At 72.3% G+C, this 56741-nt stretch carries 48 protein-coding genes; 23 read left to right on the top strand and 25 right to left on the bottom strand.

Annotation, left to right across the window (positions count from 1 at the left end; all coding sequences use genetic code 11):
• Positions 1-33 precede the first annotated feature (33 nt).
• The 3 genes from HC362_RS18905 to HC362_RS18895 are packed head-to-tail and all read left to right on the top strand — an operon-like array spanning position 34 to position 3181.
• The gene (locus tag HC362_RS18905; RefSeq protein ID WP_243085150.1) at positions 34-657 is read left to right on the top strand and encodes an ATP/GTP-binding protein; all 624 of its coding nucleotides are present in this window, start codon (positions 34-36) and stop codon (positions 655-657) included.
• Positions 654-1967, top strand: a complete 1314-nt coding sequence (locus HC362_RS18900) for a cytochrome P450 (protein WP_243085149.1) — start codon at positions 654-656, stop codon at positions 1965-1967. Before HC362_RS18905 ends, HC362_RS18900 begins: the two co-directional genes overlap by 4 nt.
• Complete coding sequence (locus HC362_RS18895) at positions 1937-3181, top strand: cytochrome P450 (protein ID WP_243085147.1); 1245 nt, start codon at positions 1937-1939, stop codon at positions 3179-3181. Before HC362_RS18900 ends, HC362_RS18895 begins: the two co-directional genes overlap by 31 nt.
• A 109-nt stretch (positions 3182-3290) precedes the next feature.
• On the opposite strand, the gene HC362_RS18890 is transcribed toward HC362_RS18895, so the two are convergent.
• Positions 3291-4511 carry an amidohydrolase family protein gene (locus HC362_RS18890; RefSeq protein ID WP_243085145.1) on the bottom strand — a complete coding sequence of 407 codons (1221 nt, stop codon included), beginning with the start codon at positions 4509-4511 and terminating at the stop codon, positions 3291-3293.
• 188 nt (positions 4512-4699) lie between these two features.
• Between HC362_RS18890 and HC362_RS18885 the strand changes: the two genes are divergently transcribed.
• From HC362_RS18885 to HC362_RS18875, 3 genes are all read left to right on the top strand, one after another.
• On the top strand, positions 4700-7648 hold the full coding sequence (locus HC362_RS18885; protein ID WP_243085144.1) for an AfsR/SARP family transcriptional regulator: 2949 nt from the start codon (positions 4700-4702) through the stop codon (positions 7646-7648).
• 261 nt (positions 7649-7909) lie between these two features.
• Entirely contained in the window at positions 7910-8071 is a 162-nt protein-coding gene (locus HC362_RS18880) for a hypothetical protein (RefSeq protein WP_243085142.1), read from the top strand.
• A gap of 278 nt (positions 8072-8349) precedes the next feature.
• Positions 8350-8547 carry a hypothetical protein gene (locus HC362_RS18875; protein WP_243085140.1) on the top strand — a complete coding sequence of 66 codons (198 nt, stop codon included), beginning with the start codon at positions 8350-8352 and terminating at the stop codon, positions 8545-8547.
• On the opposite strand, the gene HC362_RS18870 is transcribed toward HC362_RS18875, so the two are convergent.
• Positions 8522-10087, bottom strand: coding sequence for a FadD3 family acyl-CoA ligase (locus HC362_RS18870; RefSeq protein WP_243088696.1), 1566 nt, complete (start codon positions 10085-10087; stop codon positions 8522-8524). The genes HC362_RS18875 and HC362_RS18870 overlap by 26 nt on opposite strands.
• A gap of 238 nt (positions 10088-10325) precedes the next feature.
• Between HC362_RS18870 and HC362_RS18865 the strand changes: the two genes are divergently transcribed.
• The 3 genes from HC362_RS18865 to HC362_RS18855 are packed head-to-tail and all read left to right on the top strand — an operon-like array spanning position 10326 to position 12726.
• A complete protein-coding gene (locus HC362_RS18865) occupies positions 10326-11465 on the top strand; it encodes a lipid-transfer protein (protein WP_243085139.1) in 1140 nt (379 codons plus the stop codon).
• A 5-nt stretch (positions 11466-11470) separates the two neighbouring features.
• On the top strand, positions 11471-11944 hold the full coding sequence (locus tag HC362_RS18860) for an OB-fold domain-containing protein (protein ID WP_243085138.1): 474 nt from the start codon (positions 11471-11473) through the stop codon (positions 11942-11944).
• On the top strand, positions 11941-12726 hold the full coding sequence (locus HC362_RS18855) for an enoyl-CoA hydratase/isomerase family protein (RefSeq protein ID WP_243085137.1): 786 nt from the start codon (positions 11941-11943) through the stop codon (positions 12724-12726). The genes HC362_RS18860 and HC362_RS18855 overlap by 4 nt, the downstream gene beginning before the upstream one ends.
• A gap of 59 nt (positions 12727-12785) precedes the next feature.
• Here the strand turns inward: HC362_RS18855 and HC362_RS18850 are convergent, their stop codons facing one another.
• Positions 12786-13367: a hypothetical protein gene (locus tag HC362_RS18850; protein WP_243085136.1), complete on the bottom strand. Its 582-nt coding sequence runs from the start codon at positions 13365-13367 to the stop codon at positions 12786-12788.
• 190 nt (positions 13368-13557) lie between these two features.
• Between HC362_RS18850 and HC362_RS18845 the strand changes: the two genes are divergently transcribed.
• Positions 13558-14151, top strand: coding sequence for a hypothetical protein (locus HC362_RS18845; protein ID WP_243085134.1), 594 nt, complete (start codon positions 13558-13560; stop codon positions 14149-14151).
• 141 nt (positions 14152-14292) lie between these two features.
• Here HC362_RS18845 and HC362_RS18840 read toward each other — a convergent pair whose 3' ends face one another.
• The gene (locus HC362_RS18840) at positions 14293-17343 is read right to left on the bottom strand and encodes a PQQ-binding-like beta-propeller repeat protein (RefSeq protein WP_243085131.1); all 3051 of its coding nucleotides are present in this window, start codon (positions 17341-17343) and stop codon (positions 14293-14295) included.
• A gap of 306 nt (positions 17344-17649) precedes the next feature.
• Here HC362_RS18840 and HC362_RS18835 point away from each other — a divergent pair, with 306 nt between their 5' ends.
• The gene (locus HC362_RS18835; protein WP_243085129.1) at positions 17650-18297 is read left to right on the top strand and encodes a TetR family transcriptional regulator; all 648 of its coding nucleotides are present in this window, start codon (positions 17650-17652) and stop codon (positions 18295-18297) included.
• A gap of 3 nt (positions 18298-18300) precedes the next feature.
• Here HC362_RS18835 and HC362_RS18830 read toward each other — a convergent pair whose 3' ends face one another.
• Both HC362_RS18830 and HC362_RS18825 read right to left on the bottom strand, forming a co-directional pair.
• Entirely contained in the window at positions 18301-18816 is a 516-nt protein-coding gene (locus HC362_RS18830) for a nitroreductase/quinone reductase family protein (protein WP_243085128.1), read from the bottom strand.
• Complete coding sequence (locus tag HC362_RS18825; RefSeq protein WP_243088694.1) at positions 18816-20207, bottom strand: acyl-CoA dehydrogenase family protein; 1392 nt, start codon at positions 20205-20207, stop codon at positions 18816-18818. The genes HC362_RS18830 and HC362_RS18825 overlap by 1 nt, the downstream gene beginning before the upstream one ends.
• Positions 20208-20349: 142 nt before the next feature.
• Between HC362_RS18825 and HC362_RS18820 the strand changes: the two genes are divergently transcribed.
• Complete coding sequence (locus tag HC362_RS18820; RefSeq protein WP_243085126.1) at positions 20350-21561, top strand: acetyl-CoA acetyltransferase; 1212 nt, start codon at positions 20350-20352, stop codon at positions 21559-21561.
• Between the two features lie 48 nt (positions 21562-21609).
• Here the strand turns inward: HC362_RS18820 and HC362_RS18815 are convergent, their stop codons facing one another.
• On the bottom strand, positions 21610-22098 hold the full coding sequence (locus tag HC362_RS18815; RefSeq protein ID WP_243085125.1) for a GNAT family N-acetyltransferase: 489 nt from the start codon (positions 22096-22098) through the stop codon (positions 21610-21612).
• Positions 22099-22138: 40 nt separating this feature from the next.
• Positions 22139-22651: a Zn-ribbon domain-containing OB-fold protein gene (locus tag HC362_RS18810; RefSeq protein ID WP_243085123.1), complete on the bottom strand. Its 513-nt coding sequence runs from the start codon at positions 22649-22651 to the stop codon at positions 22139-22141.
• Positions 22652-22752: 101 nt separating this feature from the next.
• On the opposite strand from HC362_RS18810, the gene HC362_RS18805 reads away from it, so the two are divergent.
• From HC362_RS18805 to HC362_RS18790, 4 genes are all read left to right on the top strand, one after another.
• Positions 22753-23910, top strand: a complete 1158-nt coding sequence (locus HC362_RS18805) for an NAD(P)/FAD-dependent oxidoreductase (protein ID WP_243088692.1) — start codon at positions 22753-22755, stop codon at positions 23908-23910.
• Positions 23911-24118: 208 nt separating this feature from the next.
• Positions 24119-26416, top strand: coding sequence for an acetate--CoA ligase family protein (locus HC362_RS18800; protein WP_243085122.1), 2298 nt, complete (start codon positions 24119-24121; stop codon positions 26414-26416).
• A gap of 118 nt (positions 26417-26534) precedes the next feature.
• The gene (locus HC362_RS18795) at positions 26535-27335 is read left to right on the top strand and encodes an enoyl-CoA hydratase-related protein (RefSeq protein WP_243088691.1); all 801 of its coding nucleotides are present in this window, start codon (positions 26535-26537) and stop codon (positions 27333-27335) included.
• Between the two features lie 101 nt (positions 27336-27436).
• Entirely contained in the window at positions 27437-28117 is a 681-nt protein-coding gene (locus HC362_RS18790) for a flavin reductase family protein (protein ID WP_243085120.1), read from the top strand.
• Positions 28118-28150: 33 nt separating this feature from the next.
• On the opposite strand, the gene HC362_RS18785 is transcribed toward HC362_RS18790, so the two are convergent.
• Both HC362_RS18785 and HC362_RS18780 read right to left on the bottom strand, forming a co-directional pair.
• Positions 28151-28921, bottom strand: a complete 771-nt coding sequence (locus HC362_RS18785) for an NAD(P)H-dependent oxidoreductase (RefSeq protein WP_243085118.1) — start codon at positions 28919-28921, stop codon at positions 28151-28153.
• A 107-nt stretch (positions 28922-29028) separates the two neighbouring features.
• Positions 29029-30288: an MFS transporter gene (locus HC362_RS18780; protein WP_243085117.1), complete on the bottom strand. Its 1260-nt coding sequence runs from the start codon at positions 30286-30288 to the stop codon at positions 29029-29031.
• Between the two features lie 206 nt (positions 30289-30494).
• On the opposite strand from HC362_RS18780, the gene HC362_RS18775 reads away from it, so the two are divergent.
• Entirely contained in the window at positions 30495-31529 is a 1035-nt protein-coding gene (locus HC362_RS18775; protein ID WP_243085115.1) for a helix-turn-helix domain-containing protein, read from the top strand.
• On the top strand, positions 31526-32560 hold the full coding sequence (locus HC362_RS18770) for a helix-turn-helix domain-containing protein (protein WP_243085114.1): 1035 nt from the start codon (positions 31526-31528) through the stop codon (positions 32558-32560). Before HC362_RS18775 ends, HC362_RS18770 begins: the two co-directional genes overlap by 4 nt.
• A gap of 82 nt (positions 32561-32642) precedes the next feature.
• Here HC362_RS18770 and HC362_RS18765 read toward each other — a convergent pair whose 3' ends face one another.
• The 4 genes from HC362_RS18765 to HC362_RS18750 all read right to left on the bottom strand — a co-directional run bounded on the left by HC362_RS18765 (position 32643) and on the right by HC362_RS18750 (position 37645).
• Positions 32643-33725: an alcohol dehydrogenase catalytic domain-containing protein gene (locus HC362_RS18765; protein WP_243085112.1), complete on the bottom strand. Its 1083-nt coding sequence runs from the start codon at positions 33723-33725 to the stop codon at positions 32643-32645.
• Positions 33726-33853: 128 nt separating this feature from the next.
• Positions 33854-35332 carry an aldehyde dehydrogenase family protein gene (locus HC362_RS18760; protein ID WP_243088689.1) on the bottom strand — a complete coding sequence of 493 codons (1479 nt, stop codon included), beginning with the start codon at positions 35330-35332 and terminating at the stop codon, positions 33854-33856.
• Positions 35333-35373: 41 nt separating this feature from the next.
• Entirely contained in the window at positions 35374-36675 is a 1302-nt protein-coding gene (locus HC362_RS18755) for an acyl-CoA dehydrogenase family protein (RefSeq protein ID WP_243085110.1), read from the bottom strand.
• Between the two features lie 58 nt (positions 36676-36733).
• Entirely contained in the window at positions 36734-37645 is a 912-nt protein-coding gene (locus HC362_RS18750) for an SDR family oxidoreductase (RefSeq protein ID WP_243085109.1), read from the bottom strand.
• Between the two features lie 113 nt (positions 37646-37758).
• Here HC362_RS18750 and HC362_RS18745 point away from each other — a divergent pair, with 113 nt between their 5' ends.
• Entirely contained in the window at positions 37759-38694 is a 936-nt protein-coding gene (locus tag HC362_RS18745; RefSeq protein ID WP_243085107.1) for a cyclase family protein, read from the top strand.
• A 339-nt stretch (positions 38695-39033) separates the two neighbouring features.
• Here the strand turns inward: HC362_RS18745 and HC362_RS18740 are convergent, their stop codons facing one another.
• The 4 genes from HC362_RS18740 to HC362_RS18725 form a co-directional block, all read right to left on the bottom strand.
• A complete protein-coding gene (locus HC362_RS18740) occupies positions 39034-39618 on the bottom strand; it encodes an ATP-binding protein (RefSeq protein ID WP_243085105.1) in 585 nt (194 codons plus the stop codon).
• Positions 39619-40046: 428 nt separating this feature from the next.
• A complete protein-coding gene (locus tag HC362_RS18735) occupies positions 40047-41144 on the bottom strand; it encodes an acyl-CoA dehydrogenase family protein (protein WP_243088688.1) in 1098 nt (365 codons plus the stop codon).
• Between the two features lie 8 nt (positions 41145-41152).
• Positions 41153-42322: an acyl-CoA dehydrogenase family protein gene (locus tag HC362_RS18730; RefSeq protein ID WP_243085104.1), complete on the bottom strand. Its 1170-nt coding sequence runs from the start codon at positions 42320-42322 to the stop codon at positions 41153-41155.
• Between the two features lie 10 nt (positions 42323-42332).
• On the bottom strand, positions 42333-43523 hold the full coding sequence (locus HC362_RS18725; RefSeq protein WP_243085102.1) for an amidohydrolase family protein: 1191 nt from the start codon (positions 43521-43523) through the stop codon (positions 42333-42335).
• Positions 43524-43717: 194 nt separating this feature from the next.
• Here HC362_RS18725 and HC362_RS18720 point away from each other — a divergent pair, with 194 nt between their 5' ends.
• On the top strand, positions 43718-45316 hold the full coding sequence (locus tag HC362_RS18720; RefSeq protein ID WP_243085100.1) for an AMP-binding protein: 1599 nt from the start codon (positions 43718-43720) through the stop codon (positions 45314-45316).
• A gap of 18 nt (positions 45317-45334) precedes the next feature.
• Here the strand turns inward: HC362_RS18720 and HC362_RS18715 are convergent, their stop codons facing one another.
• The gene (locus HC362_RS18715; RefSeq protein ID WP_209265390.1) at positions 45335-45715 is read right to left on the bottom strand and encodes an STAS domain-containing protein; all 381 of its coding nucleotides are present in this window, start codon (positions 45713-45715) and stop codon (positions 45335-45337) included.
• A gap of 389 nt (positions 45716-46104) precedes the next feature.
• Here HC362_RS18715 and HC362_RS18710 point away from each other — a divergent pair, with 389 nt between their 5' ends.
• Positions 46105-46677, top strand: a complete 573-nt coding sequence (locus HC362_RS18710) for a sigma-70 family RNA polymerase sigma factor (protein ID WP_243085099.1) — start codon at positions 46105-46107, stop codon at positions 46675-46677.
• Complete coding sequence (locus HC362_RS18705; protein ID WP_243085097.1) at positions 46674-47690, top strand: zf-HC2 domain-containing protein; 1017 nt, start codon at positions 46674-46676, stop codon at positions 47688-47690. Before HC362_RS18710 ends, HC362_RS18705 begins: the two co-directional genes overlap by 4 nt.
• Before the next feature lie 76 nt (positions 47691-47766).
• Here HC362_RS18705 and purU read toward each other — a convergent pair whose 3' ends face one another.
• The 4 genes from purU to HC362_RS18685 form a co-directional block, all read right to left on the bottom strand.
• On the bottom strand, positions 47767-48675 hold the full coding sequence (purU, locus tag HC362_RS18700; protein ID WP_243085095.1) for a formyltetrahydrofolate deformylase: 909 nt from the start codon (positions 48673-48675) through the stop codon (positions 47767-47769).
• Between the two features lie 36 nt (positions 48676-48711).
• On the bottom strand, positions 48712-49212 hold the full coding sequence (locus HC362_RS18695; RefSeq protein WP_243085093.1) for a hypothetical protein: 501 nt from the start codon (positions 49210-49212) through the stop codon (positions 48712-48714).
• A gap of 87 nt (positions 49213-49299) precedes the next feature.
• Entirely contained in the window at positions 49300-51381 is a 2082-nt protein-coding gene (locus tag HC362_RS18690) for a hypothetical protein (RefSeq protein ID WP_243085092.1), read from the bottom strand.
• 181 nt (positions 51382-51562) lie between these two features.
• Positions 51563-52954 carry a transcriptional regulator gene (locus HC362_RS18685; RefSeq protein ID WP_243085090.1) on the bottom strand — a complete coding sequence of 464 codons (1392 nt, stop codon included), beginning with the start codon at positions 52952-52954 and terminating at the stop codon, positions 51563-51565.
• Positions 52955-53290: 336 nt separating this feature from the next.
• Between HC362_RS18685 and HC362_RS18680 the strand changes: the two genes are divergently transcribed.
• The gene (locus HC362_RS18680; protein WP_243085089.1) at positions 53291-54004 is read left to right on the top strand and encodes a bifunctional DNA primase/polymerase; all 714 of its coding nucleotides are present in this window, start codon (positions 53291-53293) and stop codon (positions 54002-54004) included.
• A 529-nt stretch (positions 54005-54533) separates the two neighbouring features.
• On the opposite strand, the gene HC362_RS18675 is transcribed toward HC362_RS18680, so the two are convergent.
• Positions 54534-55430 (bottom strand): alpha/beta hydrolase, encoded by an 897-nt coding sequence (locus tag HC362_RS18675; RefSeq protein ID WP_243085088.1) that lies wholly within the window; start codon positions 55428-55430, stop codon positions 54534-54536.
• A gap of 571 nt (positions 55431-56001) precedes the next feature.
• Entirely contained in the window at positions 56002-56697 is a 696-nt protein-coding gene (locus HC362_RS18670; RefSeq protein ID WP_209242938.1) for a metal-dependent transcriptional regulator, read from the bottom strand.
• Positions 56698-56741 lie beyond the last annotated feature (44 nt).

The following is a 56741-nucleotide window of genomic DNA, read 5'->3' as shown; positions in this document are numbered from 1 at the left end:
CCGGAACCCCCGTCGGGCGCAGGGGCAGGCTCCATGTATCTGGACGACAAGCCGCAGACGCTGGTCAAGCTGCTGGTCGCGGGGCCGTTCGGGGTGGGCAAGACCACCTTCATCCGCTCGCTGTCGGAGACGAAGCCGCTGCACACCGAGGAGGTGATGACGCGTACCGGGGCGCTGGTGGACGATCTGGCCGGGGTGCGCGACAAGACCACCACCACGGTCGCCATCGACTTCGGGCGGCTGACGCTGCCCGGGGATCTGGTGCTGTACATGTTCGGCACCCCGGGTCAGCGCAGGTTCCGTCCGCTGTGGCAGGACATAGCCCGGGGCGCGCTGGGCGCCCTGGTGCTGGCGGACACCCGTCGCCTGGCCGACTCCTTCGAGGTGATGGACATGATCGAGGAGGCGGGCCTGCGGTACGCGGTGGCCGTCAACTCCTTCCCCGACTCGCCGCAGCACCACCCCGACACCCTGCGGGACCACCTCGACCTGGCGCCCGACACCCCGCTGGTGGTGTGTGACGCGCGCGACCGTGACCAGTCGGCGGACGCGCTGATCGCGCTCGTGGGCCACGTCCTGGAGGCCCTCGACCGGCAGCAGCAACAGCAGTCCGGCCAGGTAGACAGCCAACCGCAGCAGCCCCAGGAGTTGACTTGAGCACCGCACCAGCGCCGGGAACGCAGCCCTCCGGCCAGATGCCTCCTCCGCTGTCCCGGCCCAACAACGAGGTCACGCCGCTGTACGGGGAGGAGTTCGCCGCCGACCCGTACGCCGTCTACGAGCGGCTGCGCAAGTTCGGCGCCATCGCGCCGGTGGAGATCGCCCCCGGGGTGGGCGCGATGCTGGTGATCGACTACCGCGCCGCTCTGGAGCTGCTGCACGACTCGGCCACCTGGTCGAAGGACTCCAGCATCTGGCTGGACAGCGTGCCGGAGGACTCGGCCGTGATGCCGATGCTGCGCGGCAGGCCCAACGCGCTGTTCACCGACGGGGAGACGCACGCCCGCTACCGGAGGGTGATCTCCGACGGCTTCGCGCGGCTGGAGCCGCACACCATCCGCCAGATGGTGCGGGAGGTCGCCGACTCACTGATCGCGAGCTTCGCGCAGGACGGCGAGGCCGACCTGGTCGGCCAGTTCGCGCGGGTGCTGCCGCTGCTCGTCTTCAACCGGGTCTTCGGCCTGCCGGACGAGAGCAGCCAGCTGCTGATCCAGGGCATCGCCGGGATGTTCGACAGCAAGACGCCCGAGGAGGCGGCAGCGGCCGACGCCGCGTACACCCGCTACATCACCGAGCTGACACAGCTCAAGCAGCGCGAGCGCGGCCAGGACCTGACGTCCTGGTTCATCGACCACCCCGCGGAGCTGACCGCCGAGGAGGTCGTCCACCAGATCGTGGTGACGCTGGGCGCCAGCTACGAGCCGCTGTCCAACCTCATCGGCAACGCGCTCAGCCGGATGCTCGTGGACGACCGCTACTACGGCAACCTCTCCGGCGGCGCGCTGACGGCCCGCGACGCGCTGCACGACGTACTGCGCAACGAGCCGCCGATGGCCAACTACTCGGCGCACTACCCCCGCCACGACGTCTACTTCCACGGCGTGTGGCTGCGCGCCGGACAGCTCGTCCTGGTCTCCTACGCGGCGGCCTCCACCCAGAGCGGCCGCTCGGCACCGGGTGAGAGCATCGGCGCCGCGGCGTCCGGGGGCGGGGCGCATCTGGCGTGGGCGGCCGGCCCGCACGCCTGCCCCGCGCAGCAGCCCGCGCTGCTCATCGCGACGACCGCCATCGAACGGCTCACCGCCTGGCTGTCGGACATCGAGCTGACGGTGCGCTACGACCAACTCCAGTGGCGGCCGGGACCCTTCCAGCGCGGACTGGTCTCGCTGCCCGCACGGTTCAGCCCCGTCAGTCCCGACACCGCAGGAGGAACTCCGTGGAAGCACAGCGGCACACGGTCCGCATAGACCCTTCAGGGCGGGACATCCACGGCGAGGCCGAGCGCATCCGCGAGCTGGGGGCGAGCGCCACCCTGGTCGAGCTGCCCGCCGGGGTACACGCCTGGTACGTCAGCGAGTTCGACGCGCTCAAGGAGCTGCTGCGCGATCCGCGGGTCTCCAAGGACCCGCGTCAGCACTGGCCGCCCTGGCAGCGCGGCGAGTTCCGCGACAGCTGGCTGCTGACCTGGCTCGACCGGGAGAACATGCTCGTCTCGTACGGGGACGACCACAAACGGCTGCGCAAGCTGGTCGCTCCCGCGTTCACCGCGCGCCGCACGGCGGCGATGCTGCCCGAGGTGGAGCGGATCACCGGCGAGCTGCTGGACGCGATGGAGCGGCAGGCGCGGCAGTCCGGGCCCGGCGGGGAGCCGCTGGAGCTGCGCTCGGCTTTCGCGCACCCGCTGCCGATGAATGTGATCTGCGAGCTGTTCGGCGTGCCCGCGGAGCAGCGGCCCGAGATGCGGCGGCTGATGAATCTGATCATGGACACCACGCTGACGGCCGAGCAGGCCGCGCAGACGGCGGTGGACATGCATGCGGCCTTCACCGCGCTGGCCGAGGCGAAGCGCGCCGAGCCGGGTGAGGATCTGACCAGTGTGCTGGTCTCGGCCCGGGACGAGGAGGGCGACAGGCTCTCCGAGAAGGAGCTGCTGGACACCCTGCTGCTGATGATCGGCGCTGGGCACGAGACGACCGTCAATCTCATCGGCAACGCGGTGCAAGCGCTGCTCACCCACCCTGGCCAACTGGAGCTGGTGCGGGAGGGCAAGGCGTCCTGGGACGACGTGATCGAGGAGACGCTGCGCTGGGCGCCCAGCATCGCCAATCTGCCGCTGCGGTTCGCCGTCGAGCAGATCGAACTGGCGGACGGCACCACGATCCGCCAGGGCGACGCCATCGTCTCCACGATCGCGTCGGCCAACCGCGACCCGGCCAAGTACGGTGCGGGGGCCGCCGAGTTCGACATCCTGCGGCCCGGCGGCGAGCATCTGTCGTTCGGCCACGGAGTGCACTTCTGTCTGGGCGCTCCGCTGGCCCGGATGGAGGCGCGTATCGCGCTGTCCGGGCTCTTCGACCGGTTCCCGAAGCTGGCGTTGGCGGTGCCGCCCGAGGAGCTGGCGCAGGTTCCCTCGGCCATCGCCTTCGGCTACGCGAAGCTGCCGGTGCGGCCGCTGGGCTGAGCGGCAGCGGCGCTGTGAGCCGGAGGTGGCGGGGAGCGGGCGGCCCGGAGGACAGGGCCGGGCAGCCGCTCCCCGCCGCTTCCCCGGCCCGCCGGTGCCGGCACCGGGGTCAGGGGCCGGCCCACAGCCCCTCGTCCGTCAGCCCCAGCAGTTCGATGGCGTTGCCGCGCACGATCCGCTCCACCAGTTCGGCCGGCAGGTGTCCCATCTGGGCCTCGCCGACCTCCCTGGACTTGGGCCAGGTCGAGTCGGAGTGCGGGTAGTCGGTCTCGTACAGGACGTTGGGCACGCCGATGGACTCCACGTTCTTCAGTCCGAAGTCGTCGTCGAAGAAGCAGCCGTAGACGTGCTCGGCGAACAGCTCGGAGGGCGGGCGCAGCACCTTGTCCGCCACCCCTCCCCAGCCCCGGTTCTCCTCCCACACCGCATCGGCGCGCTCCAGGATGTACGGAATCCAGCCGATCTGGCCCTCCGCGTACATGATCCGCAGGTTCGGGAAGCGGTCGAAGATCCCGCTCATCAGCCAGTCGACCATCGAGAAGCAGCAGTTGGCGAAGGTGAGGGTGGAGCCGACGGCGGGGGGCGCGTCCGCCGAGGTGGAGGGCATCCTGCTGGAGGAGCCGATGTGCATGGCGATGACGGTTCCGGTCTCGTCGCAGGCCCGCAGGAAGGGGTCCCAGGCGTCGGTGTGGACGGACGGCAGCCCCAGGCGCGGCGGGATCTCGGAGAAGCAGACGGCGCGTACGCCGCGTGCCGCGTTGCGCCGTACCTCCTCGGCGGCCAGTTCGGCGTCCCACAGCGGCACGAGGGTGAGTGGTATGAGGCGCCCCCGCGCGTCGGGGCCGCACCACTCCTCGACCATCCAGTCGTTGTACGCCCGCACCCCCAGCAGGCCCAGTTCCCGGTCCTTGGCCTCGGTGAAGGTCTGCCCGCAGAAGCGGGGGAAGGTGGGGAAGCACAGGGCCGACTGGACGTGGTTGACGTCCATGTCCGCCAGCCGTTCGCGTACGTCGTAGGAGCCGGGGCGCATCTGCTCGTAGGTGATGGCCTCCAGCCGCACCTCGTCCCTGTCGTAGCCGACGGCCGTGTCGAGCCTGGTCAGCGGGCGGCGCAGCTCCTCGTACACCCACCAGTCGGCCATCGGCCCCTCGTCGCCGGCCTCGCCCATGGTGGGCGCGAACTTCCCGCCGACGAAGGTCATCTCCTTCAGCGGCGCACGGACGATACGCGGTCCGACCTCGCGGTACCGGGACGGCAGCCTCTCCCGCCACACGTGCGGGGGTTCGACCGTGTGGTCGTCCACCGAGATGATCCTGGGGAAGGTCTCCATACGGTCAAGGTAGCGCCGACCTGACGGTCCGTCAGCTCTTGTGCGCCGGATTCCGGTTCCCGTCCGCCGTCGGCGAATTCGAAGGCTTCGTAGAGAGGCCGGTACCTGAGCTGACGTAATTGCCATGAACAAGGCAGACTGGCCCCTGCGGGGAACGGAGGAGTGCGGAGCTGCAGGGGAGCACACCAATGGGCGCCGGGGACGATACGCGAGTCGGAACGGAGCATGGGGAGCAGAAGCTTCGCTTCGCCGTGCTCGGCCCCGTCCGCGCCTGGCGCGGCGACCAGCCGGTCGGCATGGGCTCACCCCAGCAGAAAGCGCTGCTCGCGGCGCTGCTGCTGCGCGGCGGCCACACCGCGACCGCCGAGGAGCTCATCGACTCCATCTGGGGCGAGGAGCCGCCCGAGCGGGCCAAGGCGGCGCTGCGCACCTACGCCTCCCGCATCCGCAAGGCACTCGGCGCCGACGCCGACATCCTGGTCAGCGAGTCCGGCGGCTACGCCATCCGTACCGGCCCCGAGGCCGCACTGGACGTAGAAACAGCGCACGAACTGGCCGTACGCGCCGAGAAGGCCGCCACCGGGGGCGACCGCGCCCAGGCGCGCGAACTGTACGGCGCGGCCCTGAAGCACTGGGATGGCGAACCCCTCGCCCACGTCCCCGGCCCCTTCGCCGAACACCAGCGCGTCCGGCTGGAGGAGTGGCGACTGAGCCTGCTGGAGCTGCGGCTCGATCTCGACCTCCAGGTCGGCTGCCACGCGGAGGCCGTCAGCGAACTGACGGCGCTGACCGCGGCGCACCCGCTGCGCGAGAGACTGCGCGAACTGCTGATGCTCGCCCTCTACCGCAGCGGACGGCAGGCCGAGGCACTGGCCGTCTACGCCGACACCCGCCGGCTGCTCGCCGACGAACTCGGCGTCGACCCGCGCCCCGAACTCTCCGAGCTCCAGCAGCGCATCCTGGAGGCCGACGAAGACCTCACCTTCCAGTCCGACAGCAGCTCCCCCTCCTCGGCCACCACGGTCACCCGGCCCGCGCAGCTCCCCGCCACCGTCGCCGACTTCACCGGCCGCGCCTCCTTCGTCGCCGAACTCGGCGACCAGCTCGCCCAGGCCGAGGGCACGGTCATGGCCGTCTCCGCCGTCGCGGGCATCGGCGGCGTCGGCAAGACGACGCTGGCCATCCATGTGGCCCACGCCGCCGCCGACCGCTTCCCCGACGGCCAGCTCTACGTCGACCTCCAGGGCGCCGGGGCCTCGCCCGCCGATCCGGAGACCGTCCTCGGCTCCTTCCTGCGCGCTCTGGGCGTCGCCGACTCGGCCATTCCCAGCGGCATCGAGGACCGCGCCGCTCTGTTCCGCTCGCTGCTGGCCGGCCGCCGGGTTCTCGCGCTGCTGGACAACGCCCGGGACGCCGCACAGGTGCGGCCCCTGCTGCCCGGCACGGCAGGGTGTGCGGCGCTGGTCACCAGCCGGATGCGGATGGTCGACCTGGCAGGGGCACATCTGGTGGACCTCGATGTGATGAGCCCCGAGGAGGCCATCGCCCTTTTTACCCGCATTGTGGGCGAGGAGCGGGTGCTCTCCGAGCGCGAGGCCGCCATGGACGTGGTGGCCGCCTGCGGGTTTCTGCCGCTGGCCATCCGCATCGCGGCAGCCCGGCTCTCGGCCCGCCGCACCTGGACGGTCTCCGTGCTCGCCGCCAAGCTCGGCGACGAGCGGCGCCGCCTGGACGAACTCCAGGCGGGCGACCAGGCCGTCAAGGCCACCTTCGAACTCGGATACGGCCAGCTCGACCGCGAACAGGCCCGCGCATTCCGCCTGCTGGGCCTCGCCGAGGGCCCCGACATCTCCCTCGACGCCGCCACGGCCCTCCTGGACCGCGCCCCGGAGCAGACAGAGGACCTGCTGGAGTCCCTCGTCGACACCTCCCTCCTGGAGTCCGCAGCCCCCCGCCGCTACCGCTTCCACGACCTGGTCCGCCTCTTCGCACGCGCCTGCGCGGAGCGCGACGAGCAGCCGCCCAGCGAGTGCGAGGCGGCGCTGGGACGGCTGCTGGACTTCTACCTGGCGACGGCGCGCAACGCGCACGCTCTCGAGCGCCCGGAGGAGCGGCTGGTCGACCATCTGGAGCCCACGGACCACGAGGGCCTCGCCTTCACCGGCCAAGAGCAGGCCATCGACTGGCTCTTCGCCGAGTCGGCGTGCTTCCTGGCGTGTGCGCACCAGTCGTGGCACGGCGCGGCCCTCGACAAGGCCGTCGACCTGCTGATGGCGGCCGGCGCGCTGGCCGAGTCAGGAGTGAACATCCGGCAGTACCAGCAGGCGGCGGAGGCGCTCAAGGCGGCCGCACATGCGCACGACAACGCACGCGCCGAGGCGCGGGCCCGTTCGATCCTGACCGGACTCCATCTGACGACGGGCGACTTCGACGCCGCTGACGCGGAGGCCCGCGAGGCCGGTCTGCTGGGAACCGCCGCGGGAGATCCGATTTCCCGCTCGTACGCGCTGAACGACCGCGGCATCGTGGCCAACTACCAGGGCCGCTACCACGAGGCCAAGCAGCACCTCGGCCAGGCCCTGGACGCCTTCCTCGCCCAGGACAACAAAATCGCGGCGGCCAGTGCGCTGGGCAATCTCTCCCGCGCCAGCACCTGGCTGGGGGACACGGCGGAGGCGCTCGAGCTGGCCGGCCGGGCGGTTGCCATCCACTCCCGCGTGGGTGTCTCCATGCGGCGGGCGAACGCCCTGTACGCCTTCGGTATCGCGCTCACCGAGGCGAACCGGCTGACGGAGGCGGAAGTGCACCTCGGCGAAGCGCTGCACATCTTCCAGCAGAGCCGTCAGCGGTTGTGGGAAGGAATGGTCTACTTCCGGCTGGGTCAGGTCCACCTCGCCGCCCAGCAACCTGCCCAGGCGGCGATGCTCGCCGAGCAGTCCATCGCCATCTTGCGCAGCGTCGGCGGACCCTGGCGACGTGCGCACGCCCTGACACTGCTCGGGCGGGCGCTGGATGCCATAGGCCATCAGCGCCGAGCACACGCCTGCTGGCGCGAGGCGCTGGAGCAGTATGAGGCGCTGGGGGCTTCCGAGGCGGCCGCGGTCCGGGAGTTGATGAGCGCGAAGGACGTGGCCTGACCGGGAATTCGCACATACTGCCGGTCACCCGGAGCCGCGAAGCCTCGTTCAACGTCTTCACCCATGGGACGTTCATCGATCGTTTATCGCCTCCCTGCATGCTCTTAGCAGTCGATCCGGCGCCTCGGGGGGCAGGCGGATCGGCAGGGGGAACCGACCAACCCCCCGGTAGGGTGAACGGCCCTGACCCGTCCGTCCGGCGGCCCACGGGGGAGCCGCTGGGCGGACATCTGCCCACAAGCCCATAGAGGGGAAGCCACCATGAGCGACCACGAAGAGAAGGTCACGCCCGAGAGCGGCGAGGTCACCACCAAGGACCGCAACAACACCATCAAGCCGAAGAAGAGCTCCAAGGACCAGTCGAGCGAGGCCGGCACGTTCAGCACCCAGGACCGCAACAACACCATCCGGCCCGCCAACTGAGCTCGCTCCCCGGGGGGAGCAGGGGGATCGGGGGAACCCCCTCGGGGAGCGGAAGCGGCCCTTCACGGGCCATGGCAGGGAATCGGGGGGACTCGTCCTCCAGGGGCGGGATACGAGATTCCCTGTATGACGGGGGGACCCGAGGGTCGTGGCCGACGGCGAAGAGGGGGAGCCGTCGGACGCGGCCCTCGCCGCATGAGTGGTGCTCGTTGTTTCTCCGAGCACTGCAGCGTCAATGTATCGACCAGAACATGTATTCGCTCCCGGAGGGACACCCCATGACCCGATCCACGAAGCTGATCACTACTTGCACGCTCGCGCTCGCCGCGGCGGGGGCTCTGGCCATACCCGCGGTGGCGGCCGCGCAGGCACCGCCGGACCGGGCGCAGACCATCTCCATCCTGGACCGCAACGCGACCATGCTGCCGAGCGGCGACGACGCGGCCTCCCTCACCGCCCCCGCAACCGCGTCTTGACGACCTTCCCGCTCGCGTTACGCGGCAACTCCGCCACGAACTCGACCTGCCGCGGCACTTTGTAGTTGGCCATCTCGCGGCGGGACCAGGCGATCAGGTCGTCCGCTGTGACCGTCGCGCCGGGGTGGCGTACGGCGAAGGCCTTGGCGACCTCGCCCAGCCGGGCGTCGGGGACACCGACGACGGCGACCTCGGCGATGCCGGGGTGGCGGGCGAGGAGTTGCTCTATCTCGGCCGGATAGGCGTTGAAGCCGCCGACGATGAACATGTCCTTGATCCGGTCGGTGATGCGCAGATTGCCGTCGGTGTCCATGACCCCGACGTCGCCGGTGCGCAGCCAGCCGGCCGGGGTGAGCACCTCTTCGGTCCGGCTGGGCTCCTCGAAGTAGCCGGACATCACGTGGTAGCCGCGCACCAGCACCTCGCCGGGGGTGCCGGCCGGCTGCTCGGCACCCGAGGAGGCCACGACCTTCACCTCCGTACCCGGCAGGGCCCGTCCCGAGGTCGCTGCGACGACCTCGGGCGGGTCGCCGCGCCGGCACATCGTCACGGTGCCGGACGCCTCGGTCAGCCCGTAGGCGGTCAGTACGGTGCCGACCCCGAGCTCGGCGCGCAGCCGCTCGACCAGCTCCAGCGGGACGACGGCCGCGCCGGTCACCACCAGGCGGAGCGCGGACAGGTCGTGCTGGTGGCGGGCCGGGTGGTCGAGCAGCGACTGGTGGAGGGTGGGCGGCCCTGGCAGCACGCTGATCCGCTCGGTGGCGATATGGGCCAGCGCCGTCTCCGCGTTGAAGACCGGCTGCGGGATCATCGTCGCGCCGCGCAGCAGACAGGCGATGACGCCCGCCTTGTAGCCGAAGGTGTGGAAGAACGGGTTGACGATCAAATAGCGGTCGCCCTCGGCCAGTCCGGCCAGCTCGCTCCAGCAGTCGTAGACGCGCAGCGTCTGCTCATGGGTGATGACCACGCCCTTGGGGTGCCCTGTGGTGCCCGAGGTGAAGGTGATGTCGGAGGGCGCGGACGGGGCTGTCAGCTCGGCGCGCTCCCGGACCGTACGGCTGGAGACGGCTGTGCCGCCGTCCAGGAAGTCCGCCCAGGTGCGGAAGTTCTCCGGCGCGTCCGGTGCGAGGACCACCACCTCGCGCAGGTGCGGCAGTCCGGGCAGCGGCCCGGTGCCAGGCCCCTCGGCGGTGGCACGGCGCAGTGAAGCGACGTACGAGGCGCCCAGGAAGGTGCCGGTGACGAACAGCAGCCGGGCGCGGGTCCGCTCCAGCACATAGGCCGCCTCGGCGCCCTTGAAGCGGGTGTTGACCGGTACCAGGACGCCGCCCGCGGTGACGGCGCCGAGCGCGGCGACGATCCAGTCCAGCGTGTTGGGCGCCCACACGGCCACCCGGTCGCCCGGCTCCAGGCCCCGGGCGAGGCAGGCGGCCGCTGCCCGCTCGACCCGCTCCCCCAGTTCGGCGTACGAGACACGGGTGCGGCCCTCGACGACGGCCTCGCGCTCCCCGTACCGCTCGGCGGCCGCCCGTACCAGCAGGGGAACGGTCCGCGGGGTGGCCGAAGATGCGGCCCCCGGGGTGGTCCGTGGCGCTTTCCCGTACGCGGGCGAGAAGTCCGTACCGCTCACCTTGCGCCTCCTAGGCCGGGCCGGCGAGCACCGGCGCCCCTACCTGACACGGTTACCTGACACAGCTACCTGACACACCGTCAGGTTAGCGGTAGCCTCCCGCACTGTCAGTACCGGAGCACGTGAGCAGCACGTACGGGAGGACGCCATGAAGGACGCCACGGCGATCGTCGGCATCGGCCGGACGCCGTTCGCCAAACGGCTTCCCGAATCCGAGAAGGCCCTCGCCTGCCGCGCGATCCTGCACGCCCTGGACGACGCGGGAATAGCGCCCGCCGAGGTGGACGGCTTCGCCTCGTACACCATGGAGGAGACCGACGAGGTCGAGGTCGCCAAGTCGATCGGCGCGGGCGACGTGACGTTCTTCTCCAAGGTCGGCTACGGCGGCGGCGGTTCCTGCGCCACCGTCGCGCACCTGGCCGCCGCCATCGCCACCGGACAGGCGACCGTCGGTGTCGCCTGGCGCTCCCGCAAGCGCGGCTCCGGCGGCCGCCCGTGGCGCGACACCACCGTGCAGCTGCCCACCCCCGCGCAGTGGACCCGCCCCTTCGGACTGCTGCGCCCCGCCGACGAGATCGGCATGCTCACCCGCCGCTACATGCACGAGTACGGCGCCACCCGCGACCACCTCTTCAACGTCGCGCTGGCGTGCCGCAACCGCGCCAACCAGAACCCCGCAGCGATGATGTACGAGCGGCCGCTGACCCGCGAGATGTACATGACCTCCCGCTGGATCAGCGAACCCTTGTGCCTGTTCGACAACTGCCTGGAGACCGACGGCGCACTGGCGTGCGTCCTGGTCTCCGCCGACCGGGCGCGCGACTGCCGCAACAAGCCCGTCTATGTGCACTCAGCAGCGCAGGGCCTGCCCGCCCAGCACCACGGAATGGTCAACTACTGGGCCGAGGACCCGCTGCACGGACCCGCCTGGACGGCCGCCGGACAGCTCTGGAAGCACGCCGATCTGTGTCCACAGGATGTGGATGTCGCCCAGATCTACGACGCCTTCACCGCGCTCATCCCGCTCTCCCTGGAGGGGTACGGCTTCTGCGAGCGCGGCGAGGGCGCGGCCTTCACCGAGGGCGGCGCGCTGGAGATCGGCGGACGGCTGCCCCTCAACACCTCCGGGGGCGGCCTGTCCGAAGCCTATGTGCACGGCTTCAACCTGATCACCGAGGGCGTCCGCCAACTGCGCGGCACCTCGACGGCCCAGGTGCCCGACGCCGCCACCTGCCTGGTGACGGCGGGCGAGGGCGTACCCACCTCCGCGCTGCTGCTGAGGAGCTGACAGCCATGACCACCACTGTGACCGGCCCTGCGGAGACCGGACTGCTGCTGCCCGTACCCGACGACGACGGAGCATCCTTCTGGTCCTACACGGCCGACGGCGAACTGCGCGTACAGGCGTGCTCCCGCTGCGGGGAGCGCCGCTTCCCGCCCCGGCCCTGCTGTCCGCACTGCCAGTCGTTCGACAGCGAGTGGCAGCGCATGAGCGGGCGCGGCCGCATCTGGTCGTACGTGGTGGCCCATCCCCCGCTGCTACCCGGCTACGCCGAAGCGGCCCCCTACGCCGTCCTCGTCGTGGAACTGGCCGACGATCCGGCGATCCGGCTGGTGGGCAACCTGGTGGCCGCGCCGGACGCGCCACTGGGCCCCGCAGCCGCCGGCAAACTGCGCATCGGCGCCCCGGTACGGGTGGTCTTCCGCGAAGTCGCCCACGGCGAGCGGCGGATGACCGTGCCCCGCTGGATGCTGGAGCGGCCGTGACCATCCACGTCGAACGGCAGGACGGCGTGGCGACGGTGACACTGGACAACCCCGGGAAGCACAACGCGCTCGACCTGGCCGACGCGCGATCCCTCGCCGGCATCTGGCGCGACCTGCGCACCGACGGCTCGGTACGCGCCGCGGTGGTCACCGGAGCGGGCGGCCGGGCCTTCTGCACGGGCATCGACCGCGCCGCCGTCGCGCGACAGGGCGCCGTACCCCAGCCCTGCGCGCCCTTCGCCGTCGAGGACCCGCTGCTGCGGATCGGGCCCAAGAGCAACGATCTGTGGATACCCGTCATCGCCGCCGTCGAGGGCATGGCCTGCGGCGGCGCCTTCTATCTGCTGAGCGAGGCGGAGTTCCTGGTCGCGACCGAGGAGTCCGCCTTCTTCGACCCCCACACCAGCTACGGAATGGTCAGCGCGTACGAGGCCATGGGCATGGCACAGCTGATGCCGTTCGGCGAGGCCGCCAGGATGGCACTGATGGGCACCGCCGAACGGATCTCCGGACGCCGCGCCTACGAGACCGGCCTGGTCTCCGAACTCGCTCCCACCGGAGGAGCGCTGGAAGCGGCACTGCGCTGCGCCCGGACGCTGGCCTCCTACCCGCCCGGAGCCGTCCAGGGCACGGTGCGCGCTGTATGGGCCGCGCGAGAAGCCGCCCGCGACCATGCGAGGGCACTCGCGGCGCCGTTGATCGCCCTCGGCAACGTGCCGCCGTTGCAGCAGGCGGAACTCTTCGGAGCGCGTCGCAAGGGTGGGCCGCCCCGGGTGCGCTGAACCGTGTCCGGCGGACCGCACCCCTTACGGGGGCGCTATTTGCACCGATACGGGGGGCGCTACTGCACCGAGCTGACCTCGCACTGCTTGACCTTGCGCATGTCCTCGGGGTGCTCCATGGCCACCTCGACGGTCTTGCTGCTGCCCGCCCGTACGACGGCCACGGCGGAGCCCGTGTCGACGATCTCGCCGTTCACGTCGCGGAAGTTGACGTTGACGGTGAAGGTTCCCTTGCGAGTGCCCGAGTTGCGGACCCGGACGGTGGCACCGGGCTCCTTCTTGACCTCGAGGTTCCTGCCCTGGGCCGCGACGCACTGGGCGATGGTGCCGGACCCGCGGGCCTGACCGCGGTTCGATCCGCTGGAGGTGCTGCTGGAGCTACCGCTGGACGTGTTCCCGGAGGTGTAGCCGCCGCTGCTGCCGTAGTCGTCGTCGTAGTCGTTGTCGTAGTCGTAGTCGCCGGAGCTGTGGCTGCTGGACTTCTTGCTGCTGCACCCACCGCCACCGTGCCCGCCGCTGCTGCGGCTCTTGCTGCTGCCGCCGCTGTGGCCGCCCGACGAGCGGGCCGGGCTGAATCCGCTCAGCGCCACCAGCACAAGGGTGACGGCGGCGAGCAGCTTGAGATGGCGCATCCGCTTCATGTGACTCCCCCGATGAGTAAGCGTGCCGCGACGCACCGGAACCGACCCCGGTACTTGTCGCGTGCAGTACAACTACTATCACCGCCTCAAGACGCCAGCAGTGGCGAGGGGGTTCCCGGCGGCGTAGCGTCGAATACGGATCACGCACCCGTGCGGCGCCGGGAGCGGCGCCGGAAAGCGAGGCGAGACCATGATCCGTAACGTGATCGGGTCGCTGCTCGCCCTCCTCGGAGCGGCGGCCGCCGTGTACAGCCCCTTCCGACCGTGGTACGGCGGCCGTCCCGGGCGTGATTTCCGCATCCCCGAGCTCTTCGAGCCCGGTGGCATCACCAGCGCCGACGCGGCCCTGTTCAGCGGCCTGTTCGTACTGATGCTGGTCGTCGCGGTGGTGGCCGTGCTCGGCGTGCTGTTCCGCTCCCGGTCGGTCGTGGGAGTGGCGGGCGTGCTGGCGCTGGGCTTCACCATCCTGTGGATGGTGCGGCAGGGGCAGGCCGTCGGAAGCCTCTCCGCCGGAAACACCGGAGGGCTCGCATCCGGTGCCGGGCTCGCCCTCGGCAGCGGATTCCTGCTGCTGCTCGCGTCCGCGTTGATGACGGGCCGGCGTGGTGCGGCCCGGGGACGGCACGCGGCGCCGCCCGCTGGGGTGTCCTCTTCGCGCGGGCCCGAAGAGGACACGCTGGAACAGCCGTTCGCGGGCCCTCCGCCCCCGGAGCCCGGCGCCCCGCCCCCGGGCCGCCCGTTCAAGGGCCCCCAGGCGGAGGACGACCACCGCGACGCGGCCTGAGCGGAGCGCCCCGTCAGGGGCGCGGGGAACTGCGCGAGCAAGCCTGGGGGCACCTCCCGGCCGGAGGCTGGGGGAACACCCGCAGTCGGCAGACGACAGCAAGGGGCACGCCCTGCCCGGCCCCGGCGCAGCCGCGAAGGCTCAACCGGAATGGCGGGCCTGACCGGTTCCCTTGGTGGCATCGAGCGCGTAGACGCAACGGTCCTTGCTGCACGCGTACACCACACCTCCGACGGCCACCGGCGACCCGGTGATCTCCCCACCGGTGGCCAGCTTCCACCGGAGCTGGCCACCGACCGCGTCGACGGTGTAGAGGCAGTGGTCGGCCGACCCGAAGTGGACCCGGCCGTCGGCCACCACAGGCGCTCCCACCACATCGGCGCCCGTCGCGAAGCGCCAACGCGGCGTTCCGCTCACCGCGTCGAGGGTGTACAGGGCGCTGCCGCTGCCCAGGTGCACCAGCCCGTCGGCGGTGACCACCGGCTCCGTCGAGTGCCGCGCCTCGGTGGCGATGCGCCAGCGGTCGTGGCCGCTGCCGGAGTCGAGCGCGTAGACGGTGCCCAGATAGTCCGCGAGGTAGACGCCGCCGCCCGTCACCCCGGGCCCCGGGACGAAGGCGGGCGGGCACAGGAAGGCGGCCGGGGCGTCGAACCGCCACCGTTCCCGGCCCGTCGCGGCGTCCAGCGCGAACACCCGGGAGCCCGCGCAGACATACACGGCCCCGTCCTCGGCCGTGGTCACCCGTACGGGGACGCCACCCGTCGCGGAGGCGTCACCGACCGGATACGTCCACCGCTCGGCACCGGTACGCGCCTCCAGCGCGTACAGCCGCCCGTCCGCCCAGGTGTAGACGACGCCCTCGGCGATGACGGGGCCCGCCTCGGGGGTCTCGAAGTCGGCCTGCGCGCCGGTCAGTTCCCACAGCTTCTCGCCGCTGGCGGCCTCCCAGGCCTGGACGCCGCCGCCCCGGGTGCCGGTGACCACGGTGCCGCGCTCGACCTGGAGCGAGTAGACCCAGCCGTCGGTGGCCAGCCGCCAGCGCTCCGAGCCGTCGGTGGCGTCGAGCGCGTACAGGCTGGGCCCGTCCGAGGCGTGCACCCGCCCGCCGGAGACCGTCATCGACCAGGCGACCTCCCGCGTCTTGAACTGTCTGCGCCCACTCGCCACATCCAGCGCGTGCACCTCGAACGAGGTCACGTACACCAGGTCGTCGGCGACGACGGGCGAGCCCCATACGTCGTTCGACATCCGGAACCGCCAGGGCCGCCAGCGCTGCGGGCCGCCCGGCTGCGGCCCCGTGCCGCCCGGCCGGCCGGGGCCCGCCGACGGCGGGGACTGCACGGCGTGCGGCGCGGGCGACGACGGCTGTGCCGGCACCCCGGCCGACGGCTGCTGGAACGGCGGTACGGCGGGCGGGGGCGGGGCGAGCCCCTGGTCGGAGCCTCCGGCGTGCCGGGGCCCGGGTGCACCGTAGGGGCGCGCCAGCGGGTGGGGGGCGGACGGCGCGGGGGCGGGCGCCCCCGCCGGGGCGGCCTGAGCCGCCGACGCGGCGGACGCTCCGGGGGTCGCCGAGGGCGCCGACTGGTGCGGGAGCTGCGCGTAGGGCTGCGCCGCCGAGGACTGCGGGGTGCCTTCCTGGCCGCCACCCGGCGGGCGCACCCAGCCGGAGGTCGAGGCGGCTTCCGAGTCCCGTCCGGTCTCGTCGGGGCGCCGTGGCCCTGGGCCGATCGGCACCTGTCCGCCGGCGAGCTGTACGGACGCGCCGTCGGCGTTCGCCGGCTGAGAGGCGGGACGCGAGACCACGGGCCCCGAGCCGGAGCCCTGACCCGGCTCGGAGCCCCCGGAGCCGCCCGGAGTGCCAGGGGCGCCACCGGGGGAGCCAGGAGCGCCGGAAGCGCCGGAAGCGCCGGAAGCGCCTCCGACAGCGCGTGGGCCGGCCGGGATGCCCTGGTCCCACTCGGCGGCACCCGGCGCGGCCGCCGCGTTGCCGGACGCCGCACCGGGCCCCGCGGCTGCCGCTTCCCGGCCCGCGACCGAGCGCCCGGCGGCCGGGGGCCCGCCGGGTCCCACGGACCCCAGCGCGGAGCCCGCACCGCCACCGTCGGCGCCGCCACCACCGCCACCACCGACGGCGGCAGCCGCACCAGCGCCCGGGCCCGCGTTCGCGCCTGCGCCCACCGCGTCGCCGGAGCCGCCCGCGTCACCGTTGCCGCTCCCCTGGCCACCGGACCCGGACCCGGAGCCTGCCGCGCCCGCGCCCGCCGCGGCGGCCGCCGCGTTCTGCCTGCGCATCGCACGGCCGCCCCTGCGGCGCTCGATCAGCGAGACGGCCGTGGACGGCAGCCACGCCGAGACCGTGCCGCTGTCGTCGCTGCCGGCGCCGAACAGGTGCGGCGCGAGCTGTGCCTGCAGGTCCGCGGGCGTGGGCCGCTCCTCGGCGTTCATCCGCATACAGGACTCGATCAGGGGCCGCAGCTCGTCCGGCAGCCCCTCCAGGTCGGGTCCCTCGCGCAGCAGCATGAAGACCGTCTCCACGGGGTTGGCCCCGTGGAAGGGCGCGTGCCCGGTGGCGGCGAAGACGAGTGTCGAGGCGAGCGAGAAGATGTCGCTGGCCCCGGTGACGCTGCGGGAGTCGCGCGCCTGCTCGGGCGACATGTAGGCGGGCGTACCGACGGCGACGTTCGTCATGGTCAGCCGGGTGTTGGAGACGCCCGAGGCGATGCCGAAGTCGATGACGCGGGGGCCGTCCTCCAGGACGAGCACATTGGACGGCTTGAGGTCGCGGTGCACCAGACCCGCGCCGTGAATGGACTGCAGCGCCTCGGCGACGCCCGCCGCCAGCCAGCGCACGGCCTGGACGGGCACCGGTCCGCACTCGGTGACTATTTCCTCCAGGGAGGGCGCGGGAACATAGGCGGTGGCCAGCCACGGCACGGCCGCGCGCGGGTCGGCGTCCACGACGGCGGCGGTGTAGAAGCCGCTGACGGCCCGCGCCGCCTCCACCTCGCGGGTGAAGCGCACCCGGAAGAGCTGGTCCTCCGCCAGTTCGGTGCGCACCGTCTTGATCGCGACGCGGCGGCCGGACGCCGAGCGTGCGAGGTAGACCAGCCCCATACCGCCGGAACCGAGACGGCCCAGCACCTCGAACGGGCCGATCCGCCGCGGATCGTGCTGTGTAAGCTGCTCCACCACTTGTCCTGCCACCTCCCCGTAGGGGCCGTAAAATCTGCCCGTTCCCGCCCCGTGCAGCCTCTCACTGCCGTGCCGGACCTGGCGGTCCGGACGCCGATTCTTCCTGGCGAACGCGCCGGTTGCGAACCCGGGGGCGGCACGTAAGTGTCTTCGTGGTCCGACAAAGCCCGGAATCACCCGGAGAATCCGGCACGCGGCCTTGATTGCGTATCACCCCAATTGCCCCCTCGGCCGCCGACAACCGGAGCGCACCCCATTTGCCCGCTGAAGAATCGCGGGCGGATCACCCCTCGGTAAGCTGACGGCATGACAGGACAAGTGCGAACCGTCGACGGCAGGGTGGCCGGACGCCGCGGTCAGGCGACGCGGCAGAAGCTGCTCGACTGCCTCAGCGAGATGCTCAGCTCGTCGCCCTACCGCGACGTCAAGGTCATCGATGTGGCGCGGAGAGCCGGCACCTCTCCGGCGACCTTCTACCAGTACTTCCCCGATGTCGAGGGCGCCGTCCTGGAGATCGCGGAGGCCATGGCCAAGGAGGGTGCGGGCCTCACCGAGCTGGTGGCCGGCCGCTCCTGGGTGGGCAAGGCGGGCAGGCAGACGGCCGAGGACCTGGTGGAGGGTTTTCTGACCTTCTGGCGCAAGAACGACGCGATCCTGCGCGTGGTCGATCTGGGCGCGGCGGAGGGCGACAAGCGGTTCTACAAGATCCGCATGAAGATCCTCAACTCGGTCAACAACTCCCTCGCCGACGCGATCAAGGATCTGCAGTCCCGGGGCAAGGTCGACAAGGAGATCAACGCAGCCGCTGTCGCCGGCTCCCTGGTCGCCATGCTCGCCTCCGTGGCCGGCCACCAGAAGGGCTTCCAGAGCTGGGGCGTCAAGCAGTCCGAGCTCAAGCCCAGCCTCGCCCTCCTCGTCCACCTCGGCGTGACCGGCAAGAAGCCCGCCAAGTAACCGTCAGTCCGTCCGCCGACCCGGCCGATTCGTCCCCCCAGCCCGGCGTTCCAGACGGAAGATACGGATGCGCCGTTCGATCCGCGCCTGATAGACGGCATACGGCGGCCAGAACCGCAGCAGTTCCCGCCACGCCTCCTCTCGTTCGTCCCCCTCCAACTGCCGTGCCCGTACCGGGATGTCCCTTCCCCGGTAGTTGATCCATGCCTCCGGGTGCCGACGCAGATTCGCCGTCCACGCCGGATGTTCCCGCCTGCCGAAGTTGCTGCCCACCAGCAGCCAGCTGTCCCGCTCCTCCTCGGGCATGCACGCCAGTGGCGTACGCCGCGGCTGTCCGCTCCTCGCTCCTGTCGAGGTCAGCACGATGCCGGGCAGCAGCTGGGTGCTGAGCATCGTCCTGCCGCCGGACAGCCGGTGCACCGCCCGGTCCAGGGCCGGGATCACATGGGGTGCGATCCGTGCGAACGCTCTGGTGGACGAGGTCTTCTGGACCAGCCTCAAGCCGCTGTTCCCGGCCATCAGACAGCGACCCCCTGTCCCTCGCGAAGCTCGAACAGTGCCGCACGCTCCGCGGCACACGCGCGCAGCCGGTGCACGGGCCCGAACAGCAGCTCGTCGCCCGCCGCACGCTTGAAGTACAGGTGCGCCTCGTGCTCCCAGGTGAAACCCACACCGCCGTGCAGTTGCACCGCCTCGGCGGCGGCCAGCCGCAGCGCCTCCAGCCCCTGCGCCAGCGCCGTCCCCCCGGCCGTACCCTCGGCCGCCCCCTCGGCAGTCGCGCCATCGCCGTCTGCGGCATCGCGGTCTGCACCACCGCCGTCTGCGGCATCGCCGTCCGTCCGCCCGGCCCGCTCCGTCCGGCCACCAGCCGCCCACGCCGCGTAGTACGCGGCCGAGCGCGCCGCCTGCACCTGCACGTAGACGTCCGCCAGCCGATGCCGTACCGCCTGGAACGAGCCGACGGGTCGCCCGAACTGCTCACGCACCTTGACGTACTCGACGGTACGGGCGAGAGCGGCGTCGGCGGCCCCCACCGCCTCGGCGGCCAGCACCGCTGCGACCCGCGGCCCCGCCGCCGTCAGCGCCGGGCAGATGTCTTCGACGCTGTCACCGAGCGGCGCGGCGGGGACGTCGCGCAGCTGCACGCGGGCGACGGGGCGCGTCCCGTCGAGCGCGGTCTGCCGGGTGCGTACGAGGCGGCCGACACCCCCGCCGCTGTCCGCGTCGCCGCAGTCGACGAGGAAGAGCATCGTCCGGCTGCGCGCGAAGCCGCCCGCGTGTGCGGCGACCAGCAGCAGACCGGCGCTGTGACCGCCGAGCACCTGGTCCGCCTCCCCGTACAGCCGCCAGCCCGCATCCGAGCGCCCGGTGTGCGCAGTGCCACCGGCGGGCCCACGATCCCCGGCGTGCCCAGGGCTCCCGGTGTGCCCGGCGCTGCGGGTCGCCTGTACGCCGCCCGCGCGCTCGCCGCCGGCCCAGCCAAGGGCGGCGGAGTCGGTCAGTCCGAGCGCCGGGGCGAGAGCGCTGCCCGGCACGGCGAGGGCCGCGGTCAGCTCCCCGGAGGCGAGGCGGGGCAGCAGGCGGGCGCGCTGGTCGACGGTGCCCAGCGCGGCGATGAGCGGCGCCGCGAGTCCGGCCGTCGGCAGCAGCGGTGAGGGCAGCAGCGCGCGGCCCGCCTCCTCGCAGGCGAGGGCCAGTTCGAGGGTGCCGCAGCCGACGCCGCCGTACGCCTCGGGCAGCGCCAGGCCGGGCAGCCCGAGCTGGCCCGTGAGGGTGCGCCACAGGGCGGTGTCGTATCCCTCGGGGGTGAGCGCGGCTGCCTTCACCTCGTCGGGCCCGCAGCGGCGCGCCAGCAGCTGCCGCAGGGTGCGCCGCAGCTGCTCCTGCTCCTCGGTGAACGCGGTATCCATCGGCGGCGCCCCCTCGGGACAGACGGTGAACTGACGAGGCGTCATGTTAGAGAGGGCCGGGCGGGAAGCCCAGAGCCGCGCACCCTGCCGTCGAGGCACGCACCCTGCCGTCGGAGCACAGAGCTGATGTACCGTCAGCTCCATGCCGGTCGCCGACACCCGCAGCATCCATCGCACCGGCCGCCGCGTCGCGGTCGCCGGAGTCGCTCTCTCCGACACCGGGAAGGTCGACACGGAGCGGGCCGAGACGGCGACGCCGTACGCACTGCACGCACAGGCGGCCCGCCGCGCCCTGGCCGACGCCGGGCTCGACCGCTCCCGGGTGGACGGTCTGGCCTCGGCCGGACTGGGCACCCTGGCGCCGGTGGAGGTCGCCGAGTATCTGGGTCTGCGGCCCACCTGGGTGGACTCGACCTCCGTCGGCGGCGCCACCTGGGAGGTGATGGCGGCCCACGCGGCCGACGCCGTCGCGCAGGGCCGGGCCGACGCCGTGCTGCTCGTCTACGGCTCGACAGCGCGTGCCGATCTCAAGGCCCGCCGCCGCACCGCCAACCTGTCCTTCGGTGCGCACGGTCCCCTGCAGTTCGAGGTGCCGTACGGGCACACGCTCGTCGCCAAGTACGCGATGGCGGCCCGGCGGCACATGCACCAGTACGGCACCACCCTCGAACAGCTCGCCCAGGTCGCCGTCCAGGCCCGCGCCAACGCGGCGGCCAATCCGGAGGCGCTGTACCGCGAACCGATCACGGTCGACGACGTACTGTCCGGACCGCTGATCGCCGACCCGTTCACCAAACTGCACTGCTGTGTGCGCTCGGACGGCGGCTGCGCCGTACTGCTCGTCGCCGAGGACCTGGTGCCCGACCTGGCCACCGAGCCGGTGTGGATTCTCGGCTCCGGCACGGCGGTCTCCCATACGACGATGTCCGAGTGGGAGGACTTCACCGTCTCCCCGGCAGCCGCCTCAGGACGTGCGGCGTTCACGCGTGCCGGAGTCACCCCGCAGGACATCGACCTGGCGCAGATCTACGACGCCTTCACCTATATGACCCTGGTGACACTGGAGGACCTGGGCTTCTGCGCCAAGGGCGAGGGCGGCGCGCTCGTCGAGCAGGGGCGGCTGCTGCGCGACGGCGAGCTGCCGGTCAACACGGACGGCGGCGGTCTGTCCGCCTGCCATCCCGGTATGCGCGGCCTGTTCCTGCTGGTCGAGGCGGTACGCCAACTGCGCGGCGAGGCGGGCGAGGGCCGACAGGTCCGCCGACGGGACGGCACACTGCCCGAACTGGCCGTCGCCTCCGGAACAGGCGGCTGGTTCTGCTCCTCGGGAACGGTGGTACTGGGGCGTGACTGAGGGCACCCATGAGGCCGCCGCCAGTCGCGACCCGGCGACACAGCGGGCCTAGAAGCGCTGGTACATGATGTGCAGGCCCACATAGCCGTGCTTCGGGTGCAGGAAGCCTTCCTCCAAGGTGCCGACGATCTCGAAACCGAGCGACTTCCACAGTGCGACGGCACGGGTATTGGTCTCCACCACGGCGTTGAACTGGATCGCCCGGTAGCCCTCCCGCTTAGCCCACTCCAGCACATGCTCGCCCAGCGCCCGGCCGACCCCCTTGCCGCCGCCGTCCGGGTCGACCATGAAGCTGGCCCCGGCGATGTGCGAAGCGCCGCCCATGTGGTTGGGGTTCATCTTGGCGGAGCCCAGTACGCTCCCGGCGTCGTCCACGGCCACCACGGTGCGGCCGGGCGGCTGGAGCATCCACGTGCCGCGGGCGTCCGGCTCCGCCATGTCGCGGGGATAGGTGTAGGTCTCCCCCGCGGCGACGATGCGCTGGAAGAAGGGCCAGATGGCGGGCCAGTCGGCCTCGGTGGCTGTTCGGATCTGCACCGGCCCAGGATGCGGCACGCGCCCCCGATGCCGCCAGCGACTATCCGCGCCGGCCGGGGGCCGGCCGGAAGACCGGCACGACGGGCTCCGGGGGGCTCCCCCGCTCCCGCTCCCGGGCGCCCTCCTCGGCCTCTGCCTCCGTGCCGCCCGCACGGCGGAAGGCCACCCTGAGCTCCATCCCCACCCGGAGCGACTCCGGCGGGCATCCGGTGATCTCCGTCATCATCCGGGGCCCTTCCGCGAGCTCCACGACGGCGGCCACGTACGGAACACGTGTGTCGAACGGCGGCAGGTCGTTGCGGTGGACGACGGACCAGGTGTAGAGCGTCGCCCGTCCGTCCGCCTCCTCCCAGTCGACGTCCTCGCTCCAGCAGTGCGGACAGAACTCGCGCGGGTAGTGATGCGCGGCGCCGCACCCCTCGGCCCCGCAGCGGCGGATGAGGAGCCGCCCCGCTGCCGCAGCGCGCCAGTACGGAGCGGTGAACGCGTCGACGCCGGGGAGGTCGAACCGCTGCCGCGCCCCCGGTGCCGCCTCACCCGGTGTTCCGCCCATGGAGCCGCACCTCCCGCTCGACCTGACGCTGCGTCAGTTCTAGCCGCTGCCGCGTAAGCCCGCAAGGGTGGACCCACCGACCTAGGATGGTCGTCATGCCCATGTCCGACAGCGGCACACCCGTCCACATTCTCGGGGCCGGGCCCGGGGGCCTGGCCACCGCCGCGGCCCTGCGGGAGCGCGGCATCAGCGCGGTCGTACTGGAGCGGTCCGACACCGTCGGCTCGTCCTGGCGCGGCCACTACGACCGGCTGCGGCTGCACACAGCGCGGACCCATTCCGCGCTCCCGGGCCTGCCCATCCCCCGCGCGTACGGGCGCTGGGTGGCCCGGGACGACCTCGTGCGCTACCTGGAGCGGTACGCGGCACACCACAGGATCGAGGTGGCAACGGGCGTCGAGGTGCACAGGCTGGAGCGAGCCGACGGCGCACAGGCCGCCGAAGGCGGGCAATGGGTGCTGCACGCCAACGGCGGGCGACGGCTGACCGCGCCCGCCGTCGTGGTCGCCACCGGTTACAACCACACCCCGCACCTGCCCGACTGGCCCGGCCGCGACGGCTTCACCGGCGAACTGCTGCACGCCTCCCGCTACCGCTCCCCCGCGCCCTACGCGGGCCGCGACGTAGTGGTGGTGGGCGCGGGCAACACAGGCGCCGAGATCGCCGCTGATCTGGCCGAGGGCGGCGCCGGGCGCGTCCGCCTCGCCGTCCGGACGCCACCGCACATCCTGCGACGCTCCACCCTCGGCTGGCCCTCGCAGCGCAGCGCCATCCTGTGCCGGAGGCTGCCGGTACGGCTGGTGGACCGCATGGCGGCGCCGCTGACCAAGCTGTCCGTGCCGGACCTGACCCCTTACGGGCTGCCGCGCCCCGACGCCGGCCTGTACACCCGGGCGCGGCAGGGCGCCGTCCCGGTGCTCGACGTGGGCCTGGTGGACGCGGTGCTGCATGGGAAGGTCGAGCCGGTGGCCGCCGTCGAGTCGTTCGAGGACGGCAAGGTGCTGCTGGCCGACGGGGACACGGTGACGCCCGAAGTCGTCATCGCCGCCACCGGGTACCGGCGCGGTCTCGATGAGCTGGTCGGCCACCTGGAAGTGCTGGACTCCCGAGGGGTGCCCCGCGTCCACGGTCGCCGCACCCACCCCGCGGCTCCCGCCCTGTATTTCAACGGGTTCTCCAACCCGCTCAGCGGCGGCCTGCGCGAACTCGCCCTGGACGCCCGCCGGATAGCCAGGGCGGTGGCGCGCGCGGCCGGGTGAGGCGGGGCGAGGCCGGGCGGGGCCGGGTGAGTCCGAGTGGGGCCGGGTGAGGCCGAGTGGGGCCGGGTGAGGCCGAGTGGGGCCGGGTGAGGCCGGGCCACCGCCAGGGGGTTACTGACGCAGTGTCAATTCAGTAATCTGACAGAGCGTCAGTTCCAGGGAGGCGCCAGTCCCCGGCAGGCCACCACACGGGAGTGGGCGAGAGAACATGCTCGGATCGACTCACGGGACCCTCACCATGACCCCCCGCTCGGCCCGGGTGCTGGCCTGCGGCGGGCGTACCGGCGGCGCCGTGCACAGCAGCGCCGACGGCGCCGCCGACGTCGCACTCGATGTCAGCGGACGCCCGCTGCACGCGCCCGTGCCCGACCTGGACCGGTTCTTCCACCCGGAGGCCGTGGCCGTCGTCGGCGCCTCGGACGCCGAGAGCCGCCCCAACGCGGGCATCACCCGCCAGTTGCTGGCGTGGGCCCAGCGCGTCGGTGCCCGTCTGCACCCGGTGCATCCCCAACGCCGCGAGGTGTTCGGACTGCCCTGCGTCCCCACCGTCGCCGCGCTGCCCGAGCCGGTGGACGTGGCCGTACTGCTCGTCGCCGACCCGCTGCCCGTCGTCGAGCAGCTGGCCGGGACCAGGACCCGGTTCGCCGTCGTCTTCGCCTCCGGTTTCGCCGAGACGGGCGAGGAGGGCGGGGCCGCGCAGGTGCGGCTCGCCGAGGGCGCCGCCCGCTCCGGGGTGCGGCTCCTGGGCCCGAACACCAACCTCAACGCCTTCGAGCACTTCCGCGACGACCTCGAAGGGCCCGCCATCGCGCTGATCACACAGTCAGGCCACCAGGGGCGCCCCCTCTTCGCCCTCCAGGAGCTGGGCATCCGTCTCTCGCACTGGGCACCGACCGGCAACGAGGCGGACCTGGAGACGGCCGACTTCCTCTCCTACTTCGCCACCCTGCCCGAGGTCGGGGCCGTCGCCGCGTATGTGGAAGGGCTCAAGGACGGCCGCGGCTTTCTGCTGGCGGCCGACCGTGCCGCGCGCAGCGGTGTGCCCGTCGTCGCCGTGAAGGTGGGCCGCACCGAGGCCGGTGCGCGTACCGCCGCCTCGCACACCGGGAAGCTCACCGGAGCGGACGTCACGGTGGACGCGGCGATGCGGCAGTTCGGCGTCATCCGCGTGGCCGGGCTGGACGAGCTCCAGGACACCGCCGCGCTGCTGGCCCGCGCCCGGCCGCCGCGCGCCGAGGGAGTGGCCGTCTATGCCATCTCGGGCGGCACCGGGGCCCACTTCGCCGACCTGGCCACCGCAGAGGGGCTGCGGCTGCCCGCTCTCTCCGCCGCCAAGCAGGCCGAGCTGCACCAGTGGATTCCCGCTGACCTCTCGGTCGCCAACCCCGTCGACAGCGGCGGGCACCCGGTGGGCGACTGGCGCGGCCGCAAGATCATCGACGCGCTGCTGGCCGACCCGGACGTCGGGGTGCTCGTCTGTCCCATCACCGGCCCCTTCCCCCCGATGAGCGACAAGCTGGCCAGGGACCTGGTTGCCGCAGCCGAGGAGACGGACAAACCGGTCTGCGTCATATGGGGATCCCCCGTCGGCACCGAGGACGCCTACCGGCACACCCTGCTGGGCTCTTCCCGGGTGGCGACCTTCCGCACCTTCGGCAACTGTGTGCGCGCCGTCCGCGCCTACCTCGACCACCACCGCTTCACCCGTGCCTACCGCTCGCCCTTCGACGAGGCGCCCCGCACCGCCTCCCCCTCGCTGCGCAAGGCCCAGGCACTGCTGCGCCCTGGACATCAGCTGAGCGAGCACGCGGGCAAGCAACTGCTGCGCGCGTACGGGATTCGCGTACCGCGCGAGCAGCTGTGCACCAGCGCGGCCGGCGCGGTGCGCGCGGCGGCGCAGGTGGGCTACCCGGTGGTGATGAAGGCGTCCGCACCGCAGCTCGCGCACAAGAGCGAGTACGGCCTCGTCCGCCTCGGGCTCACCTCGGCCAGCCAGGTGCGCGACACCTACCGGGAGCTGACGGAGATCGCACGCGTCGAGGAGATCGAGCTGGACGGCGTGCTGGTGTGCCAGCTGGTCGCCCCGGGCGTGGAGATGGCCGTCGGCATCACCCAGGACGAGCTGTTCGGGCCGACCGTGACGGTGGGGATGGGCGGCGTCCTGATCGAGGTGCTGCGGGATGTCGCCGTGCGGGTCCCGCCGTTCGGTGAGGACCAGGCACGCGCGATGCTCGGGGAACTGCGGGGCGCCGCGCTGCTGGAGGGCGTGCGCGGCAGGCCGCCCGCCGATGTGGACGCGCTGGTCGAGGTCGTCCTGCGGGTGCAGCGGATGGCGCTGGAGCTGGGCAGGGCCGACCCCGGCCCGGGCCATGGCACCGGCACCGGCACCGGCACCGGCACCGGGAGTGGTGGCGGCGGGCTGGCCGAGCTGGATATCAACCCGCTGGTCGTCCTGGAGCGCGGGCAGGGCGCGGTGGCGCTCGACGCGCTGGCCGTCTGCCGCTGAGCCCCGGCGGCGGCCGCCCGGCACCGAGCGGCGCCACGGCGCCCGTGAAAGGAGCTGCACGTTGACGTCCTCCCCCCGTGATCCGTCCCCCGGGGCACCCTTGACGGCCCCGGAAGTCCTGGACGAGTCCCTGGAAAAAGTTGTAGCGCAGGCCACTGACAACGCCGTGTCGTGGATCACTCTCGACCGCCCGCACGCGCTGAACGCGCTGACCTTGGAGCAGCGCGAGCGCCTCATCGGTCTGCTGGCCGACGCCTCGGCGAGCCCGGGAGTGAGGGCTGTCGTCCTCACCGGGCGGGGCCGGGGGTTCTGCGCGGGTGCCGACCTCAAAGGCGCCCCGGGCGGCGGGGAGCGGGTGGCGGGCGATGTGGCCCGTACGCTCGAACGGGGTGCGCAGCGGCTGGTGACGGCCGTGCTGGACTGTGAGAAGCCGGTGCTCGCGGCGGTCAACGGCACAGCGGCGGGGCTCGGCTGCCACCTCGCGCTCGCCTGCGACCTGGTGCTGGCCGCCGAGGAGGCGTCGTTCGCCGAGGTCTTCGTACGCCGGGGCCTGGTGCCGGACGGCGGAGGCGCCTATCTGCTGCCCAGGCTGGTGGGGCCGCAGCGGGCGAAGGAGTTGATGTTCTTCGGGGACCGGCTGCCCGCGTCCGAGGCCGAACGTCTCGGCCTGGTCAACCGGGTGGTGCCCGCCGACACCTTGGAGCGGACGGCTCGGGAGTGGGCCGGGCGGCTGGCGGCCGGGCCGACCCGTGCGCTGGCGCTCACCAAGCGGCTGGTCAACTCCTCGCTGGACGGGGACCGTGCGGCCGCGCTCGCGGCGGAGGCGTGGGCGCAGGAGATCAACATGGCCACCAGGGACGCGCGGGAGGGCGTGGCCTCCTTCGCGGAGCGGCGCAAACCCGGCTTCGAGGGACGGTAGAGCGCCATGGTTACGCTGGAGTTGCCGAGCGCCGAGCGCGGCCCGGTGACCAGGACAGTCCGGACCTTCCGATCTGACGAAGCATCAGGTGCAATGAACCCATGATGGGACACGCTGGAATGGCAGCCACCGCGGTGCGCTACCTGCGCGCCGCAGGCGCACCGTCGCCACGCGCCACGCGCGGCTCCCGGGAGACCCGGCGCGGCACCGAGCGGGCCGCGGAGCCCGGCGCGCTCCCCCGGCCCGAGCTGCGCGCCGTGCGCGAGGACGAACGCGCCCCCGTGGACCCGGCCCACTTCCGCCGCGTACTGGGCGGCTTCGCCTCCGGGGTGACCGTGGTCACCGCTCCGGCGGCCGAAGGCGAGCAGAGCCCGGCCGGGTTCGCCTGCCAGTCGTTCGCCTCCCTCTCGCTGGAGCCGCCGCTGATCTCCTTCATGGTGGGCCGCGCCTCCACGAGTTGGCCCCGGATCGCCCGCGCCAGCGTCTTCTGCGTGAACGTCCTCACGGCCTCCCAGGGCGAGCTGTGCCGCGCCTTCGCGGTGAGCGGTGCCGACAAGTTCGCCGGGGTCTCCTACTCCCCCGCGCCGGTCACCGGCTCGCCACTGCTGGAGGGCGTGGCGGCGTGGATCGACTGCGAGATCCACGCCGTGCACACGGGCGGCGACCATCTCATCGTCGTCGGCCGGGTCCGCGCCCTGGACACCGCCGAGAACGCGCAGGAGCCGCTGATATTCCACCGGGGACAGCTGGGCACCTTCGCACCCCTGGACGCCGGCAGCTGACCACCGGCGACCGTCGGGAAGGGGCGCTCCCGCTCACGCGGAGTGCACCTCCAGTCCCGTCCGGCCGGGTGCCAGCTCCGGGCGCAGCACCAGATCGGCGTCGTAGTCGCCGCCCGCCTCGTACCGGAAGGGCAGCGGCGCGAGCGCGTCCAGGCCGAGCAGCCTCTCCCGCAGCTCCTCCTGACGCTCCTTGACGTCCGCCTCGGTCGCGCGGTCGGCGCCGTAGACGACGAACGGGGGCAGCGCCGCCATGCCCGTGTACCAGAACGTGCCGTGGTGCAGCGGGAAGAGCACGTCGTTGACGTACCCGTGGATACCGCGCGGGCCGAAGCTGGAACGCCGTGCCCCGACCGAGGTGACGACCATGGCGCGCTTCCCGGCCAGCCCGCCGTCCCCGTACCGCCGGACGCGGCCGGCCTCGTCCCGCACTCCGAACGCGAAGCCCTGCACCAGCACCCGGTCGAACCAGCCCTTGAGGATGGCGGGCGGCCCGAACCACCACAGCGGGAAGTGGAAGACCAGGGTGTCGGCCCATTCGATCTTCTCCTGCTCGGCGCGGATGTCCGGGCTGAGGCCGCCGGTGAGGTAGCCGTCCTCCTGCGCGTCCCCGACCAGCAGCCGCTCCCCCGGCCGCTGTCCGCCGGGGAAGTCCGCACCGTCGACGACCGGCTTCCAGCCCATCGCGTACAGATCGGACTCCCTCACCTCATGGCCGCCTTCCCGCAGCGCGGCCACTCCGGTGTCACGCAGTACGGCGTTCAGGGAGCGGGCTTCCGGGTGGGCGAAAATCCACAGCGTCTTCATGCCACTGAGCATGCGCCCGGGTGAGCACCGAAACGAGTGGCCGGATGGACGGCTAGTGAAAGATTCCGGCCACGCCTCACCCCGCCACGGCTCAACCCCGCCGCAGCTCACTCCGCCTGCTGCGCCGGTGCCCCCGCCTCCGGCTGTGTGCGGCGCTGCACCACCAGCGCCATCAGTGCCGCCATGGCGCACAGCACGCCCGTGCCGGTCCACGCCATGTCGTACGACCCGGTGGCGTCCCGTACGAGCCCCGCCAGGAAGGCGATCAGCGAGGCACCGGCCTGGTGCGAGGCGAGCACCCAGCCGAAGACGACCGCACCGTCGGCGCCGAAGTGCTCACGGCACAGCGCCATGGTGGGCGGCACGGTGGCGACCCAGTCGAGTCCGTAGAAGACGATGAAGAAGAGCATCGGCGGCTGCACACTCGCGGCGAACAGCAGCGGCAGCACCAGCAGGGACAGCCCGCGCAGCCCGTAGTAGACCGCCAGCAGCCTGCGCGCGTCGAACCGGTCGGTCAGCCAGCCGGAACAGACCGTGCCCACCAGGTCCAGCACCCCGATGAGGGCCAGCAGGGAAGCCGCGACAGGAACGGCCATCCCGTGGTCGTGTGCGGCAGGCACGAAGTGCGTGCTCATCAGCCCGTTGGAGGAGGCGCCGCAGATCGCGAACGTCCCGGCCAGCAGCCAGAAGACCCGGGTGCGGGCCGCCGTGCGCAGCACCGACAGGGTGCGCCGCAGCGCGCCCGTCGTATCAGTGCGCGGGGTCACGTAGTCGGCACCGGCACCGTACGGACGCAGCCCCACGTCCTCGGGGCGGTCCCGCAGCAGCCACACCACCAGCGGCACCACAGCGAGTGCCGCACCGCACACCACCAGGGAGGCGGTGCGCCAGCCCGGGCCCTCCACCATCAGCGCAACCAGGGGGAGGAAGACCAGCTGCCCGGTCGCGCTTCCGGCGGTCAGGATGCCGCTGACCAGGCCGCGCCTGGCGACGAACCAGCGGTTGGCCACTGTGGCGGCGAAGGCGAGCGCCATGGAGCCCGAGCCGACGCCCACCAGCAGCCCCCAGCAGAGCACCAGTTGCCACTCGCTGTGCATGAAGACGGTCAGCCCGCTGCCCGCCGAGATCAACAGCAGCGCCGCCGTGACGACCTGGCGTATGCCGTAGCGCTCCATCAGCGCCGAGGCGAACGGCGCGGTGAGCCCGTACAGCAGCACATTCAGCCCGACGGCGAACGAGATGGTGCCGTGCGACCAGCCGAACTCCCGGTGCAGAGGGTCGATGAAAACGCTCGGTGTCGCCCGGAAACCGGCGGCGCCCACGAGCGCGACGAAGCACACCAGGGCGACCCACCAGGCGCGGTGCACACGCGAGCCGTGAGGAGCCGAACCGGCGGATGGTGAACCGGGCGAAAGCGAGCCGGCAGGGCGTGGTTCGGACAGCGGTTCAACGGGGTCGGCGCCGCCCTTCCCGGACGGCCTCGGGGAGAGGGTCTCAGTCACGCGGACCAGCCTGTGCGACGGTGACGGGCCGATCGAGTGGCCCGAGAGCCACCATGTGCGAGGATCGGGCCATGGCTGTTTTCACCCGCCCCGGACTGCACAAGGTCGCCGTCCTGGTGCGGCACGGTCTGCTGCCGATCGAACTGGGCATCCCGCACGCCCTGATGGGCAGGGCGAGGTCGGCCACCGGTGAGCGGTTGTACGAGGTCGTCACCTGTGCGGTCGTCCCTGGCCCGATCCGCACGGAGGGCGACTTCACCGTCAATGTGGACCACGGCACCGAGGCGCTGGCCGAGGCGGACACCGTGATCGTCCCGGCCGCGCACGACAGGGACGAGCCGTACGACCGTGGCGCGATGAACCCCGGGCTGACCGAGGCGTTCGCCCGCATCCGTCCCGGCACCCGGGTCGCGTCCATCTGCACGGGCGCCTTCGTACTGGCCGCCGCCGGACTGCTGGACGGCAAGCGGGCCACAACACACTGGCGCGCCAGCGAGCGCTTCCAGCGCCTCTTCCCGAGCGTCCGGCTCGACTCCGACGTGCTCTACGTCGACGAGGGCTCCGTCCTCACCTCTGCGGGCATCGCCTCGGGCGTCGATCTGTGTCTGCACATGATCCGACGGGACCACGGCGCTGCCGTGGCCAACGCGGTCGCCCGTACCACTGTCGTACCGCCGCACCGGGACGGCGGGCAGGCCCAGTTCATCCGCCGTCCCGTCCCCGAACCGCGCGTCTCCTCCACCGGAGCGGCGCGCGCCTGGGCACTGCGCCACCTCGACCGCCCCCTCACCCTGCGCGAACTCGCCGCGTGTGAGTCGATGAGCGTGCGCACCTTCACCCGCCGCTTCCGCGAAGAGGTCGGGATGAGCCCACAGCAGTGGCTCACTCAGCAGCGCGTCGAGCGCGCCCGTCACCTGCTGGAGGAGAGCGATCTGTCCATCGACCGGATCGCCGCCCGGGCGGGCTTCGGCTCCGCTTCGACACTGCGGATGCACTTCCAGGCAGCGCTGGGCGTCTCACCGAGCGCGTACCGCCGTACGTTCCGCACGGGTGCGGCAGCAGACACCGGAAGCGGCACCGGTATGGCGACGGACGGGAGCAGATGAGCATGGAGGAGCACCGCACGACCACCGGAGCGAGGGTTTTCACCCGCCGAGGGCGGCACCGGGTCGCGGTACTGGTCAGACACGGGGTGATTCCGATGGAGCTCGGCCTGGTGCACCAGGTGTTCGGCCGGGCGGCCACCCCGGAGGGTGAGCCGCTGTACGAGGTGGTCACCTGTGCCGTCACCCCCGGAGCTGTCCGTACGGACGCCGATTTCCCCATCCATGTCGCGCATGGCACCGAAGCGCTGGGGGAGGCCGACACGGTCGTCGTTCCGGCCACCCATGAGCCGGACCAGACGGAGACCGAAGGGACCCTGCCCGAACCGCTCCGCCAGGCGCTCGCCCGCATCCGCCCCGAAGCGCGTCTCGCGTCCATCTGCACGGGCGCCTTCGTACTGGCCGCCGCCGGACTGCTGGACGGCAAGCGGGCGACGACGCACTGGATGTCCACCGACAGCTTCCGCGCCCTGTATCCGGCCGTCCGGCTCGACCCCGATGTGCTCTACGTGGACGAGGGCTCCGTGCTGACCTCCGCGGGCGAGGCGGCCGGGATCGACCTGTGCCTGCACATCGTGCGGGGTGACCACGGCGCTGCCGTCGCCAACGCGGTGGCGCGGCGCACTGTCGTACCGCCGCACCGGGACGGCGGACAGGCCCAGTTCATCCGCCGCCCGGTGCCCGAACCGCGCGTCTCCTCCACCGGAGCAGCGCGCGCCTGGGCACTGCGCCACCTCGACCGCCCCCTCACCCTGCGCGAACTCGCCGAGCGCGAGTCGATGAGCGTGCGCACCTTCACCCGCCGCTTCCGCGAAGAGGTCGGCGTCACCCCGCTGCGCTGGCTCAATCAGCAGCGCATCGAACGCGCCCGTCAGCTGCTGGAGGAGAGCGCACTTCCTGTCGAACGCATCGCCTCCCAGGCGGGCTTCGGCACGGCTGCCTCCCTCCGTCAGCACTTCCAAGCGGCGCTGGGCGTCTCCCCGCGCGCCTACCGCCGTACGTTCCGCGCGGAGGCGGAGAGCGCGGCTGCCTAGCGGTAAGGGCTGCTCCTCGGCTCCCCGGCAGCGGGACGCACATCCCGAAGGGACGAGGCGAGAGGCGCGAGGCCCCGGCTGGTCAGTCCTGAAAGGTGAGCACCGCGCGGGCCACCCGGCCGTGGTGGGCGTCGTCGGCCGCCGCTGCGAACTCCTCGACCGGGTAGGTGCGGGTGACCAGTTCGTCCAGCAGCAGCCGCCCCTGCCGGTACAGGTCCGCATACAGCGCGATGTCGCGGGGCGGCCGGGAGGAGCCGTAGCGGCAGCCGAGGATGGACTTGTCCAGGAACAGCGCTGCGGGCAGGAAAACCGCCTCCGCTTCGGCCGGTGGCATCCCCAGCAGCACCGCCTGACCGTGCCGGTCGAGGAGATCGACGGCCTGCCGTACGAGTGCGGTGCTGCCGACGCACTCGAAGGTGTGCGCGGCGCCGCTGGGCAGGATCTCCTTGACTGCGGCCACTGTTCCCCCTGCGCCGTCCCTCCGTGAGGCGTCCACGAAGTGGGTGGCGCCGAACTGTCGGGCTACCGCTTCCTTCTCCGGGTCGGCGTCCACCGCCACGATGGGGTACGCGCCCGCGAGCCTGGCCCCCTGCAGCACATTGAGCCCGACGCCCCCGGCACCGATCACCACCACCGACTCGCCCTGACCGACCTCGGCGCGGTTGAGCACGGCGCCGACGCCGGTGAGAACGGCGCAGCCGATCAGCGCGGCTGAGGTGAGGGGGATGTCGTCGGGGACCGGGGTGGACTGGACGGCCTTGACCACGGTGCGCTCGGCGAAGGCCGAGTTGGCGGCGAAATTGTACAACGGCTCGCCGCCCCGGGTGAACGGCTGCTCGGGCCTGCCGATGGCCCGGGGGCACATGGTGGGGCGGCCTCGAGCGCACTGGGGGCACGCGCCGCAGTTGGCGATGGTGGACAGCGCCACGTGGTCTCCGGGCGCCACATGCACCACGCCTTCACCGACGGCCTCGACCACCCCGGCGCCCTCGTGGCCGAGCACGACCGGCCGTGGGAAGGGGATCGTTCCGTCGATGACGGACAGGTCACTGTGGCACAGCCCGGCCGCGCGGATGCCCACGAGCACCTCGCCGGGGCCCGGCGCCCGGACCACCAGGTCGTCGACGACCTCGGCCTCTCCGCCTTCCAGGATCACGCCTCTCATGCCACTCCCGCTCCCCTCACCCCACTGGTCACGACGGTGCCCCGCTGGTCGTGGGACACGACGGGCCCCCGCCCGTCACAACGGCACCTCGCCTATCACGACGGCCCCCTGTCACGACGGCCCTCCTGTCACGACGGCCAGACGATCGACTGGAGCTCGCTGTAGGCGTGCAGCCCGAACGAGCCGCCGTCCCGGCCGACTCCGGACTCCTTGAAGCCGCCGAACGGTGTCTCCGGGTGCCGCTGGACGGTGTTGATGCCGACGTTGCCACTGCGCAGCCGCCCCGCCAGCCGCCAGGCGCGGCCGGTGTCGCTGCTGAAGACGTAGTCGTAGAGGCCGTAGGGGGTGCTGTTGGCGATGCGTACGGCCTCGTCGTCGTCCGCGAACGGGAGAACGACCACCACGGGGCCGAACAGCTCCTCGCGGGCGACGGTCATCTCCGGTGTGACGCCGGTGATCAGGGTCGGCGCGACGTAGAAGCCGGTGGCCGGGCGAGTGGGCCGTTCGCCGCCCACCAGCACCGTCGCGCCCTGCTCCCGGGCGCCGGCGACATACGCCTCGACGCGGTCGCGCTGGGCCGCGGAGATCACCGGCCCGACCACGGTTCGCTCGTTCGTGGGATGGCCGAGCGTCAGTGCGGAGGCGTACCGTGAAAGCGCAGTCACGAACTCGTCGTGGAGCGAGTCGTGAACGAGCACACGCGTCGGTGCCGTACAGATCTGGCCGCTGTGAAACGCCCAGGTCGAGGTGACCGAGCCCAGTGCTGCCTCGCGGGCCCTGCCAACCGCGTCGTCCAGCACCAACGCCGCACCCTTTCCACCCAGTTCCAGCAGGGTGCGTTTCATCCCTCGTCCCGCGTTCCCAGCGATCTCCTTTCCCACGGAGGTGGAGCCAGTGAAACTGATCATGTCGACGTCCGGGTGTGCCACCAGGGCCTCACCCGGCCCGGGGCCCGACCCGGTGACGACGTTGTAGAGCCCGTCCGGCAGCCCCGCCTCCTGGAGCAGCGGGCCCAGCTCCAGGCAGCTCAGCGGGTCCTGCGGCGCCGGCTTGCAGACCACGGCGTTGCCCATGGCCAGCGCGGGCGCCACCTTGCCCGCGAGGTTGACCACGGGGAAGTTGTAGGAGGTGATGCACCCGACCACGCCGACGGGACGGCGTACGGCGGCGGCGCCGATCAGTCCGCCGGGGGCCAGCGCACTGGGCCCCACGGGCTGCGGCGCCAGGGGCACGGTGTCCGGTTCGAGCGCGCCGCGCGCGTAGCGCCGGAAGCGGTCGGCAGCAGTGGGCAGCTGCATACCGCGTGCGACCTTGAGCGTGGCGCCGGTCTCGGCCTGCAGCAGCGGCACGAGTGCGCCGGCGCGCTCGATCAGCAACTCGGCGATCCGCTCCAGCACCCGGGAGCGCTCGCGCGGGTCCGTGACGGCCCATGCCTCCTGGGCGGCGCGTGCCGCGCGGACGGCCGCGTCCACGTCGGCGGCGCCCCCTTCGGGAGCCTCGCCGACCAGCAGCTCGGTGGCCGGGTCGATGACCGGGTAGTGGCCGCGCGCGGGCTGGTGCCAGTCGCCGTCGATCCAGTGCCGGTAGGCCCTGGGCGGCCCCGGCACATCCGGAGCGGAGGCCGTCGCGGCGGTGCTCGGTTCCGTCGTCACGTGCGTGCCTCTCTGGGCAGGCCCAGCACCTGCTGGGCGAGGATGTCGCGCTGGATCTCGTCCGAGCCGCCGTAGATGGTGTCGGCGCGGGTGAAGAGGAACAGGCGCTGGAGGGCGTCGAGTTCGTAGGGCCGGTGCGGCGTCCAGTCGTGCGGGCCGAGGGCGGCCGGGGCCCCGCGCACCAGCACGGCCAGCTCACCGAGCTGCTGATGCCAGCGTCCCCACAGCAGCTTGGCGACGCTGGGCGCGCCGGCAACCGCCGCCTCACCACTGCCGGTGCCGGTGCCGGTGCCGGTGCCGGTGCCACCGAGGGTGCGCAGTGCGTTCCAGCGCATCACTCGCAGCTGGGACCACGCCCGCACGAGTCGGTCGCGGAGGACCGGGTCGGCGGCGGCACCGGTACGCAGGGCGAGGCGGAGTACGTGGTCGAGTTCGGCGGCGAAGCCGATCTGCTGGGCGAGCGTTGACACCCCGCGCTCCAGGGCCAGCAGGGAGGTGGCGACCCGCCAGCCGTCGCCCTCGGCGCCCACGCGGTGCCCGGCTTCGGCGAGTGCGCCGTCGAAGAAGACCTCGTTGAAGTCCTCCGTGCCCGACATCTGCCGGATGGGACGGACTTCGACGCGGCCCGGCTGGTCCATCCGCACCAACAGGAAGGAGAGCCCCCGGTGTCCGCTCGTGCCCTGCTCGGTGCGGGCGAGGACGAAGCACCAGTCCGCTTCGTGGGCAAGTGAGGTCCAGATCTTCTGGCCGGTGACGCGGTAGCCTCCGGCCCCGTCGCCCGTCCCGGAGGAGCACGCGGCGCTGGTGCGTACGGCGGTCGTGCGTACGTCGTTCGTGCGTACGGCGGTCGTGCGCACTGCGGCCAGGTCGGAGCCGGCGTTCGGTTCGCTGTAGCCCTGGCACCACAGTTCTTCGCCCCGGGCGATGGCGGGCAGGAAGCGTTGGCGCTGCTCGGCCGTGCCATGGGCGAGCAGGGTCGGGGCGAGCAGGTTCTCGCCGATGTGGCCGACGCGGGCGGGGGCGCCCGCGCGGGCGTACTCCTCGGCCCAGACGACCTGCTGGGTGAGGGTGGCGGTGCGGTTGCCGTAGCTGCCGTGGCGGGGATCCCAGCCGATCCCGATCCAGCCGGCGGCGCCCAGCTCCCGCTCCCAGCGGCGGCGGACGGCGGTGGCCTGGTGCTCGTGCCCGGGCCCGTCCGCTCCGGTGGCGCCCGCGAAGTCGCCGGCCAGGTGGTCGTGGAGCCACTGGCGGGCCTCCGCCCTGAAGTCCTCGTCCTCGCGGGTGAAGCCGAAGTCCACTCGTCCCCCTCTCCACGGGCAGGGCCGGTATCCGTCCCCGCCACCACCTGGTGTCAGCTCACGCGTTGGGGCGGTCCTTGCGGGCTGCGGCCTCGGCCATCTCCTTGAGCCGCTCCAGCAGGGGCATCGGGTCCTGGCCGACCGTGCCGGGCAGGTGGTCGGCGAGTTGCTGCGGGGTCCAGGAGCCATCGGCGTAGGCGGCCCGCAGCTCGCGGGGCTGCGCCCATACGGCGATCTTGGGCCCGGCGACGGTGTAGACCTGTCCGGTGATCTCCTGCTGTCGTGCGTGGTCGCTCAGCAGGTAGACGACGAGGGGTGCGACGTCCTCGGGCTCGCCGATCTCGGTCAGTTCCACGGGGACGTTGGCGGACATCCGGGTGCGGGCCACGGGGGCGACGGCGTTGGCGGTGACGCCGTACTTGTGCAGGCCGAGTGCCGCGCTGCGGACGAGGGAGATGACGCCGCCCTTGGCCGCCGCGTAGTTGGCCTGGGAGACGGAGCCCTGGTGGTTGCCGCTGGTGAAGCCGATCAGGGCGCCGCCGCGTTGGGTGCGCATGACGGCGCTCGCGGCGCGGAAGACGGTGAAGGTCCCCTTGAGGTGGGTGGCGACGACCGGGTCCCACTCGTCCTCGGTCATGTTGAAGAGCATGCGTTCGCGCAGGATTCCGGCCACGCAGACGGCCCCGTCGAGGCGGCCGAAGCTGTCGAGCGCGGTGCCCACGACGCGCTGTCCGCCCTCCATGGTGGAGACGTCGTCGGCGACCGGGACGGCCTGGCCGCCCGCTGCCGCGATCTCCTCGACCACGGCCTCGGCTATCTCGCTGCGCGGTTCGCCGCCGTCCACCGAGACGCCGTAGTCGTTGACGACGACCTTGGCCCCCTCGTCGGCGCAGGCCAGCGCCACCGCGCGGCCGATGCCCCGGCCGGCCCCGGTGACGGCGACGACCTTTCCGGCCAAGAAGTTCCCCACGTCCTGCCCCCTCCCGCCAAATCTGACGACCCGTTAGATTCTTGGGCAGGCGCCCGCCGAGCACAAGACCCCGTGCGACCGGGCCACGCCGCCCGACGTTCCCGGGAGGACAGATGACCGTTCCGGCACAGTGCCCCGAGTTCGCCGAGATCGCCGCTCGCGTCAACAACTGGGGCCGCTGGGGCGCGGGGGACGAGACCGGCACGCTCAACCTCGTCACCGACGAGGTGGTGCGCCGGGCGGTGGCCACCGTCCGCAGCGGCCGCCGCCTCGCGCTCGCGCTGCCGCTCCAGCAGGACGGGGTGCAGACCGGGTTGATCCCCGGCCGGGTGAACCCGCTGCACACGATGGTCGCGCTCAACCTGGAGATGTTCGGCCCCGGCACGGTCGCCACCAGCGACGACGCCGTCACCATGGGCCTGCAGGCCGCCACCCACTGGGACGGTCTCCCCCATGTCTCGCACGGGGGGCGGATCTACAACGGCCGCCCCGCCGACACCGTCACCGCACACGGCGGCGCGGCGTTCAGCGGAATCGAGAAGAGCGGTCCCGTCGTCTCCCGTGGCGTGCTGCTCGATGTGGCGCGCGCCCGGGGCGTTGACCAACTGGCGGGCGGCCACGCGGTCACACCGGAAGATCTCGATGCGGCCGAGGAGTTCGCGGGCACCCACGTACGGGCCGGTGACATCGTGCTCGTCCGTACGGGACAGCTGCGCCGCTATCTGGCCGGCGACAAGCACGGTTACGCCCACCCCTCGCCCGGACTGTCGCTGCGCACCCCCGCCTGGTTCCACGCGCGGGACGTGGCGGCCGTGGCCAACGACACCCTCACCTTCGAGATCGTGCCGCCCGAGATCGAGGGCCTGTGGCTTCCCGTGCACGCCCTGCACCTGGTGGAGATGGGGATGCTCCAGGGCCAGAACTGGAACCTGGAGGAGCTCTCCGCGGCCTGCGCCGACGAGGGCCGCTACGCCTTCTTGCTGACGGCCCAGCCTGAGCCCTTCACCGGCGGCACGGGCGCCCCGGTGGCTCCGGTGGCGGTGCTGTGAGCCGGGCGGGGCTCCGGAGCGCCGCGTTACGGGTAGGACGGGTGCTGCGGGCAGGACGGGTGTGACAGGCGAGACCGGTACTGCGGGCAGGACGGGTGGCGGTGCGCCCTTGCGCGCCCCGAGCACGGCACGGCGTACCGCCACCCGACTCCGGCGCTCGGGGCCCTGCCCTCGGACGGAGGTTGGCGCCGGACCACGACCCGTACTCGTCGAGGAACCCCAGGTACCTCGACGTCCCCTCACGACGAATCGCTCCACCCAAGGGTGATCAAGCCGATACGAGACGTCAACACCTGGTCTGGACTTTGGCGGCTTTGCCCGTTTTATCCCGGCGCATGTTCAACCGAACGCGCCAGCACCGGCCCCCGCGACGTTGACTCGCGCACGCGCGTTCGCACCGGCGTGCACCTCGCCGTTCGGGCGCACTTCACCGTTCGCACGGCCCTCGGCGCGCCCGCCGCCCGCCTCGCGGCCGACGGCCGGTGCCGAACCCGCGGTCGCCAGCGGCGCCGTGTCCAGTTCGCACCACACCCGCTTGCCGCCCGGCTCGTGCTCCCAGCCCCAGCGGTCCGCGAGCCCCGAGACGAGTTCGAGACCGCGCCCACCGGTGTCCTCACCCTCCGCCTGACGGCGGCGTGGCGCACGGCTGCTCGCATCCGCGACCTCCACCCGCACCGAGCCTGCCGCCTCGTGCGCCGCACCACCGCCGCACCGCCGGGGCAGCAGCATGCACAACACGGCCGGACAGCCGGTGTGCACCACCGCGTTGGTGACGAGTTCCGAGATCAGCAGAATCAGCGTCTCGGCAAGGGACTCGTCGGCGTCCACTCCGGCTCCCGCCAGCCGGGCCCTGGCCCACCTCCGGGCGCGCCCCACCTCCGTCGGATCGGATCCGATCTCCAACTGCTCCAGAAGCACCTGCACCGCTCACACCATCCGAACTGGCGGACACATCGCCTCGCGTCTCCATGTAGTCACGGATTGTGACTCCAGTGAGAACAGCATGGTTGACTCATAGTGATGCCAACAAGCGCTTCAGGCATATTCCGGCGCAAAGGAGTAGACGCACGGCATACTGTGCGACGCCGAGCGCAGGGACTCGAACGACCCGCCCTGAAACTCGTGGACATCCTTTTGTTCCTTGGCCTTCGGGGCCGTCGTCGGCTGGCGACCCAACCCGCGCCTTCCGTCCGGCGGCCCGCCGCCACCGGGGCCGCCGCACTCGCGCCCAGGGAGCGTACCGGAGTGGAATCCGATCTTCCGCTCGCGGTCGTCACTGGATGGATACAAGGCGCCCATAACGCAGCGTAATCGCTCTCAATGAATTTCCCGGATGAATCCGCGGTTCACTCTCATATGGGGCACAGCAGCGCTGAGGCCAATCGCTCCTCAGCCGTCACAGCGGTTCGCCACTGCTCGGCACGCAACCACGCGCGTTTCAGGTGCAGATGGACATCGGCCTCCCAGGTGAAGCCCACCCCGCCGTGCACCTGGAGACAGTCGCGTGCATTGCCCACGGCTGCCGCGTCGGCGAGGAGCTTCGCCGCGCTGGTCTCGTCCTCGTCCGCAGTGACGGCCGCCGCGTAAACCACACTTCTGGCCGTTTCCGAACGGACCAGCATCCCGGCGCACAGATGCTGCACCGCCTGGAACGCACCGATCGGACGGCCGAACTGCTCGCGCTGCCGCGCGTACCCGACCGCCATCTCCAACGTGCGGCAGGCGCTCCCGAGCTGGAGCGCCGCGGTGAGCAGCACCGCCTCCCGCAGCAACACCGCCGCGTCCACGGCCTGCTCCCTCCCGGTGCCCCGCGCCGGCCACGCCCCCGGGGCTTCGCTCTCACGCGGGCCGTGCACCCGGTGCAGCGGGGTGAGCGGGTCCAGGGAACGCATCGGGCGCGCCGCCAGCTCACCAGGGGACAGCACCCGCACCGTGTGCCCCTCCTCGAGCACCAGCACGGCGTCCGCCGCCGCCAGGTGCGCGACCGGCGGCGTCGGACCGCCGCACGAGCCCGTGCAGCCCGTGCCCTCCACGGCCGTCACCACAGCCGTGCCGTCCTCGGCCCCCGCCACCAGCCCCGCACTGCCCGCGAGGTGGCTGGCGACCAGGGGGCCGGGCAGCAGCGCCCGTCCCGCCTCCTCGAAGAGCAGCACCGCCTCCGGCAGGCCCAGACCGAGGCCTCCCGCGCTCTGCGGCGCGCGCAGTGCGAACAGTCCCGCCTTTCCCAACTCGCGCCACAGGCCGATGTCGAACGCCGCGCCTTCCGCGTGCCCGTCGACCTGCCCAGCCGCGCCACCGCCGACCGCCGCGCCGTCCACCGCAGCCGCCCTGCCACCCACCGCCGCATCATCGACCGCGTCCCGCAACGCCTCCCGGTCGAACCGTGCTCGCAGCAGTTGCCGCATACCGTCGCGCAACGCCCTCTGGTCCTCCGTCAGCCGGAAGTCCATTCGCGCCGTCACCGTCCCTTCGGGAGGCCGAGGATGCGCTCGGCGACGATGGTGTGCTGGATCTGCGACGTGCCGGCGGCGATGGTGTACGAGAGGGACGAGAGCCGCTCCAGTGCCCACGCCTCCGCCAGGTCCAGCGCGGCGGGGCCCAGCACCGCTGCCGCCGCGTCGTACAGTTCCTGCCGCGCCTGCGAGTAGCGCAGCTTGAAGACCGAGCCGCCCGCTCCGGGTACGCCTGTGCCGCCTTGGCGCAGCCCGTGTGCGGCCTCGCTGACGTTCCACTGGATGAGTCGCCACAGTGCCCCGAATTCCGCGTTCAGCCGGCCCAGCCGACGGCGCACTGCCGCATCGTCCCAGCGGCCGTTCTGCCGCGCACGGCGGGCGAGCAGCCGCAGGGTGCGGCGGCAGGCGACGACCTCGCCGACGAACGCCGTGCCCCGCTCGAAGGAGAGGGTCACCATGGTGACGCGCCAGCCGTCGTTCTCCGCGCCGACCCGGTTGTCGACGGGCACCCGCACCTCGTCCAGGAAGACCTCGGCGAACTCGTGCGAGCCGGCCAGTGTGCGCAGCGGCCGTACGGTGACGCCGGGCGCGTCCATGGGCAGCGCGAGCCACGTGATGCCCTGGTGCCGGGGGGCTTCCGGGTCGGTACGGACGAGCAGTTCGCACCAGTCGGCGACCTCGGCGTGGGAGGTCCAGATCTTGCTGCCGGTCACCACATAGGTGTCACCGTCGCGTACCGCGCGGGTGCGCAGGCGGGCCAGGTCCGAGCCGGCGTCCGGTTCGGAGAACCCCTGGCACCACACCTCCTCGCCACGCAGGATCGGCGGCAGCCAGCGGGCGCGCTGCCCCGGGCTGCCCTCGGCTGCGATCGTCGGTCCGGCGTGCAGCAGCCCGACGAATCCGGCTCCCACATACGGGGCCCCGGCCGCCTCCGTCTCCTCGAGGAAGATCAGGTGCTGGGTGGGTGTCGCGCCCTGGCCGCCCGCGTCCTTCGGCCAGTGCAGACCCGCGTATCCGGCGTCGTACAGCCGGCGCTGCCAGTCCATGTCGTAGGCGCGGCGGCCCTGCCAGTCCAGCGGGTCGGGCCGGGGCGGCAGGGTGGGCAGCACCTCGGCGAGCCAGGTGCGCAGCCGCGCCCGGAACTCCTCTTCCTCCTCCGTGTACGCGAGCCGCATCGCTGCCGGCTCACACCAGGTCGAGTTCGAGCATCCGGATGGCGTTGCCCCGCATCAGCTTGTGGACGGTCTCCTGGTCCAGCCCCTGTACGTGTTCCAGTGCGACTTGTTTGGTGTGCGGGAAGGTGGAGTCGACGTGCGGGTAGTCGGTCTCGAAGGTGGCGTTGTCCCTGCCGACCGCGTCCAGCGCGGTGACGCCGTGTTTGTCGCGGAAGAAGCAGCAGAAGATCTGCCGGTAGTAGTAGGTGGAGGGCGGCTCGGGGATCAGGTCGCGGACGCCGCCCCAGGCACGGTGCTCTTCCCACACGTCGTCGGCGCGCTCCAGTGCGTACGGGATCCAGCCCATCTGGCCCTCGCTGTAGGCGAGCTTCAGCCGCGGATGTCTGACCAGCACGCCACTGAAGAGGAAGTCCGTCATGGAGGCCATGGCGTTGTTGAAGGAGAGCGACGCCTGGACGGCCGGGGGCGCGTCGGGGGAGGCGGCGGGCATCTGGGAGGAGGACCCGATGTGCATGTTGACGACGGTGCCGGTCTCCTCGCAGACGGCGAAGAACGGGTCCCAGTAGCCGCTGTGGATGCTGGGGAGCCCCAGATGTGCGGGGATCTCGCTGAAGGTGACAGCGCGCACCCCGCGCGCGGCGTTGCGGCGTATCTCGGCGACGGCCAGGTCGATGTCCCACAGCGGGATGAGGCAGAGCGGGACGAGCCGGCCGCCGGAGTCGCCGCACCACTCCTCGACCATCCAGTCGTTGTAGGCGCGTACGCAGGCCAGCGCGACCTCCTTGTCGTGCGCCTCGGCGAAGGTCTGCCCGCAGAAGCGGGGGAAGGTGGGAAAGCACAGGGATGCCTCGACATGGTTGAGGTCCATGTCCTTGAGGCGTTCGGCCGGGTCCCAGCAGCCGGGCCGCATCTCCTCGCGGGTGATGCCCTCCAGGGTCATCTCGTCGCGGTCGAAGCCGACGGCGGCGATGTTGCGCTTGTAGGGGAACTTCAGGTCCTCGTAGATCCACCAGTCGGCCGGTGGCCCGTCGGGGTCCATGGTGATCCGGTATCTGCCGCCGACGTACTCGAGCTCCCCGATGCCGGCGGTGAGCGGCTTGGGGCCGCGATCCCGGTACTTGGCGGGCAGCCAGGTGTCGAAGAGGTGCGCGGGTTCGATCACATGGTCGTCGACGCTGATGATGCGCGGTAGTTCGGTCACGGGAGTGGCCCCCTCGCCATACCGGCCTGCTCACTGCCTTATCTGATGACCCGTCAGGTAGAGGCTAGCCCCGCACCTCTGGACCGACAAGCCGTCGCCTCCTACGCTTCCCGCACAACCTGACGGCCCGTCAGGTCAGCCCCGTCAGCTCAACTCCTCCGGCACGGCCGACAGCAGGCATCCAAGGGAGCGCCATGTCCACCCAAGACCACGCGGCCGGCACGACCGCTGTCGCATACGAACTCGGCAACTCGCGCACCCTGTGGAACCTGGTCACCCGCCGGGCGGAGCTCACCCCGGACGTTCCCGCGCTCATCCAGGCAGCCGACAACCCGGTTGACGACCGCTCCCTCACGTTCGGCCAGTTGCGCACCCGCGCCGAACGCACAGCTGCCGGGCTGTACGCGCAGGGAGTGCGCCCCGGACAGACAGTGGCCTGGCAACTGCCCACCCGCATCGAGACCGTTGTGCTCTCCCTCGCCCTGGCCCGGCTCGGCGTACGGCAGACGCCGCTCATCCCCGGGCACCGGGAGCGCGAGGTCGCTCTCGCGCTGCGGGCGACCGGCGCCGACTGGTACACACACCCCGGCCGGTGGCACGGCACCGACTACGCCGCACTGGCCGAGCGGATCAACCGGCAGTACGGGCTCGCCCCGCGCGCGTTCACCGCGTACGACACCCTCCCCGAGGCCCCACCCGGTCCACCGTCAGCGCTGCCACCGCCGCCCGCCGACGGCACCGCTGTGCGCTGGATCTACTGGACCTCGGGCACCACCTCCGAGCCGCGCGGCGTACGCCACACCGACCGCAGCCTGATCGCGGGCGGCTCCTGTCTGGCCCACGCGCTGCGGCTCCGCCCCGACGACGTGGGGTCGATCGCCTTCCCCTACGCGCACATCGGCGGTCCCGACTATCTGGTGATGCTGCTGCTGTACGGGTTTCCCGCCGTACTGTTCGAGAAGTTCGCGATGCCGGGCGCACTGGCGGGCTACCGGCGCCACAAAGTGACGACGGCGGGCGGCTCGACGGCGTTCTACTCGATGTTCCTGGCCGAACAGCGCAAGCAGCCGCACAGCAGACTCCTTCCCGCCCTGCGGTTGCTCGTCGGCGGCGGCGCGCCCAAGCCCCCCGAGCTCTACCACGAGGTGGTCGCGGAGTTGGGCTGTCAGCTCGCCCATGGCTACGGCATGACCGAGGCACCGATGATCACGATGGGCGCTCCCGACGACACACCGGAGCAGTTGGCCACCACCGAGGGACGTCCGCCGCCGGGGATGGAGATCCGGATCACCACACCGGACGGCGAGCCGCTGCCGCCGGGGCACGAGGGAGAGGTCAGGCTGCGGGGCGAGGCGGTGTGCCAGGGCTATCTGGATCCGGACCGGACGGCCGAGGCCTTCGACGCGGACGGCTTTCTGCGCACCGGCGATCTGGGGCGCCTGCTGGAGAGCGGACATCTGGTGCTCACGGGCCGGACGAAGGACATCATCATCCGCAAAGGCGAGAACATCTCGGCCAAGGAGATCGAGCAGCTTCTCTACGAACACCCGGCGGTCGCCGACGCGGCCGTGATCGGGCTGCCCGACCCGGAGCGGGGGGAGCGGGTCTGCGCCGTCGTCGAGCAGCCGCCCGGGGCGGGACGGCTCACGCTCTCGGAACTGACCGCGTATCTGCGGGAGGAGGGGCTGGCCACCTACAAACTGCCCGAGCAGTTGGAGGTGGTGGAGGCGCTGCCGCGCAACGGCACCCTGCGCAAGGTCCTCAAGTACAAGCTGCGGGAGCGATTCGGCTGACTTTCCCGCGCCCCGGGCTCACGCCGTGAGCGGGCCCGCGGGGGTGTGCGCTTCGGTGGCGGCGGCCAGGTCCGGGTAGCAGTCGAAGAGCCGCCGCACCCCCAGCGCCGAGAGCACCCTGTTCACATGCGAGCCGTCCTCGGCACCGCGTGCGGGCAGGATCAGCCGCAGCCGCCCCGCGCAGGACCGCATCAGCCTTCGCGAGGCGATCAGGACGCCCACTCCGCTGGAATCGCAGAACATGACGTCGGACAGATCGAGCACCAGGCTTCTGCGCCCCTCCGCCACAGCGTCGTGCACATGCTGCCGCACCGCGGGTGAGGTGACCAGGTCCAGCTCACCGGAGACCCGGAGCACGGCCCACCCGCCCCGCTCCTCCTCCAGCACCTTCAACGACACTCCCCGCAACCCCTTCGTCGATCGCCCTACAGCAGTCGGCTGCCCTGGCCCACCCCTCCAAAACTGGTCCCAGGGAATCGACCCTAAGCGGTCCGGCGGTATTACCCAGGGGAACCGGCGAGAACTTGTGGTCACGCCCCCATAACGCTCGGCAGCATCCGCCCCTTACGCCCCCGCGTTCCCGCCCGACCCAAGCACTCCGTGACGGAAACTGCACCCTCGGCAACCATCCCGGGGCGCACGTTGCCGCGAAAGGGGCGTGCGCAGTCAGTGGCTCGCACTACATTCGAGGCGTTGACGGGCATCACAAGAGGCGGAAGGGACCGCCGCAAACGGCACCGACGGGGCGGGCCGGAGGCGGACGGCGGAACCGAGGGCTGGGGGCCACCATGGCGAACGACACACCACCGCGCTGGGACCGGAAGATGCAGCAGCGGCTCGCGCGCGGCGAGGCGGCGGCGCTGGGCGAGCTCTACGACCGCTTCGCGTCGCTTGTGCACGGCCTCGCCCACCGGGTGCTGGACGACGAGGAGGCGGCCGACAGCGCCACCCGGGACGTCTTCGCGCACATCTGGGAGAACCCGCACAGCTTCGACCCGCGTGAGGGCCCCATGCGGTCCTGGATAGCGGCACTGACCCAGCAGATCGCGACCGGCAGGCTGCGCAGCCAGCAGCGCAGCGCCGGCCCGTGTTCACCGGAGCAGGCCGAGCGGTTCGAGGAGCAGGTCCGCACGGCTGCCACGGCGGCGCGTGCGGACTACATCGTCACCTCCATGCCGTCCTCCCTGCGCGCCGCCCTCGAACTGGCGTATTTCGAGCGCCACGACTACCGGCAGACAGCCCGCACGCTGGGCGTCACCGAGGACGAGGCCCGCCGCCGGCTGCGGCTGGGGCTCCAACTCCTCTCCTCCGCCATGACACAGCCCGCCATGACCCGATCCGGCGCGGAGTCCCGGCCATGAGTACGCCACCGACACCCCCGACACCTTCGGGCCCTGGCGCCGGCGCCGGCCCTGGCCCTGGGCAGCCCGCCGGGCGGCAGACGCGCGGCCGGCCCTCCCCGGCCATCGGCACCGCCGAAGCAGCGCCGGAAGGCGAACTAAAGGATCACCGGGTCCTCACCTCGCTGCTCGGCGCCTGGGCCCTCGCCGCCTGCTCCCCTGAGGAGACCGCCGCCGTCGAGGCGCATCTGACCGACTGCGCGCCCTGCGCGGAGGAAGCGCTGCGGCTGCGCGACGCCGTCGGGCTGCCCGACCCGCTGCCGGCCGACGCCCTCCCGACCGGTACCGACGCGGGACCGCAGAGCCGTACGGAGGCCTACTGGTCGCTGGGCGAGGCTCGGCACCAGAGCCCGGCAGCCCGCGAGCCGTGGCGGGAGCAGAGCCACGCCATGATCCGCGACGTGTCGTTCCTCGCCGCTCAGGACGAAGCAGACCACGAGGGCGGCCCCGGCGAAGGCGGCACCGGCGAGGGCACAGCGCGCGGCCGGCTCGTCTCCTACGGCAACTTCTCGCTGCCGCTGCGCGACGCGTTCCTCGACCGCGCTTTCGAGTGCTGGATGCACGCCGAGGACATCGCGGAAGCCGTCGACTACCCGTACGGGCCGCCTGGTCCGGCGCATCTCAACCTGCTGGTCGATCTCGCAGCGCGGCAGCTGCCCGGCGCGCTGGCGGCGCGGCGCCGCACGGGGCTCGCGCCCCCGTTCCGCGGTCTGGCCACGGCAGGCGCGCCCGGCCGCACCCTGCATCTGGAGGTCGAGGGCGACGGAGGCGGCGACTGGTACATCCCGCTCGACTCCCCGGGCAGCCGTGCCTCACCGGAGGGCAAGGTCGCCCATATCGCGCTGGACGGCCTGGAGTTCTGCCAGCTCGCGGCGGGCCATGTGCAGCCGCTGGAGGCTGCCGCCGGGCACGACGGTGACCCGCAGGCCATCCAGGACGTCCTCTACGCGACCGCTTCGCTGTCGCGGCTGTAGCCGAACGTGCGGGGCCCGGGGGCGGACGGCCCTCGGGCCCAAAGGCGGGAGGCCCCGGGCCCGGCCGGGCGTCCGGTCAGGCGAAGACGACCGTGCGGTGGCCGTTCAGCAGGACGCGGTGCTCGCTGTGCCACTTCACGGCGCGGGCCAGCGCCTGGCACTCGACGTCACGGCCCACGGCGACCAGCTGCTCGGGCGTGACGTCGTGACCGACCCGCTCGACCTCCTGCTCGATGATCGGGCCCTCGTCGAGGTCGGCGGTCACATAGTGCGCCGTGGCGCCGATCAGCTTCACACCGCGTGCGTGCGCCTGGTGGTAGGGCTTGGCGCCCTTGAAGCTCGGCAGGAAGGAGTGGTGGATATTGATGATCCGTCCGGACAGCTGCTTGCACAGGTTGTCGGAGAGGACCTGCATGTAGCGCGCGAGGACGACGAGTTCCACGCGCTCGGCCTCCACCAGCTCCAGCAGCCGCTCCTCGGCCTGCGCCTTGGTGTCCTTCGTCACAGGGATGTGGTGGAAGGGGAGGTCGTAGGAGGCGACCAGTTCGGCGAAGTCGGTGTGGTTGGAGACCACGGCGACGATCTCGATGGGCAGGGCGCCGATCCGGGAGCGGAAGAGCAGGTCGTTCAGGCAGTGCCCGAACTTGCTCACCATGAGGACGACCCGCATCTTCTCCTCGGCCCGGTGGATCTGCCAGTCCATCCGGAAGGAGTCGCCGACCGCGGAGAAGCTGGCCCGCAGTTTCTCCACGGTGGTGTTGCCGGTGAAGTGGACGCGCATGAAGAAGAGCCCGGTGTCGCGGTCCCCGAACTGCTGGCTGTCCTCGATGTTGCAGCCCGTCATGAACAGGTAGCTGGAGACGGCGTGCACGATGCCCTGATTGTCCGGGCACGAGAGAGTGAGGACGAACTGTCCCGCCTGCTCGTTTTCGCTCTTCTCAGCGATCTCGGCGGAGTTGTCGGGGGCGGAGTGCGACTGGCTCATGGCTTCAAGACTGGCACATCACCCGGGGTGCCCCGGTCACACCGTCCGGAGCATGATCGCCAGGACCTCCAGGGAGCGCGGCGGCTCGTCCGGGTCCTCGCCGTCGTTCCCGGCGAGCAGCACATGGGCCTCCCGCGCCGCTTGTACGGCCTCCGGCCACGCCGGGTGTTCCAGATACGAGGCGACCGGGGCGTCGGCGCCGACCTGGTGCATGATGCGCAGCACCCGCAGCACGGCGGCGTCCACCAGCTGGGCCTCCTGCGCGTCCCGGAAGATCGTTCCGACGTATTTCTCCGCCGACCAGTTGTCCAGCCAGGTGTCCTCGACCAGGCGGTAGACGGCGTCCGTGACATCGCCGTATCCGGGGACCCCGGCCAGCCAGCACTCGTGCTGGAAGGTCTGGTCGGAGAGCATGTGCAGCGCCGAGCGCACGTTGCTGCGCCAGCGCCACCAAGGCACGTCGTTGACAGGCATGCCGCCTATGGTGGTGGAACCACGGCCACGTCGGGAAGACTTCACGGAACCTGCTTGCTGCATGGTCACCGACCCTACGTTCCGTTCACCGCACCCGGGCGGCGGCCCCTCGCCCTGCCGCGCACCCGCTCACAGCGCGCCCACGCCCGCTCACAGGGAGCCGTACTGCCGCTCGTCGAGGCCGTACTTCTTCGCCGTCGGATTCCACAGCCGCGCCGCCTTCTTCTTGGAGGCAGTCGCCTTACCGCTGGCCCCGTTGCCGGCCGCCAGGTGACGGGTCGGTTTGGCCTTGCCCTTGTGGCAGCCCTTCTTACGCGCCACCTGGTCCGCCCAGGCCGCGTAGTGGCTGTCGGCCGAGGCCGAGGACCGCCAGGCGCTCTTGAGCGCCGAGTTCAGCTGGGCGCTGTGCGGGATGGCGTCCGTCTTCAGCTCGCCGAGCCGCCGCACCAGCGCGTTGCGCTGCTTGGCGGCGGACCGCAGATCGGCCGCCGCCTTGCCCAGCGACTTGCAGGCCCTGATGTTCTGCACGGAACGTATGACCGCGGAGCGGCTGTTGTTGCTGTCGGCCAGCAGCGCGTCCAGCTTCTTGGCCTGTGCCTCGGCGGGGTCCGGCGCCGCGGAGGACTTCTTCTCCCCCGCGGGCTCGCTGGACGCCTTCGGCTTGTCGGAGCCGGGGTCGTCGTCACCGCCGTTCGCGAGGAGCAGGCCGACGACGAGGCCGATCACCGCGACGCCCGCCAGCCCTGCGCCTATCAGCACCCCGGGATGCATGCCGCGGCGGCCCCGGCCGGCGTCGCGCCGCGCCGCCCGCCCACCGGCCTGCGGCTCGTACTGCCGCGAGCCCGGCTGCGGATAGCCGTAACCGCCACCCTGCGAGCCCGGCTGCGGGTACCCGTAGCCGCCACCCTGTGTACCGGGCTGCGGGTAGCCGTAGCCGCCACCCTGCGAGCCCGGCTGCGGGTAGCCGTAACCGCCGCGTGGCGGGGCCTGCCGCTGCGCCGCGTCGTCGAAGACGGGCAGGCTCTGCGTGGAGCCCGGCTCGCCGTTGCCGGCGGCGGGCTGTCCCCGGCCGGACTGCGGCGCGTCGGACCTGAAGAGGTTCTCGAACTCCGGGAGGGGCTGCCGCGTGCCCTCCGCCCCGGCGCCCTGCCCTTGGGTGTCGGGCGTGCCCGCGCCGGGCGTGCCCGCGCCGGGCGTGCCCGCGCCGGGCGTACCCGCGCCGGACATCGGCGGAAGCATCTGGGTCGCCTCCGAGTCGCCGCCCACACCGGCCGCCATCGGGGGCAGATACTGCGTGGCCTCGCTGTCCGGGCTGCCACCCACCGGGGCGGCGGGCCCCGGCTGCTGCGGCGGCAGCAGCTGCGTCCCGTCGTCCGGTCCGACGGAACCCGCTGCGGGCTGGCCCGCCGGGAACGGCGGAAGCATCTGGGTGGCGTCGCTGTCGCCCGGTCCGCCCTGGTACGCGCCCTGCGGCGGCGTCGGCGGGGCCGAGGGTGCGGACGGCGGGGGCGCGCTCGGCGGAGGTGGCATCGCGCCGGGCAGCGACTGCCCGTACGCGGGCGGCGGCATCTCTCCCGGAGTGCCAGGGCCGCCCTGCCCGGCGGCCGGGGGCAGCGGTCCGGCACCGCCGGGTGACTGCGGCTGCGGCAGATGCGGCGAGGTGGAGGGTGCCGACGGCGGAGTCCGGGGGCGGGCCGGGGTGCCCTCGGGGGGCAGCGGCAGCGCACCGCCGGGCTCGTCCTGCTGCGGAGCGCCCCAGTAGCCGGGGCTGCCCTGCCCGGTGCCGCCGTGCCCGGGGCCGCCGTGTCCGGGGCCGCCGTGCCCGGGGCCGCCGTGTCCGGGGCCGCCGTGCCCGGGGCCGCCGTGTCCGGGGCCGCCGTGCCCGGGGCCGCCGTGTCCGGGGCCGCCGTGCCCGGGGCCGCCGTGTCCGGGGCCGCCGTGCCCGGTGCCGCCGTGTCCGGGGCCGTCCTGCTGGGCGCCGCCGTAGCCGCCGTAGGTGCTGTCGTCGGTCTGGGCCGCCTCGGCGCCCGGGCCCCAGGGACCGCCCCACGGCTGCCCGGCCGGGGGCCGCACCTGCTCGCGCTCGGACTGGGCCTGGCGCTGCTGCTGAGGAGTCCAAGGGTCGCCGTTGGCAGGCAGCACGACCCCCTCGTACGGGGTCGTGGAGGCGGGCAGGGCGTCACCGGCGGAGCCGGAAGTCCCGTCCTGTCCGCGTCCGTTGTGCGTTGTCACCGAGACTCCTCGTTCGCATGGCTAGCGGAAGCGTCGGCTCACGCTACCGGGTCATGCCAACGGGCGACCACGCGCCCAGATGTGCGGACACCCTTCCTTCACCTGATGTCGCCATGAAGTCCCCAAGGAAGGATGAATCAGGCGAAACGCTCGGTCGGTCACCGGGGGTAGGCCAGGCCCCTCACGCCGCGGCGATCGGCTCCAGACTCTCGTGGAACTCCCGCACCACGGACTCGTCCCGGTACGGTTCCAGCCGCTGCCGGAAGTCGTCCAGATACTCCGCGCCCCGGTCCGACCGCAGCCCCGCGAGCAGTTGTGCCGCCTGCCCGCCCGTCTGGCAGGCGCGCTCCACCTCGCGCTGCTGCACCTGCGCTCCGGCCAGCAGGAACAGCCCGATCGCACGCCGCCGCGCCCGGCCGTGCGGATGCCCGGTGACGGCCTCCTCCGCGCGCGCCGCCGCGCTCTCGGCCTGGCCCAGGTCGCGGTGGCAGTGGGCGAGTTCGTCCGCGAGGTAGGCGCGGTCGAAGTGCGCGATCCAGGACGGGTCGTCCCCGGCCTCGACCGCCGCCTCGGCGCCGTCCATGGCCGTCAGCGCCCGGGTGACGGAAGCCTGGCAGGCGCGCGCATCGCCCATCAGCGCGTGCCCGCGCGCCTCCGCGGCGTGGAACATCGCCTCCACGCGCGGCGTCACCCGCCCCCGCGCCCCCTCCTGTGCCGCACGCGCCAACTGGGCGATCTCGCGCGGGTTGCCGAGCGAGGCGGCCAGATGGCTCATCCCGGCGGCCAGCACATAGCCGCCGTACGCCCGGTCCCCAGCCGCCTGGGCCAGCCGCAGGGACTGGATGTAGTACCGCTGTGCGAGCCCGTGCTGGCCGGTGTCCACGGCCATGTAGCCCGCCAGTTCGGTCAACCGGGCCACCGCGGCGAACAGCGACCGGCCGACCGCCTCCTTGTAGGAGCCCCCGAGCAGCCCGGAGACGACGCTGTTGAGGTAGTGCACCACCACGGGGCGGATGTGGCCGCTGCCGTAGCGGTGGTCGAGGTCGGAGAGCGCCTCGGTCATCGCCTGTACGGCCGCCACGTCCGCCTCGCCCACCCGGGCCCCTGAGGAGCGTGCGACCTGGTGATCGGGCTGCGTGATCAGCCAGTCCCTGCTCGGCTCGACCAGCGCGGAGGCGGCCACTGTCGACCCGGTCAGGAAGTCCCTGCGGCCCACGTCACTGCGCCACAGCTCACAGACCTGCTCGACGGCGCCGACGACGGTCGGCGCGAACTGCAGCCCCACGCCCGAAGCGAGGTTCTTGCCGTTGGCCATGCCGATCTCGTCGATCGTCACGGTACGGCCCAGCTTGCGGCCGAGGGCCTCGGCGATGATGCCCGGAGCCCGTCCGCGCGGCTGCTGGCCGCGCAGCCAGCGCGCCACGGAGGTCTTGTCGTACCGCAGATCCAGTCCGTGCTCGGCGCCGCACATGTTGACGCGGCGGGCGAGGCCGGCGTTCGAGCACCCGGCCTCCTGGATGAGTGCCTGCAGCCGTTCATTGGGCTGCCTCGCGACGAGCGGCCTGGCGGCCATGCGATCCCCCTCCGTGGTTTCTCTGCAACCAAGACCCGGCGTGATCACGGCCCGGCGCCGACTGCTTGACGCAGACCGCGCGGCGCCGGCTGATTTGCGCATATGCCCGTGAGCTCTCCCAAAACCCGCGCTTCACAGCACAATGCGCCGCAGAGGGACTACCCACCCAAGACAGCTCTTCTGTGCACGCGCCCCCACACTTGCCACCATGCGCCGTTATGAGCGCGGCCTGCCCCTTGCCCGGTGAAAACAGTGACGCGCTGCGGACGCATGCGCCGTCGCGCCTCGGACCGCGCCGTTCAGCGCCCGTAACCCCTGCGGGGGACGAAAGTTGTGATGGTCGTGGAAGAGACCATCGCCTTTACCTCTGGAGCGACCACGGACACCTCTGGAGCGGCCACGGACGCGCACATCCCCGGACAGCGGACAGCACCGCCCGCGACACCCCTCGAACACGCGGTGCGCTACACGCAGGAGCGGGCCTGGGACGTCTTTCCCGGCACCTGGCTGGAAACGGTGAACGGCGTCCCGCGCTGCGCCTGCGGCGAGCGCGCGTGCCCCGCCCCCGGCGCACACCCGGCGCGCGCACGCTGGGCGGACGAGACGACGGGGAGCGCGACGACCGTGCGCCGGGTGTGGGCCACCGAGCCGCGTGCCGCCGTACTGCTGCCGACGGGGCGCGCCTTCGACGCGCTGGAGGTCTCCGAAGCCGTCGGCTGCCTGGCTCTCGCCCGCCTGGAGCGGATGGACCAGCCGCTGGGACCTGTCACCTGCACGCCGGACGGCCGGATGCTCTTCTTCGTCCTTCCGGGCGCCACCGCGAAGGTTCCCGCGACTCTGCGGCGGTTGGGGTGGTCGCCCACCGCGTTGGACCTTCGGTCCAAGGGGGCGGGGGACTGGGTGGCTGCGCCGCCTACGCGGGTGGGGTCGCGGGGGGCTGTGCAGTGGGCTCGGGAGCCCAATGCGGCCAATCGTTGGTTGCCCGATGTGGATGAGTTGCTGCCCACCATTGCGTACGCCTGCGGCCGTGAGGCCGCCGCCATTGGTTGAGGGCCGCCGCCATTGGTTGAGGGCCGCCTCCAATGGTTGAGGGCTCAGCCCTCTGCCCCTCTTCCGTTTATGGGGGCTCCCGCCCCCAAACCCCCGGGTCCTCGCCGGACGGGCGTTGGGGCGGCTCCTCCCCCAGACTCCGTCCGGGGGGACCCCCACCCAACCACCCCCCGCTACGGGGGCTTCGCCCCCCTAGGAGCCCCCTTCCGCAACAGCACATTCCCGTAGACGTTCACCCACTCCAACCCATCGTTGAGGCCCTTGGTCCGGCCGGTGACTCCCGCAGGGTCGTCACCGGCCGGTCCAAGGACCCGCACCACTGAGGGTGGCCTTGAAAGGCAATGGGGTGGTCCCATGCGGCAGGGGGGTCCTAGGGGGGCGAAGCCCACCTGTCGGGGGGCCGTTGGGGGCCCCCCGACGGAGTCTGGGGGAGGAGCCTCCCGACACGACCACTCGGCGGCAGCCGGGACACAAACCGGGCGTGCGTCCACAACCGGTGGCGCCCCGAAGAGAGGGGGGTACCAAGGGGTCAGGTGCCAGTTGTGGGGAGGGTTGCCTGGAGGAAGGGTTCGACGACGCGGCGCCAATCATCGGGCTGGTCGTAATGGATCAAATGCCCTGCCTCAGTGACCTCGGCGTAAATGCCCCGCGGCAGCACCCGCACCATTTCCTGGGCCTCGGCACGCCCGAGTTCCCCGTCGAGTCCGCGCACCACCAGGGTGGGGCAGCGGACCTGGGCGAGTTCGTCCCAGTGCGCGTCGTGCACCCACCCTTCCCGGACCCGCATCATCACCTCCGGCGAGAAGGTGGGGCGCCAGCCGTCCTCGCGTTCGGACATCACCTCGGCGAAGAACTCGCCCCGCGAGGGGCGTGGGCGTTCGAGGGAGGGGTCGTCCTCGCCGAACCACCTGCGGACGTCGGCGAGGGTCGCGAAGGGGGCCGGCCAGGACTTGAACCACTCCTCCCACTCCCGCTGCGACTGCTCGCCGAGCGCGGTGGCCCGCATGTCGCTGATCACCAGTGCTTGGACGAGGTCGGGGCGTTTGGCGGCGAGTTGCCACGCGGTGAGCGCGCCCATGGCGTGGCCGACGAGGGCGACGGGGGCCAGTTCGAGTTGTTCGAGCGCGGCTTCGGCGTCGGCGACGAACGCTTCCCGGTCGTAGCGGCCCTCGTTCGGCTTGTCGCTGCGGCCGTGGCCGCGCTGGTCGAGGGCGACGGCGCGATAGCGGTCCGCCAGCCAGCGAGCGGTTCCGGCCCAGTGGGAGGCGCGGCCCATGAGTCCGTGCAGTAACAGCACGCCCGGCGGTTTGCGGCGCTGCGTGTCGGCCAGGGCCTCGGAGCCGGCGCCGGCCTTGGGTGAGTCGGCGAACTCCCAGGCGGCAAGACGGAGTCCGTCCGCCCCCGTCACATCGATACGTCGCACCATGCGTCGTGACACCCCCACTCCTGTGACCGCCGCGTCAGACTATCGAACCTTTATTCGAACAGCCGGGGCTCACGGCGAATACCCCACCTTTGAGTGACAACGTTGCGGGGTTGTCCGTCGTCCCCCGGGGGAGACAGGAACCGGGAGGGCGGCAGACCCTGAGAGCTCGGGGCTCCGGGTTGCCGCGGGGGGACATGGGGAGGCGGGGCTCCGGAGGCCGAAGGCACCGGAGCCCCGGCTGCTCACCCTCGGCGCGAGGCCGAGGCCCGCGGAACACAGCATCGATGGCTCCCTTCCGCCGGCGCTGGCGTCGCACGGCACGCATACGGCCGCTCGTGTTCCGGCAACTCTGGTACGGCCGGAAGAATTTGGGAAGACGCCCATCCGCGCGGGCGCGTCGCCGCGCGCCGGGGCGGCTTTCCGTGCGCCCTACTTGGACGCAACCGTCTCGCTTCCGCCTGACCGGCGCCATCGAGTTGGCGGAAACCCGCCGTTGGGGCACAGCACCACGTGCCCCAACGCGGGAGCGTCGTGGTTGCTCGCACCGCCCCCGCGCCCCCGGCGGAGCGCTTCAGCGCTTGGCGACGAAGACGTGCGCGGCGACCTCGGTGCCCAGTTCCGCCGCCTCGCCGCTGCTGCCCACCTGGACGCCGCCCGCGGAGCCCGCGTTGACGCTGACGACCGCGCCCGGCTGCACACCGGCCCGCCGCAGGGTGTACATCAGCTGGGCGTCCATCTGGATCGGCTCGCCGATCCTGCGGACCACGACGGTCTTGCCGTCGCCGCCCGTCTCGACGTCGTTCAGGCTGACCAGGCCGTCGTCCAGGAAGGGGTCGGCCTCGGCCTTCTCGCCCAGCTCCTCCAGGCCCGGGATCGGGTTGCCGTAGGGGGACTCGGTGGGGTGCCGCAGCAGGTCGAGTACGCGGCGCTCGACCGCCTCGCTCATCACGTGCTCCCAGCGGCACGCCTCCGCGTGCACCTGCTCCCACTCCAGGCCGATCACATCGACCAGCAGACACTCCGCCAGCCGGTGCTTGCGCATCACGCGGGTGGCCAGCTGCCTGCCCTCTTCGGTGAGCTCCAGGTGCCGGTCCCCGGCGACCGTCACCAGTCCGTCCCGCTCCATCCGGGCCACGGTCTGGCTGACCGTCGGACCGCTCTGGTCCAGGCGCTCGGCGATGCGGGCACGCATCGGGACCACACCTTCCTCCTCGAGCTCCAGGATGGTGCGGAGATACATCTCCGTCGTGTCGATGAGTCCTGACATTGCGCAGCCCCTAGTCAGTCGTGCGGTGGCCCTGAAAGCAATTC

The sequence above is a fragment of the Streptomyces sp. 891-h genome (assembly GCF_022760275.1).
GTDB lineage: Bacteria > Actinomycetota > Actinomycetes > Streptomycetales > Streptomycetaceae > Streptomyces > Streptomyces spirodelae.
This window is presented reverse-complemented; position numbering and strand designations above follow the sequence as displayed.

What these genes read in the sequence shown, in the direction of transcription:
- HC362_RS18905 (WP_243085150.1), top strand. Translation starts at nt 34, where the DNA reads ATGTATCTGGACGACAAGCCGCAGACGCTGGTCAAGCTGCTGGTCGCG.
- HC362_RS18890 (WP_243085145.1), bottom strand. Translation starts at nt 4,511, where the DNA reads ATGGAGACCTTCCCCAGGATCATCTCGGTGGACGACCACACGGTCGAA.
- HC362_RS18885 (WP_243085144.1), top strand. Translation starts at nt 4,700, where the DNA reads ATGGGCGCCGGGGACGATACGCGAGTCGGAACGGAGCATGGGGAGCAG.
- HC362_RS18880 (WP_243085142.1), top strand. Translation starts at nt 7,910, where the DNA reads ATGAGCGACCACGAAGAGAAGGTCACGCCCGAGAGCGGCGAGGTCACC.
- HC362_RS18875 (WP_243085140.1), top strand. Translation starts at nt 8,350, where the DNA reads ATGACCCGATCCACGAAGCTGATCACTACTTGCACGCTCGCGCTCGCC.
- HC362_RS18865 (WP_243085139.1), top strand. Translation starts at nt 10,326, where the DNA reads ATGAAGGACGCCACGGCGATCGTCGGCATCGGCCGGACGCCGTTCGCC.
- HC362_RS18860 (WP_243085138.1), top strand. Translation starts at nt 11,471, where the DNA reads ATGACCACCACTGTGACCGGCCCTGCGGAGACCGGACTGCTGCTGCCC.
- HC362_RS18850 (WP_243085136.1), bottom strand. Translation starts at nt 13,367, where the DNA reads ATGAAGCGGATGCGCCATCTCAAGCTGCTCGCCGCCGTCACCCTTGTG.
- HC362_RS18845 (WP_243085134.1), top strand. Translation starts at nt 13,558, where the DNA reads ATGATCCGTAACGTGATCGGGTCGCTGCTCGCCCTCCTCGGAGCGGCG.
- HC362_RS18835 (WP_243085129.1), top strand. Translation starts at nt 17,650, where the DNA reads ATGACAGGACAAGTGCGAACCGTCGACGGCAGGGTGGCCGGACGCCGC.
- HC362_RS18830 (WP_243085128.1), bottom strand. Translation starts at nt 18,816, where the DNA reads ATGGCCGGGAACAGCGGCTTGAGGCTGGTCCAGAAGACCTCGTCCACC.
- HC362_RS18825 (WP_243088694.1), bottom strand. Translation starts at nt 20,207, where the DNA reads ATGGATACCGCGTTCACCGAGGAGCAGGAGCAGCTGCGGCGCACCCTG.
- HC362_RS18820 (WP_243085126.1), top strand. Translation starts at nt 20,350, where the DNA reads ATGCCGGTCGCCGACACCCGCAGCATCCATCGCACCGGCCGCCGCGTC.
- HC362_RS18810 (WP_243085123.1), bottom strand. Translation starts at nt 22,651, where the DNA reads ATGGGCGGAACACCGGGTGAGGCGGCACCGGGGGCGCGGCAGCGGTTC.
- HC362_RS18805 (WP_243088692.1), top strand. Translation starts at nt 22,753, where the DNA reads ATGTCCGACAGCGGCACACCCGTCCACATTCTCGGGGCCGGGCCCGGG.
- HC362_RS18800 (WP_243085122.1), top strand. Translation starts at nt 24,119, where the DNA reads ATGCTCGGATCGACTCACGGGACCCTCACCATGACCCCCCGCTCGGCC.
- HC362_RS18790 (WP_243085120.1), top strand. Translation starts at nt 27,437, where the DNA reads ATGATGGGACACGCTGGAATGGCAGCCACCGCGGTGCGCTACCTGCGC.
- HC362_RS18785 (WP_243085118.1), bottom strand. Translation starts at nt 28,921, where the DNA reads ATGAAGACGCTGTGGATTTTCGCCCACCCGGAAGCCCGCTCCCTGAAC.
- HC362_RS18775 (WP_243085115.1), top strand. Translation starts at nt 30,495, where the DNA reads ATGGCTGTTTTCACCCGCCCCGGACTGCACAAGGTCGCCGTCCTGGTG.
- HC362_RS18770 (WP_243085114.1), top strand. Translation starts at nt 31,526, where the DNA reads ATGAGCATGGAGGAGCACCGCACGACCACCGGAGCGAGGGTTTTCACC.
- HC362_RS18765 (WP_243085112.1), bottom strand. Translation starts at nt 33,725, where the DNA reads ATGAGAGGCGTGATCCTGGAAGGCGGAGAGGCCGAGGTCGTCGACGAC.
- HC362_RS18745 (WP_243085107.1), top strand. Translation starts at nt 37,759, where the DNA reads ATGACCGTTCCGGCACAGTGCCCCGAGTTCGCCGAGATCGCCGCTCGC.
- HC362_RS18735 (WP_243088688.1), bottom strand. Translation starts at nt 41,144, where the DNA reads ATGGACTTCCGGCTGACGGAGGACCAGAGGGCGTTGCGCGACGGTATG.
- HC362_RS18730 (WP_243085104.1), bottom strand. Translation starts at nt 42,322, where the DNA reads ATGCGGCTCGCGTACACGGAGGAGGAAGAGGAGTTCCGGGCGCGGCTG.
- HC362_RS18720 (WP_243085100.1), top strand. Translation starts at nt 43,718, where the DNA reads ATGTCCACCCAAGACCACGCGGCCGGCACGACCGCTGTCGCATACGAA.
- HC362_RS18710 (WP_243085099.1), top strand. Translation starts at nt 46,105, where the DNA reads ATGGCGAACGACACACCACCGCGCTGGGACCGGAAGATGCAGCAGCGG.
- HC362_RS18705 (WP_243085097.1), top strand. Translation starts at nt 46,674, where the DNA reads ATGAGTACGCCACCGACACCCCCGACACCTTCGGGCCCTGGCGCCGGC.
- purU (WP_243085095.1), bottom strand. Translation starts at nt 48,675, where the DNA reads ATGAGCCAGTCGCACTCCGCCCCCGACAACTCCGCCGAGATCGCTGAG.
- HC362_RS18695 (WP_243085093.1), bottom strand. Translation starts at nt 49,212, where the DNA reads ATGCAGCAAGCAGGTTCCGTGAAGTCTTCCCGACGTGGCCGTGGTTCC.
- HC362_RS18685 (WP_243085090.1), bottom strand. Translation starts at nt 52,954, where the DNA reads ATGGCCGCCAGGCCGCTCGTCGCGAGGCAGCCCAATGAACGGCTGCAG.
- HC362_RS18680 (WP_243085089.1), top strand. Translation starts at nt 53,291, where the DNA reads ATGGTCGTGGAAGAGACCATCGCCTTTACCTCTGGAGCGACCACGGAC.
- HC362_RS18675 (WP_243085088.1), bottom strand. Translation starts at nt 55,430, where the DNA reads ATGGTGCGACGTATCGATGTGACGGGGGCGGACGGACTCCGTCTTGCC.
- HC362_RS18670 (WP_209242938.1), bottom strand. Translation starts at nt 56,697, where the DNA reads ATGTCAGGACTCATCGACACGACGGAGATGTATCTCCGCACCATCCTG.